Source organism: Chryseobacterium sp. c4a (assembly GCF_009900745.1).
Lineage (GTDB): Bacteria > Bacteroidota > Bacteroidia > Flavobacteriales > Weeksellaceae > Chryseobacterium.
The window spans coordinates 1-57,671 of sequence record NZ_WXVU01000006.1 but is presented as its reverse complement, the minus strand read 5'-3'; the positions used below and the strand labels follow the sequence as shown (position 1 = coordinate 57,671).

The window sequence follows — 57,671 nt, the reverse complement described above, 5'->3', positions numbered from 1 at the left end:
TAATTCATCAGGAGAAATGGAGCGGTTCAGAGTAACAGAAAATTCTAACTTTGACCCTGAGTTAGCTGTTAAGTATCCAGATATTAAATCATATATCGGTCAGGGACTGGAAGATCAATCTTCAACGGTATATTTTAGTATTTCTTCATTAGGTCTATCTTCTATGGAAATTTATGGGGATAAATCGGCCGTTTTTATTGAACCTTACACTAAAGACCTTTCCAAATATGCTGTTTATAAAAAATCAGATAAAAAAAGCGACCTGAATAATTTTGAATGCAAAGTTCTGGAATCTGCACAAAAAGGTACTTCTAACGTTATCACTACCAAAAATGCTAATGATGCCGTATTAAGAACATTCAGGTTGGCATTATCCTGCACAGGAGAATATGCACAATATTTCGGAGGTTCTAAAGCTGATGCATTAGCTGCAATGAATAATACCTTAACACGCGTTAATGGTATTTTTGAAAATGATTTTGCAGCAAGAATGGTTTTGATTCCCAATAATGATGCTATTATTTATACAGATCCCAACAACGATCCTTTTTCTCCGTCTATAAAAATGGGAAGATGGAATATGGAATTAATGAACACATTAAGCTCTACGATTGGAAATGCAAATTTTGATATCGGGCATTTATTTGGTGCTACAGGAGGAGGCGGTGATGCCGGATGTATTGGCTGTATATGCAGTGATGATATGTCTACATATGGTAATTTAGGACTTTCTCCTCGAAACTATAAAGGAAGCGGATATACAGCACCATCCAATGATATTCCATCTGGTGATACTTTTGATATTGATTTTGTAGCTCATGAAATGGGACATCAGTTTGGAGGAAACCATACATTCTCATATACCACACAGGATGGGTTACAGCCTGTAGAACCAGGTTCAGGATCTACTATCATGGGGTATGCCGGAATTACACCTTATGATGTGCAGAGGCATTCAGATCCGTTTTTTCATGCACGCACTATTGAACAGATTACAAATAATATTAAGTCTAAAACCTGTTCTGTAAATACCCCTACAGGAAACTCGATTCCTACAGCCAGTGCGGGAGGTAATTATACCATCCCTAAAAGTACTCCATTTGTACTGACAGGATCAGGAACAGATGCCGATGGAGATTCCCTGACGTATATTTGGGAACAAATAGATGACGGAACCTCTTCACAAACAGGGAGTAATTCTGCTGCTACACGTACAAAAACCGCTGGGCCAACCTTCAGATCATGGACACCTACAACCTCTCCAGTTAGATATTTCCCTAAAATGGCTACTATTCTAGCAGGAGCTACAGAAACGATGGGAACAGCAATTAATGTAGAAGCATTATCAACTGTTGAAAGAGATCTAAACTTCAGGTTTACCGTTAGAGATAATAGATTGGGAGGTGCAGGAAATAATTCTGCAGATGTAAAAATTTCAGTCAATGCTTTTGCTGGGCCTTTTATTGTTACTTCACAAAATAATGCGGTATCTTATGCGGGCGGAAGCTCACAAACAGTAACATGGAATGTAGCAGGAACAACTTCCAACAATATCAATGCTGCCAATGTAGATATTCTTTGGTCAACGGATAATGGAGAAACCTGGACTACTCTACTGGAAGGAACTCCTAACGATGGATCAGAAGCTGTGGTTATTCCTAATGTTGCCACTACTTCAGGAAGAATCATGGTTAAAGGAAGTAATCATATTTTCTTTGATGTGAATAATACCAATATATCGGTAACTGCTAACCAGTTATCTACAGCAGAGACCCAAATAGCAGGTTCAAAAGAAATTAAATTATTCCCTAACCCGGTAAAGGATATCTTAACACTTTCCAATACAAAATCAGAAAGGTATAAGATCTATGATATGTCCGGAAAACTAGTAATTGAAGGCAATCTCCAAAACGGAACAGTAAATGTAAACAATCTGATCAAAGGAAATTATGTGATTCAGATTGATAAATTTTCAAAAATGTTCATTAAGAAATAACCTATAAATAGCATTTCAAATATAATAAGCTACCTCATTTTTGAAGTAGCTTATTTTTATATAGAGGTAATAAGAACTATAATTTTGTGGCAATTAAAATCTCCATTTACTAACACTTTTAAGATTTAAATAAAAAATAGTAATAATCATTTATACTAAACAAAAACAACTATAAAACCATTAAAACCAAGATATAGTTACCATAATAAACCATATATGTTTAAAATATACTATAAATTCATTTTTTTAACTTAAATTTATCGTGCAATATCGGTACCGTTACCAGTTTGTATTTAAAGGAGGCTTTCAATAGCTTTTCTTGTGATGGATCATTTTATTCTTTTGATTCCTTTTTTCTCTACTTGAAAAGACGATTAAAATCAAATATTCTTTGATAAAGAAAACATATCTATACGATTGTAAAGGATACTCTATTCTATATAAGCATTGCTATTGGCCTGCACCCTGATAATACCTATTTAAGTTTACATAATTTAATTTTTTTATATGAAACATTTATTTAAGTACATCTTTTTCCTGGCCATTGCATCTTTTTCTATGGCCTGTAGCTCCGATGACAGAGAAGAAGAAATCATTATCCAGCCCAACCCAGTAAAAATCGTATTTTACAAGAGTGCTGATGATTTTGCTACCAGCTATGACCCTGACAATAAAGTAAGTCAGGCCATCAGAAATCAGGCATTTGATCTCTACAAGGTGGGAAAATGGAAAGAACTGGAAGCTCTTTTTCAGGCTAATAATCTGAATAGTGGCTGGCCGCCGGCAAACGGTGGATATAATATTGTAGATGATGTTGCAATACAAGCCGGACAAAAATACGACCGATACAGTGGTGCTGTTGGAGGGTATAATGGTACAGGAACACCAACGTTAGGAGGAAACTTTACCAGTCCGATTATCAATGGTTATGTGTATACTTTCACTGAAAGAGCTTTAAATCAGCCTGAGAACAAATACGACTTCTATTATGAGATTGATGTTCTTAATTCGCTTCCTTTCAAGTCTCAAACGGCAGATATTATTCCTTGGTTCGGCCAAACCGGAAACGGAAAGCAAGCTATGTGGAAAATTCCTATCGATATTAATACCGGTTTTCCAAAAACATGGAATAAATTAGCAGAAGAAGGATATATAAAAGTTACCATTAAGAAAAGTCCAAGCGGAAAATACAATAACCTTGTAGGAACCGTTATCCAATAATCAATTAAACTAAGATGTATTCAATATCAAAAAAGATAAGCATTGGTAGAAAAGCTTTACTTCAGAAAGACAGATTTATCAATGACGAAACACTTCCGCCTGCAACTGCAAGATTTACCTGCTGTGAATGCGGTCATGAAAATACAGTTCAAATATCCCCGTATCAGTCGGGATTTCCAATTCTTCAAATCTATAATGAAGACAAAGTACTATCAAGATTCGAGTTATTAAAGAATCAAATGATTAGTGAAACTTCGCAGAGAATGCAGCATTATGGAACCTTAACCGTAAATGATCTGCCTACTTTATACTTCGGAACAAACTGTACATCCTGTAATACGAAATATATTTGCATATTTAGCTATGGAGAAAAGCAGCCAAGCTTAGAAATATTGAATATTTCAGGAATCTGGGAATATCAGGAAGTCGAGTAATTGAAATTAAATACAATCAATAGATTTTAAACTAAAACCACAGCTTCAGAGTTGTGGTTTTTATATAAACACTTACAGGACTTGCTAATTTAGATTGTAAGCCTCAAATTTAGATTTTTAAAAAGTATTTTGTAAAAAATTGATCCCTGCTGTAGTTTTTAAAGCAGACAGTATCAACCAACCACAATTTAATGAAGGTTATTTTACATTCTACATTTCACCATTAGCAAATCGTTTTCTATCTTTGTGATAAATAAAAAATTTCATGGATAAAATTGATAGTTTGAACCAAGTAGCAGAATTCCATACTACTTTCAAAGCCCCTATTCTAGATACCCCACAAATCCCTTCTCCGGAAAGATGTAACCTTAGAGTAGAACTTCTACAGGAAGAACTTAATGAACTAAAGCAAGCTATTGCAGACAATAATATTGTGGAAATAGCAGATGCTCTTTGTGATTTACAATATGTTTTAAGTGGTGCAGTGCTGGAATTTGGTCTTGGCAACAAATTTGTAGAGCTATTCAACGAAGTTCAACGTTCCAATATGTCAAAAGCATGCGATAACGAAGAACAAGCTAACGAAACCGTTGAATTCTATAAAGAAAAGGACGTAGAATCTTTTTATGAGAAATCTGGTGAAAAGTTCAATGTTTACAGAAAAGCAGACCACAAAGTATTAAAAAACAAATATTATTCTCCTGCTGATCTGAAGTCAATTATTGAGAAATAAAATATGAAAAAATTTATTACAAATATTGTTGCCGCTTCAAGTTTATTTTTAGCTACTCAGCAGCTTAGTGCTCAAAAAGTAGTAGTTAACCGTGAAGTTACCACCGAAAAAGATGGTAAAATGCTTCTTGGTCATCAGCTAAAAGAGCAATTTTCAAAAGCACCTTATGCCGATTGGTATGTAAAGGAACATGATGAATATGCTCTGGATCAAAAAGCAATCAGTGAACTGAGAAAAGAAAGACTGGGTTCTTATGATATCATCGTTTTTATGGGAACTTGGTGTGAAGATAGCCACAGAGATTTTCCAAGATTGATGAAAATATTGGAAGAAGTAAGTTTTCCTGAAAGTAAACTGAGTATTATAGCTGTTAACCGCAAAAAAGAATCTCCTTCCGGAGATGAATCTCTTTACAACATCCAGAAAGTTCCTACTATCATCCTGAAAAGATACGGGAAAGAAGTAGGAAGAATCGTAGAAATGCCTACCAGTGGTTATATTGAAAGAGATTTAGCTGAAATTCTGAAAAAGAATGACTCATCTGTAATTAAAGAAATTTTTAAATAGATTTGAGAAATTATAAGACAATTTTATCGTTTGCAGCAGGTGCCGGCGTTATGGTACTTCTGTTTTTTGGACTTAAATCCTGTCTGAATCTTGGAAAAAAAACGGAAAAGTCAGATTATTATATTCTGACCAACCAGATCTCCAAAATGAATAAGATGGTGGTGATAGAACAGAACAGTTCTAGTATGCAGAAAACCAAAATGGGCTATGAGTTTATGGGTAAAGAAGTTTCAAGTAACAGTATAATTACCTTTACGAAAACCAATGCTCAGGTTTCTTACGACCTGAATAAAATGAAGATTGAAGTGGATTCCATCAATAAAAAACTGGTGATCACAGAGCTTCCCGATGCAGAGATAAAAATCATTCCTAGTGTTGAAATCCAATCGATGGATGATTCTTTTTTTAATAGAATTTCTGAGAAGGACATTAAAAATGTAACAGCAAAAGCTAAGGAAACAGCGGTTAAATCTATTAATCAGAACCAATTGAGATCTGAAGGACGTAAGCAATTAATGGAAAACCTTGATAATATTTTTGTTTTGGCAAAGGCTTTGAATTATACTATAGAAGATAAGACCGGAAAGATCGGTATTCTTGGACTCTAAAAATAATTCAGGCAATGGACTCAAAAGGAAATAATAAGAAAAAGGAATCTGCTAATGCAGCAGAAAACCAAAAGCAAAATCAGGATTTCCAGAATATTCCTGCTTCATCAAAAAAGGTTAATCCCCCTGATATTGATAAAGAAGACATTCAAAAAGCTTCCAAAAATAAATCAGGAAAAACGGATAATACAAAAGATTAAAATGAGTTATTAAACACTCATTACAATACTTCAGAAATAAAAAAACGAAAGGTTCGGTCTCTTTGAGACCGAACCTTTCTACTAACTATCTATCTAAGTGAACTATAATATACTTATACAATGGTAGATTTTCCAATTTTTACATTTTCAAAATTGTAATATGATTTTTCAGAATATCTAATATGATCTGCAATAAAGCTTCCTACTTCACTTGTAGAATAATACTGCTTGGTATTAAGATCTATTGTGACGTATTTGTTTTCAATAGCGTGTTCTACAGATTGTCTCAGTTTGTTGGCCGCAGGTTCCAATCCAAGATGATCCAACATCATGGCCACACTCAAAATAGAGGCTATAGGATTCGCGATTCCTTTTCCTTTTGCTTGCGGATATGAACCATGAATAGGCTCAAATAAAGCATTCTTCTCTCCTACTGACGCAGAAGGAAGCAACCCGATAGAACCTCCGATTACACTGGCTTCATCAGAAATAATATCTCCAAACATATTCTCTGTTAAAATTACATCAAACTGTTTTGGATTCAGGATCAACTGCATCGCAGCATTATCTACAAACATGTAATCAAGTTGTACATCCGGATATTCTAAAGCGATTTCCTGACAAATTTTTCGCCATAATCTGGAAGTATCCAGTACGTTGGCTTTGTCTATTAAGGTCAATTTTTTATTTCTTTTCTGAGCTTCCTGAAATGCCATGTGAGCAATAGGAAGAATATCTTCTCTGCTGTATTTGCAGATATCATAAGCATATTCGCCTTCCGGATCAGTAAATTTTTCACCAAAATAAATCCCACTTACCAATTCCCTGAAAATCTGAATATCAGCACCTTCTATGATTTCTCTTTTAAGTGGACTTTTTTCAATTAAGGAAGCATACGTTTTTAAAGGGCGGATATTGGCAAATAGTCCTAATTCTTTACGAAGTTTCAGCAAACCTTGTTCTGGTCTTACCTTAGCTTCAGGGTTATTATCAAATGCAGGATCCCCTATTGCGCCAAAAAGTACAGCATCTGATTCCCTACAAATTGTCAAAGTTTCTTCAGGCAGTGGATTTCCGGTTTTAAAAATAGCTTCAGCCCCGATTAATCCATAGTCAAAATGGAATTTGTACTGAAAAGCTTCCGCAATAACATCTAATATTTTGATGCTTTCACCAATAATTTCCGGGCCAATTCCATCTCCCGGAAGAACTGCGATTTTAAAATAATTGTTGCTCATTTTTTGTCTGTGTTTTTAGTTCAAATTCTGTGATCGCCTGTTTTTTGCTGATTAGAAAATCAATATCGTCATAGCCGTTCAAAAGGCATATTTTTTTATAAGAATCCAGTTCAAAGGTTTCAGTGGTATCTTTAAAACTGATGGATTGTAATTCAACATCAATGGCAATTTCATTGTTTGGATTTTCATTAATTCCTTCCAGAATCTCTTTTAAAAATTCTTCAGAAACTTTTACAGGAAGAAGACCATTATTTAGAGCATTTCCTTTAAAAATATCAGCAAAATAACTGGAAACAATTACTTTGAACCCATAATCTGTTAATGCCCAGGCAGCGTGCTCACGACTGCTACCACATCCAAAATTATTTCCTGCTACTAATATTTCACCCTCGAATTTAGGATTATTCAAAACAAAATCAGGATTAGGCTCATGGGTATGAATATTAAATCTCCAGTCTCTGAACAGATTTTCTCCAAATCCTTTTCGATCGATACTTTTTAAAAATCTTGCCGGAATAATCTGATCCGTATCTATATTTTCTGCCGGCAATGGAACTGCACGGGATTTTATAATAACTAATTTTTGCATGTGCTGTTTTAATTTAAACTTTCAAAAGCGGAAATTCTACCTTCTATGGCAGCCTTTGCTGCGGTAAGTGGGCTTGCCAGAATAGTTCTTGAGCCTTGCCCCTGTCTTCCCTCAAAATTCCTGTTTGAAGTGGAAACGCAATATTCTCCTTCCGGAATTTTATCATCATTCATAGCCAGACAAGCTGAACACCCGGGTTGACGAATCTGGAATCCTGCATCATTAAAGATCTTATCCAGTCCTTCTTCATAGATCTGCTTTACCACCTGCTGAGAGCCAGGAACAATCAATGCTTTTACCGCTTCAGATTTACTTTTTCCTTTAATATACTGAGCAGCAGAACGGAAATCTTCGATTCGGGCATTGGTACAGCTTCCTATAAATACATAATTGACTTTTATACTGGATGGTGTTTGTCCAGCTTCTAATCCCATATATTGTAAAGCTTTTGCTTCAGATTCATTTTGAGGTGCAGGAATGGTTTCATGAATAGAAATTCCCATACCCGGATTTGTTCCATAAGTAATCATGGGATAAATATCGGCTGCATCAAAGCTAAGCTCCTTATCAAAAACAGCCCCTTCATCCGTTTTAAGAGTATTCCAGTACGACAGTTTCGCCTCCCATTCTTCTCCTTTTGGAGTAAATTTTCTTCCTTTAACGTATTCAAAAGTGGTTTCATCTGGTGCAATCATTCCTCCTCTAGCCCCCATTTCAATACTCATATTGCAAACTGTCATTCTTCCTTCCATCGACATTTCCTCGAATACATTTCCAGCATATTCACAGAAATAACCTGTTCCGCCATCAGTTCCTATTTTTGAAATGATATAAAGAATAACATCTTTAGACTGAACATTTTCGTTAAGCTTACCATTAACGGTAATTCTCATCGATTTAGGTTTGTTAAGCAACAGACACTGACTTGCGAATACTTGAGCCACTTGGCTGGTTCCAATTCCAAAGGCAATGCTGCCAAATGCACCATGCGTTGAAGTATGACTGTCTCCACAAACAATACTCATTCCCGGCTGTGTTATTCCTAGTTCAGGAGCTATAATATGTACAATCCCCTGATACTGATGTCCTAATCCGAATAATTCAATATTATTTTTCTGACAGTTTTCCGTCAGCTGCTGAACCTGGTTTCTTGATAATTCATCACGAATAGGTTCTTCCTGATGAAGTGTCGGAACATTATGATCGGCCGTAGCTACAATCTGTTCCGGTCTGAATATTTCCAGATTTCTGGACTCAAGCTCTGCAAAAGCCTGAGGACTGGTTACTTCATGGATCAGGTGTTTATCAATATAGATAATCTGTGGCCCATCCGGAACGGAATCTACCACATGCGCATCCCAAACTTTATCAAAAAGTGTCTTTTTATCGTTGTTCATTTTTACTTTTATCTTGAATTAAATCAAACCTTATCCTATTTTTCTGCTGCATGTTTCCATGATCATAGCAAGATCTTCATTTCCTATCTCCTTCTTTAGATCTGCTATTTTTAAGAACTCCTGATATAGATAATCCAGTTCTTCTTTGGTAACATCATGTCCAATATGTTTGAAACGATAAGCCAATGCTGAGCGTCCGCTTCTTGCAGTAAGAATGATGGAAGATGCATTCACCCCAACTTCTGCCGGGTCAATGATCTCATACGTTTCTCTGTTTTTGATCACTCCATCCTGGTGAATTCCTGAGCTGTGTGCAAAAGCATTTGCTCCTACAATGGCTTTGTTAGGCTGTACAGACATTCCCATCAGATCAGAAACCATATTGCTCATTTCATTTAACATCCTGGAATTAACATCTGTATACAGATTCAAATGCTTGTGTTGTTTCAGAATCATTACGACTTCTTCCAAGGCTGTATTTCCCGCTCTTTCTCCTAATCCATTGATTGTACATTCAATTTGACGTGCCCCATTAATCGCTCCGGAAATAGAATTTGCCGTGGCTAAACCTAAATCATTGTGACAATGGCATGATAGAACTGCTTTTTCAATTCCCTTTACATTTTCTCTCAGATATTTGATTTTTTGCCCGTATTCTTCCGGCAAACAATATCCCGTAGTATCGGGAATATTCAGAACAGTAGCTCCTGCTTTAATGACCGCTTCACACACCTGAGCCAGATAAGCATTATCGGTTCTTCCGGCATCTTCTGCATAAAATTCTACATCCTCCACATAGCTTTTTGCATATCTCACAGCCTCTGCAGCACGTTCAATAATATTTTCTCTTGTTGAGTTAAACTTGTATTTGATATGAGAATCAGAAGTTCCGATCCCTGTATGTATTCTAGGTTTTTTCGCATATCTCAAAGCTTCGGCAGCCGTATCAATATCTTTTTTGTTGGCTCTGGTCAATCCGCAAACTTTTGCATTTCTTACGAGTTTTGAAATTTCAGCAACGGATTCAAAATCTCCCGGACTAGAAATCGGGAATCCTGCTTCAATGATATCAACTCCCAGTTCATCAAGCTTTTCAGCAATAATCAGTTTCTGTTTTGTATTCAATTTACATCCAGGAACCTGTTCTCCATCGCGCAACGTGGTATCAAAAATTTCAATTTTTTCAGAGTTCATAAATAAAAGTTTTTTACTTAATTTTGGCTCAAAACTACAGCTTGCTATATTTTTTCATTTTCATTTTTCCAGAAAATTACAATATTCAACTGTTGAAGAATTAAGTGTATATCATTGATATTTAATTATTTAAATTTTAAAAATTTACAATGGCAGAATTGCAGAAAGATTTCTTGTTCGTACTGGTAAAGTCATTGACCACTTCCGAAAAACGACAGTTTAAATTGTATGTTAACCGTCTCGGAATTAATGTAGATGCCAAATTTTTGCTTCTTTTTTCCGAAATGGATAAAATGAAGGAATATGATGAAAGCATCATTATTGAAAAAAAAATATCTACGAAGCAACAGCTTTCTAATCTTAAAGCCCACCTTTACAAACAAATTCTGGTGAGTCTTCGAATGAACCCAAGCCATCAGAACTACCGGATTCAACTTAGGGAACAATTGGATTTTGCAAATATTCTATATCAAAAAGGACTTTACAAACAAGCCCTGAAAATACTGGATAAAACCAAACAATCTGCACTGGAATTAGACGAAAAAAGTATTGCTTCCGAGGTAATAGATCTTGAAAAAGTAATTGAATCTCAATTCATTACAAGAAGTATTGAAGGCCGTGCTGAAGAACTTATCAGACAGTCCCAGGAATTAAGTAAACAAAACCGATATACCACAAAATTATCCAATCTTTCATTGAAATTATATAGTGAAATGCTTACTCATGGGTATGTAAAAAATGATGCAGACCGTGAAGAAGTTTTGGAGGTTTTCAATGCTCAGATTAAAAATATACGATTTGACAAACTGAATTTTACCGAAAAACTATGGTATTTTAAAGCCCATGTTTGGAAAAATCAGTTGTTACAGGATTATAAATATACGCTGAAATATGCTTATCAATGGGTAGACTTATTTCATAAAAATCCGGAAATGATTTTCAGTCATCCGGTTTGGTATATTAAAGGGAATACTTACCTCTTAAAGATCTTGTTTCTATACGGAAATATTGATATTCTGGAAGAAAATTTTGAGGAATTCAATAGTAGAGTTAATGCTGAGAACTTTGCTCAGAATGAGAATTTACAGTCTCTTATTTTCCTTACCCATTACAATACCTTGATGAATATTCATTTCGTAAAAGGGGAATTTTTCACAGGTACAAAGCTTATTCCGGAAATCGAATTAAAAATGGAAAAGCTTAGGGAAAGAATTGATGAACACCACTTTATGATCCTTTACCTTAAAATGGCGGCTATGTTTTTCGGAAGTAAAATGTATAAAAAGGCAATAGAATATTCTATGCGGGTTATCGAATCAAAGGGTAATGTGCAGGAGGATTTGTTATTCCATACAAGGATACTGATTTTAATGTCCAAATATGAATCCGGAAATGATGAAGACTATGATGAGTTCATTGCTTCTACGCTAAAATTCGCTAAAAAGATGAAAAAGCCTGAAGAATTTCACTTTGAAAGCATTCAGTTTTTTAAAAATGTAAATAATCAGTTGCCGGATCAGCGACAAAAAGCATTTGAAACGTTTGATAAAAAGCTTGAAGAGTTCTCTGAAAATGAATATTACAGAAGATCTTTATTTTATATAGACATTCATGGATGGATCCAATCTAAAGTTCAGAATGTGGATGTCATTGAGATTATCAAAAGAAAAGTGAGGTACAAAAGAAAAAGCTAGAATATACTACTCTTGCCAATTTCCTGTAAAATCTGTGACGTATATTTAAAATTTTGTAACAAAAAGCTATGTGCCCTTTAGTTTGTAAAAAGAAATTAAGTTTACAAATTAAAGGATACATAGAATGTTATACGGATTTAAAATTAAGAATAATCTATTGATAAATAGCCTCTATAAAGTTTAAGACGTTCTTATGGCTGATCTTTTCTACAAGTTCTGTAGAGAATCTTTTTTCAATTTCCTTATTGATAGCCGGATAAACTGATGCATTGGAATGCTCTTCAAAGAAAAACGGATGACGTGAGATGTCCGGATGATCTTTCCAGTAAAAATAATCGGCACCATAGGCAATGTTGTCTTCACCTCCCAGATCAAGCCCGTATTGAATATGTTCATAGAGCCTTTCAGGGTTTTCAAGATCTACATAATCCTTGATGAAGTTTAACCCAATAACACCTTTTCTGTTAATAACCTCTTTTGCTAATTCATCCGGAAGATTTCTTTTATTATTATAGATCGTTCTGTAATTGGAATGGCTTGCAAGGATAGGAATTGAATAATTCTTCTGATCAATATAATTGAAGATATCATACGCCAGCTGATCACTTGTGTGTGCCAGATCTATGGCAATTTTACGACCTGCAATATAATCAATCAATATTTTCCCGTCTTCTTTTAATCCTACCGTTGCATTATTTCCGCCTCCGAAACGGTTTTCTAAATGATGGGTAATTCCAATATAAAGTACTCTTTGTGTATTTTCGATAATAGTTTCCAACTTTTTAAATCCGGAGTCCAGCGATTCATTTTCATCACAGAAAGCAGATGCATTTTCAATGGAAGCAATAACTCCTACCCGATTTTCATTCTCAGGATTTTTATAATTGTTAGGGTCAAACAGGAAAAAGTTTTCGTTTTTAATTAGATTTGAAAATATTTTGCTTTGTTCTAAACCTTCTGTAGTACTGTTTGCTCCTGTTCCAGCATACATGGCCATCACCTGGAGTTTTACATTTCCTTCTTTTAAATAAGGTAAAGAACAACCTATTTCTTTATCATCAAGAGTTGAATTTGATCTTAATAAATAATATAATAGATCACAGTGTAGATCAATGTTTATTGTATTCATAGTAGAGGGCAATTTATAGCTTTTATTACTGGTTTTGAGCCAACATATTATTGATAGATTCAATATCTGTATTTTCAAAAACGTCTAACAATTGTGGAACAAAGTCACCGAAAGTTTTGTATTTTTTCCTGTTCGAATTATATTCTTTAATCTTTTCTTCCAGCTGCGGAAGGAAAATAAAGTTCTCCTTCAGGTGATAGGCTTCCAGTTTTTTTGCTCTTTCAAAATCTTTTTGAAGTTTTGCGGTCTGAATTTCCCCCAATCTCACCAGATGCTCAGCCACACAAGTCTGATAGTCACCATATCCTCCGGTTTTGATCATCGCTTCTTTTAATTTTGAGTTTTCAAACATATCTTTGAACTTTACAAGTACATCTTTATGCTTGTATACTTCCTTATTCACAAAAGAATGCCCAAATTCATGGACGCTTAGAAATCGAGCCTGAAATTGATTATCATAGCCAAATTCACCTTGTTTTTCAACTCTTACAAATGGACTTGCCACCTCATAAATGTTTTTTATTCCTGATTTTAAATCCACATCCGCTGCAATTCCTCTTCCTTCATTATTGTTAATGGGCCACATCATTATGGGAGAGATAAGGATCGTATATTGATTAAAATGTTCACCATAAAACTGTTCCATTGCATCAGTAAAACCAGCCGGAATTTGTTTGTTATACTCGTTTATTCCCCCTGTGTAAAAGTCTTTATTTTCCTTAAAAAACTGTTCAAGATTTTCCTGTTTGTAGAATTTTGCGAGTTCTGAAAGGTAATTTCTAATTAAATCGGTCGCTTCTTTGTTCTGTTCTTTGGTTAGGTTATTGTTGTGAAATTGATATTCATTGATCCAGCCAGTTGCCGGAAATTCTTTATGATACATCAGAGGTTTCATCAAAAAATCATTTCCTGAACCAAATTTTTCGATCAAAGCATCGTTTAATTTTGCTGTTAAAATAGCGATGTCAGAATTTTTCAAATGATTGTATTTAGCCAAAGCATTTTTTACAACAGGTTGATATACTGAACATTCTTTTATTTTATAAAGTTCAAAGTCTTTATTGGTTTTTCGGTGTTCTGCTGAAAGAATCTCCGCAAGAAAGTAGGTTTCTACATTTTTATTATAAGTTACTGAAAACTTAGAGGTCTTTTTCTGTGAAAAGGTGAATGTAGAAGCCAATGAAACAAAAACAACGAATATCTTTTTCATCTATAATATTAATTATCATTCTAAATATGTGCTAATATAGTATTTTATGTAAAAAATGCGTATTTTTGCATCTTAAAATTTTTTAGTAAACAATGATAAAAATTACACTTCCAGACAATAGTGTCAAAGAATTCGAGGGAGCAGTTACTCCCCTTGATGTGGCAAAATCTATAAGCGAGGGATTGGCTAGAAATACCATTTCCGCAATTGTTAATGACAAACAAGTAGAGACGACCACGCCTATAACCACGGATTCTACGGTACAACTTTTGACATGGAATGATGATCTTGGAAAGAAAGCTTTCTGGCATTCTTCTGCCCACCTTTTGGCGCAGGCTATCCTTGAATTTTATCCTAATGCTAAATTGACTATCGGGCCGGCTATTGAAAGCGGATTCTATTATGATGTAGACTTCGGTGATGAAAGCTTATCTGAAAAGGATTTTGAGAAGATTGAGAAGAAAATTCTTGAGAACGCTAAAAAAGGTTCTACTTTCTCTTTATATCCGGTTTCCAAAGAAGATGCCTTAAAAACATACGCAGACAATCCTTACAAAGTAGAATTGATCTCTAATCTTAATGATGGAGAAATCACTTTTGTAACTCATGATAACTTTACCGATTTATGTCGTGGAGGACATATTCCTAACACAGGAATTGTAAAAGCGGTTAAGATTTTAAATGCAGCAGGAGCTTACTGGAGAGGAAATGAAAAAAATCCTCAGTTGACAAGAGTATATGGTATTTCTTTCCCTAAACAGAAAGATCTTACTGAATATCTTGAAAGATTAGAAGAAGCTAAAAGAAGAGACCACAGAAAACTTGGTAAAGAACTTGGAATTTTTGCATTCTCTGAAAAAGTAGGAGCTGGTTTACCTTTATGGTTACCAAAAGGAACTGCTTTAAGAAGAAAATTGGAAAATTTCCTTTCTGATGCTCAGAAAAAAGGAGGTTATGAATTTGTAATGTCTCCACACATTGGAGCAAAAGAATTGTATGTAACTTCAGGACACTGGGATAAATATGGAGAAGACAGCTTCCAACCGATTAAAACTCCAAATGAAGGAGAAGAATTCTTATTGAAGCCAATGAACTGTCCGCACCACTGTGAAATTTACAAAACTTCACAATGGAGCTACAGAGATCTTCCAAAAAGATATGCGGAATTCGGTACGGTATACAGATATGAGCAAAGTGGAGAACTTCACGGATTAACAAGGGTTCGTGGATTTACTCAGGATGATGCTCACCTTTTCTGTACTCCGGATCAGCTTTCTGAAGAATTCGAAAAAGTAATTGACCTTACGCTTTATGTATTCAAATCTTTAGGGTTTGAAGATTTTGTAACTCAGGTATCATTAAGAGATCCTGAAAACAAGCAAAAGTATATTGGTTCTGATGAAAACTGGGAGAAAGCGGAAAGCGCGATCATCAATGCAGCTCAGAAGAAAGGCTTAAAAACAGTAGTAGAATATGGAGAAGCAGCATTCTACGGACCTAAGCTAGACTTCATGGTGAAAGATGCATTAGGAAGAAAATGGCAGCTTGGAACGATCCAGGTAGATTATAACTTACCGGAAAGATTTGATCTTCACTATATCGGAAATGATAATGAGAAACACAGACCGGTAATGATCCACAGAGCACCTTTCGGTTCAATGGAGCGTTTTATCGCGATCTTATTGGAGAATACTGCCGGAGATTTCCCATTATGGTTAAGCCCTGATCAGTTTATCATTCTTCCAATTAGTGAAAAGTATGTAGATTATGCAAAAAAAGTTTCACAATTTTTGGAAAATCACGATATTAGCGGTCAGATTGATGACAGAAACGAGAAAACGGGTAAAAAAATCCGTGATGCTGAATTAAAGAAGATTCCTTTCATGCTTGTAGTAGGAGAAAATGAAGAGAAAGAAGGGACTATTTCTGTAAGAAGACGTGGAGAAGGAGATCTTGGAGTCATGAATCTTGAAGATTTTGCAGCTTACTTCAAAAAAGAGGCAGCAGTTTAATAAAAAAAATTAAAGTATTGAGAGATTAATAAGTAAGCTCTCAATACTTTAACTCAATAAATAAGTAGTTAACCAATAAAATTATAATACAATAGCACAAAGATTTAACAACAGGGGCCCACAAAGACGTCCTGTACAGGAGGACTTACACTTGATCAACGATAAAATTCGTGTGAGAGAGCTTCGTTTGGTGGGCGATAACGTAGAGCCAGGAATTTATCCAATTGACAAAGCAAGACAAATTGCTGCGGAACAAGAATTGGATCTAGTAGTAATTTCTGACAAGGCAGAACCTTTCATTGCGAGAGTATTGGAATATAAAAAATTCTTATACGAGCAAAAGAAAAAGCAAAAGGAACTTAAAGCTAAGCAAGTAAAGGTGGTTGTAAAAGAGATCCGTTTCGGACCTCAGACAGATGATCATGATTACGAATTCAAGAAGAAGCATGCTGAGAAATTCCTTGAAGAAGGTTCTAAATTGAAGACCTACGTATTTTTTAAAGGACGTTCGATTATCTTTAAAGACCAGGGAGAAATCTTGCTTTTAAAACTAGCTCAGGAACTAGAGCATGTTGGTAAAGTAGATCAACTTCCTAAACTAGAAGGAAAGAGAATGATTATGATGATGAGTCCTAAAAAACCAGCAAAATAATAAAGTCATTATTTTACATATAAAAACCTCAAATTACTTTGAGGTTTTTTTTATAAAAATTTACATGGAAAAAAGTTTCTTACAAAAAGAAAGAGAGAATTCATGGAGTTTAAACCATGATTCCTCTCCCATAAGGTTTGTTAGTTTCTATCCTTCAAAATCACCACAATCATGTTCTTTAAAAAGCGGTAAGGCTTTTTTGGTGGTAAAATATTTGGACAATCTCTTATTAGTCAATTCAAGTTTTTGTCCTTCTACTACCAGCTCATAAATGGGTGCTTTATCGATCTGGGTTAAAATATATGTTCTCTCTGGTGTTTTCAAAATGATCTTGTTTCCTTCGCCGGAAAAGGAGAAGTCTTTAATTTCAAAAGTATCCTTTTCATCACACACATTGCTCCATTTGATTTTATCCTTTGTTACTGATAGACTTGCTAAATCACATGAATAACAGTTTCCGGAGAACTCTACACCATATTTATCATAGACGTTTGTGCTTTTTGTATCCAATACATCAATAGGAACCAGTGATGAAAGATCACTTGATAATTCTACTTTTGTAACCGCATTTTTTTCCGAAGTACGCTTAGAAACAGTATCTGCTTTTACAGCTATTGAATCTGCTTTGTTTACTTTTTTTTCTGTCCCAGGTGAACAGGAAGCTAGCATCATTAGGACAACTGAAAAGCTGGTTATTACGTTTTTCATCTACTCTCAATACTTAGTTTTATCTTTGGCAAAAATGTCGAAAATATAGCTTTTAAAACATCCCTGTTTTCAGCTATTTATTGGCCATATTCAGAGGTTTTGTTGGCTGCTGTTTTGAATACTGATACATTTGCCAAAAAAATATAGAATGAAAGTTTTAAATCAATTCTTTATATCATCTATGGTTGTATTTATAGGATGCAACCAGCAAAATAAAACAGCGGAAACCAATAAAGCAGGAACTGAAGTTAGACAAAAGATCATAACATTTGCTGATTTTAAAAAGATAAAAGGGGTCGATAATGTACAGGATGTCCCCTTTCAACTCTCTTCCAAACTAGATTCTGTTCAGTTTTTTGTAACACCAAATAAAGACGCTGCCCATCTTAAAATAGCTTACAATAAGCTTGATAATTATTATGGGTTTGAAGAGTTTGAGGACTTCTACTCTATTCATTATAGCATTAATAATAATATTTCAAACAGCATCGAGGCTTTTGTATTGAAATCAGAATTTAAGGCAGCATTTGACCTTACTTTACAGGGAGTGGATCTTTATCAGATCCGAAGCAGCACATTCAAAGGATCTTATGATTCGAAAAATAAGTCATTCAATAAATATGGGACTATAACAGAGGTTTCAGAACAGGAATTTACGGCAGCTTTTAAAAATAAAATTAATGAAGTTTTAGTAAAAAACCCTCAGATACAATTAAAAGGTGACAATTGGATACAAACCGAAAACTCAAAAGAAATCGTGATTGTACAACATGAAAATGTATCTACGGCAGATGGTACTTTATCCAATGAATATATTGGGCAGTCCCCTTACCTGCATCTGGAGGTTTTCAAAGAAAATTCAGTAGAGACTACAGATGTATACTACTCTTTTTATAATGTAAAGTCAACAGCAGATTTTGCTCTGTTTACAGGAGGATATCCACAGATTCTTCCCAATAAGAACTGGATCTCTTCCATCTCTTCAAATAGTGAGGTAGGAAGTAATTTTGAAATCAATAAATACATGAAGCAAAGCCTTCATCAGGAAACCCTTTTATATGTCAACTTTACTAATTTCAAAATTGCTGACGAAACAAAAGCTTTCTGGGTAAATAATGAAACCTTCTATGCCGAAGTGTACCCTGTAAACTCAGCTCCTACTCAAGGTAAAAAGCAAAAGACCGCTTTCATCAAAATTCAGTTAAAGGCTAATCTATTGTAAAGTTGGCTTTGAATAAAGGAAAAACCCCTGAAACCAGCCAGTGTTTATGCTGATAAAGTCTGATATCTTTGCATCAGTTATTTAAAGATATACCATGAGAAAAATAGGCTTAACATTTCTTTTTTGTTTACTAAGTTTTATGACTTTCGCACAAACATTAAAAGTAGTGGTTAAACAGGATGGAAAAGTAATTGAACCCGTAAATGATGTTTATGATCTTAAAAAATCACCTTTTGCGTTTGAGTTTTCAGCGAATAATCTTGAAGGTTTTTTAGTAGGAGCAACAACGAATAAAGATATCTATGCAGGGGCACTAGGAGTTTTTAATACTGAGGTTCCATGGTTTCAGAGTACAGGTATGGCTGAAGAAATGTATAATAAGGATAAAGAAATGTTTTTGATGGATTCTGCACCTTCCTATTGGTATTACACAGATGCTAAAGATCACAGATTCGATAAAAATCCTAAAGGGACTTTAAAACAATGGACAGCTACCCGTACGATTACAAGGTTTTATGATATCATGGTAGATCAGCCTATCAACTTAAAGGATCTTAACGACAGAGTTTATCTATTGATGTACCAGCCTGAATATAACGCTGAATATGATTTAATCGGAAAGAAAAGCCTGTTTCAGGCTACACTGAGATTTAAAGATTAATAATTGAACACCTAATTTTAAATCTATATAAAAAAGGTCTGCTTTAACGATGTAAGCAGACCTTTTTGCTGTATTATTATTTTGGGAAGGGTAATTATCCATCATGTTTGCAATATCATTCGCGAAATCTGTGGAAATTCGTTTACCTTAAATTATTCGATAATCAAGCCATATTCTATGGCCAGCTTAATCGCAGAACTAAGATTAGAGGTTTGAAATTTCTCAATCAGATTTTTTCTGTGGCTTTCTACAGTGTGAGGGCTGATAAAAAGCTTCTCTGCCATCTGATTGGTGGTAAGTCCTTTGGCTGCTTCAGCAAGAATTTCCTTTTCTCTTCGGGTTAATTTAGGAACCTGATTCAAACCATCAGCCGATTTTTTCTCCAAAACAGACTTAGTCTGTGAACATAAAAATTTGTTACCAGAATATACGGTATGAATACCTTCCAGGATTTCGGAAACTGAAGCGTTCTTTTGAATATACCCTAAAGCACCTTCTGCCAAAGTACTGTTTATGACAGGCAATTCATTGTGAACACTCAGCATAATAATCTGAAGGTTCTCATATTTTTTCTTTAAAGGCTTTATCAGTTCAATACTGTTGGTATCTGCTAAATTGATGTCTAATAACAAAATATCGACAGCCTGTTTTTTCAAACCTGCATTCATTTCTGCAGCGTTTTTGAAACAGTCTACAACATCTATATTATCGTTATTTCCTAAAATATTTTTCAACCCTTCCAATAGAAGTGGGTGATCATCTGTTATGGCTACTTTTATCATGTTTAATGAGTAGGAATTTGAAGTTCTATACTGGTTCCAATATTTAATTGTGAGGTGATATTCATCGTTCCTTTTAAAAATTGGACTCTTGATTCTATATTATGAAAACCTGCTGTTTTTCTAAAGTCTAAGCTGGCAATATCAAATCCTTTACCATCGTCTTCTACAGTAAGGTTCAATATATTTTCTTCCTCGCTGATCTGAATAATAATTTCAGAGGCTTTGGCATGTTTGATGGCATTATTTACCAATTCCTGAATGACTCTATAAATAAGCAACTGCTTTTCTTCTGATATGGAATTACTGTAATTGATAAATTCTGTATGGATATTTAATGCACTATTAGACATTCTGGAAGCAAACTCCTGAATAGCTGCTACCAAACCATATTTCATCAATAAATCGGGCATTAAATTATGGGCAACACGTCTTAATTCTTCTACAGCACCATCAATCTGATGGATTGATTTTGAAATTCCATCTTCTATATTTTCGGATTGATGAGGATCTAAAATAGACAATTGGAGCTTAGTTCCTGAAAGTAACCCTCCTAATCCATCATGAAGATCACGGGCTAAACGGCCACGCTCCTTTTCCTGGCCTTCAAGCAATGCCGTAAGTGTAGATATTTTGGAATTTTGTTTTTCTTTTTCCATGGCCAGAGCATGGAGTTCATCTCTCTGCTTAATCGACTTTAAACGTTGTTTATTCGCATACAGTAACAAGAAAATCAAAATAATAAATATGAAAATAAAGACAATATAATAGGTATTGATCTTTTCTTTGAAAGCCAACAGTTTTTTATAACTGTTGATATCGTTGTTTTTCTGTTGGGTTTCCAGTTTTGCCAGACGAAGCTGCTGCTCTTTTTTCTCAGATTCAAGCTCTGAAAATTTTAGTCTTTCCCGCTGATTTTCTTCCACCAGTTTTAAGTTGTTATACACCTGCTCACGTTGGGCACGAAGGATATTGATCAGCTTAATCTCCTGTGCTTTTTTATCACTTTCCAGCTGCAGCTTTATATATTTCTGTTCTTGTCTTTCTTTTTCAAACTGAGATTCTAATCTTTTGGTAATATCTAATTTTTCCTGGTCATAAACGCTTTTATATTTATCTACATAACTTTTATAATACGTTAATGCTTCTTTGTAATTTCCCTGCTCTTCACTTACTCTGGATAAAGATTCAAGGATAGAAAGTTCTATATTATGGTTTCTAACAGGACTTTTTCCAATTTCCATCGAGGCCTTCAGGAAATAAGACTTAGCGAGATCATAATTTTTATTCTGTATAGCAAGTTCAGCCAAAATTCCAAATGAAGATGCAATATGGATAGCATCACCCGTTTCCAGGCTCACCTTATTGGCTAATTGAGCATATTGCATAGCTTTATCAGGATTAAACTCAATGTACAAATTGGCTAGATTAATGGCTGCATAAGAAAGATTGCTCTTATTAAGCATAGCCCCCTTATGTTTATTAAAGGTGGTAATTGCCTGCACATAATATTGTTCTGCTTTATTTCTAAACTGGATATCAGATGGGCTTTGGACATATTTCTGTTCATACATATACCCCATTCTCATGTAGGCATCGAAGATCAGATTGGGATCATTTTGTTTGGATGCTAACAATAGAAACTGTTTGCTATATTTTTCTTCAAGCTGAAATTCGTTCAAGTCAGCATAAATTGCAGATAGTTCTTTAGCCGTATTTCCGTATCTTCCGTATAGTGTAGAAGTTGTAGGTGAGTTTTCATAATAGTTAATTGCCTTGAGATAAGCAACAACAGCATCGGTGATTTTATTATTACGGGTGAGAATCCAGCCTCTTGCATATTCCAGATAGCCTTTTGCTTCATTGCTATTTGTTTTTAAGCTATAAACCTTTCCCATTTCCAGACTTTTTGCGGATTCAATTTCTTTATTATCAAGTCTGTAGTTCATGGCCTGAACAGCATACAAAATAGTGGCATACTTTCCATCGGATTGCTTGGTGGCAATGGAAATATTATGGGCTAAAATCTGATAAGATTTCGGTTTAAAATTATGGAAGAATAAGGCAGTAGCATATTTGGGAGCCAGACTCAACTGCTCTGTAGTTTGGTTGGAAGCATTGTTATACTCCTTCTCTAATTTGCTTAAAATCTCTTGTGCCTGAACAAAAAACGGACAAATCAACACCGTCAATATAAATAACAACCTGTACCTCAAACCCTTCTCTTTATTAAGTTTTATTGTCGTAAAGAACGTAAATATAAGTAAAATACTTCTACTCCATTTTGAAACGATGCTGTTCAGTAAAAGAGTGCCGCTTCGAAAGATTTTTTTCATTTTTTAAACACCGCATCTTTACTAAAATTACTATTTTATCCTTGTCAAGGATATGTTATTTAACAGATTAAGTGTATTCTAAACAAATAACCGCTTTTTTAAGTTCTTTGTCATAAAATAAAAATACTTGATCTGCCGAATTTTGTTGAAAATCATAACCTTCCAAGCATGCAATATAATCCATCAGGGTTCCGTCAGTTTTAAAGGGTTTTTCAATGAGGTTTTCACCTCCGAAATTACATTCTTCTAAGGGGAGCGCATTGGTATTAAGTTCTTCAAAAATCCCGAAAATTTTATTTTGCAAACGTTCCTCAGCATATTCTGAATACCCATCTTTCTCCAAGTCTTCAACTGTAAGGTTCCGTAAACGCTCTAAGCGGCGAATGTCATAAACCTCTAAACCCGGCCGATTGAAATCTTTATCATAAAGCTTATGATGTTTTTGGTAATATTCTTTTTTCAATTGATACATTGCCTCATTCATATTGTATTCAATCTCTAAATCTGAATGCTTATTTCCATAATCTTCCGGAGAAATTTCGGTATGGGCAGAAAAATAATTCCAATCTGCATCAAATTTGTATTTACCATCAATCACATCAAAGCCAAACATATCTGCTTTGGTATATTTTGTATGATATTCCGGTTTATCTTCTCCAACGCAGCCATCATAAATTTCCTTTACAGAAACAATATGCAGCCATTGATCTTCTGATGGATTAATGATTTTTAAATTAATTGAACAAATCGGAAGAAAATATTTTTTATGATTCTCCATGTCATCATAAAACACCTCTTCATATTCCGGGAAAATTTTGATTAAATCTGTCATTTTATTTTCTTATAAGTTGTAACTGGCCTTCTTTTTTTACAAGATCGAAAGACATGGTTTTTGATGGTTTGAAAATCTTTGTGGGGGTATCACAGAACTCAGACTTCCTAATACTATCGACTTCCATTTGTATTCGGTTCTTTTCTATGAAATAATACCTCCCGTATACTCCTGTAAAACAATCGTTTCCACATTGCCAGGAATCATAACTATTAAAATGCTCTGCATCTGAAAAGTTTACCCCATGAAAATTGAAGATCAATGCAGTATCTCTTGGAGATAGCTCATACTTTTTCCCTCCATCCGGAGTGATAAGTCCGCCCTCATTTACAATCCATTCCGTATTTTTCAGATAATTTTGGAAGTTTGTTTTTTTCCGTGCAGATTCTTGGCAGCTGAATATCATAGTCAACACCGCAAACAGAAAAGGGAAAACAAAAATCTTTTTCATTGTCATCATTTTTCTAGTTACTTATTCAAGGTAATCGAATTTTGTATTTAATTTTTCAAAAGCAATTTCCTGATTAATAATATTTTCAAGTTCATCAAAAGTCAAAAGCCCTACAGCTTCAAATTCGCCACCATTAGGCGTTTTATAGGTGTTTTCAAAAATATCACGTGTATAAAGTTCTTCTAAAATCTCAATGTGTTTCTGGGTTAAGTATTTCCGATGTGTATTTAATTGGTTTTGCAGATGAATCTTGATTTCCTCTTCAGAATCCCCTTCAAACATAGAATATTCATCCATTTCTGTTAAAGATTCTAAAAGTTGTCTGAAGATAAAATCCTGAAGATTTTTAGCTAGAATTTCAGCATCTGAATCATGGCCAAAAAAAGTAATGGGAACTTCACCGTTGCTTTCCATATCCAATTGAAAAACATACAAGTCTCCTGCCCCATTTTTTGCAAAAGGAACCATCCGGTATTTAGGATTAATATCATATACTTCATGGTTAATAATCTCCCTGATTCCGTTCTGATAAACAATTGGATCCCAGATTTCAATATCGTTTCCAAATAAAAGCAAAGGTGGGTTTTCTTTTAAAGCAGGAAAAACACTAGTATACCAGCCATTTCCTTCTATCCCCCAATCGAGCATTTTATCAGCATACAACTCTTTGTAAAGTTCAGGATAGGTGAAATTATATTCTTTTTCTAAGTCTTGTAAAGTAGTCATAAGTATATTTTAAACAGTTTTTCTAAATATTTCGGGGATCTCCCAGGCTATTTTTTCCTTTTTGTAATCAACCTTTCTGTCGGTTTTAGGATTATAACTCAGTACTTCCGGATATTTGTTGTTTACAATATTATTGATAATTCCCTGTAGCATTGTGTTTGTATGGGTATACACCGAACATTCGGTATACAATCTCCAGAATACCAAGACTTCAATCCCCTTATCGCATAGACGGTGTAGTAAGATCTGTGCTGCATATTCCGGTTCTTCTATAAAATAAGCAATATTGAATAGTTCTATAGCAGATTCAGCCCCTCTGATATTCTTTTCCCATTCTCTGTCAAACCATAAGTCTACATCGTCTTCTTCGTAATAAATATATGTTTCTTCGCCGTTTGTTTTTTGAAAAATCCAATCCGGAATCATGAATTCACCTTCATACAGTAATGTTGGATCAAACTGAATATCTGTTTTTTGATAAAAGCCGTTGGAATAATTTTTCAGGAGTGTTTTTAACAGAGTAAACACTCCATTTTGGGATACATCTTTAAGCGTTTGACCTAATTTATATTGCTGAAAATCCTGTGGCTGAGCCATCCAGAATAGTTCTAAGGCAGTAGCTTCACTGCAAACAGGGCTTTCCGCAATCCATTGTAAAACGTTTGTACCATCATCCCAATTGTGATGAGTAGCCAGATAATGTAGTTCTTCCGGGGTTTTTAGTTCTTTAAACTTTGACTTGTTCATTTTCTGAAAGGTTTTCCGGGTTGTATTTTCAATCGGTAATGCTGATTTTTCAAAATCAAAATTCTTTTTTTCAGTCATTATGAGTTACCACTTCATCGCTTCCAAAATCATTTTCCATCCATCCATGAAATCCTATGCACATTCCATCACCATCAATGGTGTTTAGTTCTTCTATTATTTCATCTTCTTTATATAGGACAATATGAGATTCTAAGGCCAGACGATAGTTTTCATTTTCTAACGGATTAAAAATTCCATCCATTTGCATCATCATTCCATAAATCGTATTGTCGATGGTCTTTAAATGAGCTTCACGAAGGGTTTCATCTATTTCTGATGGTATTTTACCAATGGCATATTTTCGGATATTTTCGAAAACAATATATCCTGCTCCATGCTGCATCCACAGCTCACGATCACGTTCATCCGATGGCGGGTTTGCTAATTCTTTTTTCATACTATTAATGGATGGGTATGTTAAGTTAAGTTTAGTATTCTTCAATAAGAGCATTCCACTCTGTTAAAAGGTAATTCTCAAAATTGGGATACAGTGTTGAACTCCTGTTTTGTGAAAGCATCTCATAATTGTATATAATTCCACAGTGGGTATCTAAAACCAGAACATCAGAAGGGAAATTAGAATTGATAACCAAAAAATTATCGGGTAATTGAAATTCCTGACGAGCATAAGCCGTCGCACCATAAAGCGTGTACATATTGTCACTCAGAGGATCTGCCGGTAAAATTCCATTGGTGTGCAGTAGATCAGGAATTCCGCCACCACCAAATACAAGCAGGTAAGTTCTCAAAAAATCATCAAACTTCAGCTGTAAAGTATGCTCTACTTTGCTGATATTCTCTTCAGAATTAGAGCCGTAAAAAACAGGCTCCTCTTTTAGTATTTCTGCTTTTTTAATCAATTTTATAAATTCTTCAAGCATAACCTTTTTTAATTTTTGTTCTGTAGTCTTTATTCTGCCCAGATTAAATAACCCGTTTTTATCTTCAAAAATTTGTGATATTACTTTTTATATTTTTGCAAAGAAATTAAAGGTTTGTTGAGCAATAAGTTTGGGATTGGAGCCTAAATCATCATTAATTCTGTCTTCGTACAATTCAACTCTTATGATTTTAACATCATTTGGTATTTTGTAGGTTTCATCATTGGTATAATTATAGCCCTGGACATTAGCACTTTCTTTACCTGGGATCTTTTTGATCTCTACATAATATTTCAGTGTAATGATGTTCCCATTTTGCGTTCCTTTTTCAAAACGAATTTTTCTTACCTGATGAATGGTGTGGCCACCGGAACTGATATTTCCCTGTATACGAAATTGTAGAATTTCAGCATTTCTGGAAAGCATAAAGACCTTCGGATCAAAGCGCTCCATAACAGCCATACGTGTTGTATATGTATGAGTTTTTCCAGTTGTCGAAACTTCTTTTGTAACCCTTTTAGGTTCTGTATAAATAGCTGTAACTTTCAATTTCTGGGAACTGGTTTTACAGCTAATCAGCGCAAAAAGCGAAGTAAAAATCAAAAAATGTTTCACCCTCTTATTTTTAATACATCTTCGAAATAAAGATAATAAAAGGTTTCGGATACGGATATCCCTGATAACGGTGGTTTTTTATAGGATTTGAGGGATGAAAGAATTTGGATTTAGATTAACTTATCAGCATCATAGAGAAATAAAAAGCACCTAAACTCAGAGCAATCGTTCCTGAAACCAGAAACAAAAAAAAGTAATAGCGTGCATTTTTTTGCTTCTTTTGGATAGAATTAATAATAAAAACAAGGAGCATACAAAAAAATCCTGCTCCGAAAAAAATCATCAGAGCAGCTATCAATAAAGCTCTTTCTAAATGTAGATCCGCGGATGAAAGCATATTTTAAATATTTAATGTTGGGAGTTAGAATGGCAGGAAGCAGGATGTCTGAAGTTGGAAGTTATAGAAATCATAAAATAACGATTCATTTTTTTAAATAAATTATAGTGACTACAACAAACTAATCACACCTGAAAGTAACTTCCAGCTCCATTATATCAATCTTTATACTCTTTACCAGAATAAATGTCAATATAGTAATACACCATTTGTCCTGAAACAGATTTAACACTCACTAAACCATCTGAATTGATGGATTTATAGGCTTTTGATCCTATATTTTTCTTATTCTTATTGTCAAAAAGTATGTATAATCCATCCTGTTCTTTCTGAAGTGCGTAGATCTGCCTTTCTGTATCCAAAACGGAGATATCATAATAATCGGGTTTTATCTCCCAGTGTTTTTCACGACGATTCCACAAACCCATGGTTCTCTGTTGTTTTTCATCTTCAATTCGGATAAGATAGGAATCATTCATTCCTGTATAAAAATTAATCTTTCCAAATTTCCAGTTTTTGTTGATGAACTGATCTGGTAAAATCATTTTTCTATCCGGCCAGACTAAATTCCCGACCTGATCCAGAACATTAAAGTTGTATGTACCGATAGCATCTGTGACATTACCTTCTATATCCATATAAAGCCAATCGTATGCCCAGATATTCTCATCATAATTGAAGACTCCTAACAAAAAATAAGGTGAATTGGTAATAGAATACACTAAGGAAACTTTTTTAATGAAGTCAATCTGTGAAGGTGTTGCTTTTGTGATTCTCTTGGGAAATACCTTTTCATATTGTGGGAAAATATAAGCATCATTGGTTTTGCTATCTATTAAAATTTTAGGTACTTCCGGTGTATATCTTTCTTTATTAACGTCATTCAGTGTAATGGTTTCTTTTCCAAACTGAAGTGAAAGTGTTTCAGAGCCTTTTAATCCGCTGTGAACTGCTTTTTTCTGATTCAATTCATACATTGAAAATTCTGTATTTGAACCTTTGAGCCACCGTTTATTTTCTAACAGCTCTGCAATATTGTTTTCAATTTTATGTAAACGGTTCTTTTTGATTTCATAAAGTTTTTCGTTCCAAAATACATGGTTCTCGTCTACAGAAACAAAATTGAGATAATAATTATCCTCTAAGTACGGAATGTCTACAACAAGTAAGCTTTGTTGGCTCTCTATAATTCCTATTTCTATTTTATGGTAAGTCTGCTCTTTCTTTATATCGCCTCCTAAAATATTCCAATCCCATTTCCAGACCGGCATTTTCTTTTCGTATTCGATGTCTTTTTTATAAAATGTAAGTCCATTGACAACATTTAAACCGATTTGACTGGACGAAAAGCCCAAAACTATTTTTCCACTTTCATCTACTACTGCATACTGATCCTTGTCATTTTCAACAACAGCAAATCCTGTAGGAGTAAATACTGATGCACTTTGGAACTTTTGTTGGCTGATTGGTTTCAGACTTGTTTTATCAACATATACAAAATTATTCTGTTGGGTTAAAAACGGGACACTATTGATCATCTTTGTTTTTGAAAGGACTAGTGGTACATTATCTTTTTTTTCCTGTGTACAAGCTGTAACTGAAACCAACATGAAAAGGATATTGCATACTATTGTTTTCATATTCTAAAATATGTACCAATATTAAAGAGATACCAAAAACAACACAATCCCGATTATCAGCTATATTTTATACATCATAAAATGGATGTTACATTTTTACTTAAAAAACAAATCACCCTCTCTATATTACATTACCATTAATGATTCTTTTGATTTTTTTATATTCTAAACAATATATTATCTTAGATCAAGGTATTGGAAAAGTTTTCCATCTACATTTGTAAATGTTAAAACGAATCAAGCATTTTATTAATCATAAAAATAAGAACCTATGAGCACACTTACATTAAAAGACGGAACAGAAATCTATTACAAAGACTGGGGAAAAGGACAAACCATCTTCTTTCATCATGGATGGCCATTATCCAGTGATGATTGGGATGCGCAAATGTTTTTCTTCTTAGAACAAGGTTACAGAGTCATTGCTCATGACAGAAGAGGTCATGGAAGGTCTGAACAGACTCCTTACGGACATGATATGGATACCTACGCTTCTGATGTACTGGAAATTGTGGAAGCACTAGACTTGAAAGATGTCATTCATGTGGGACATTCTACAGGTGGTGGTGAAGTCATCCGATATGTTGCAAGACATGGAAACGGAAGAGTTGCTAAAGCCGTATTGATAAGTGCGGTAACTCCAATCATGGTTCAGAATGAGAATAATCCTAATGGAGTTCCAATTTCTGTTTTTGATGATATCCGAAACAATACGGCAAATCACAGGCAACAGTTTTTTATTGATATCACTTTTCCATTTTACGGGTATAATAGAGAAGGAGCAAAAGTATCCGAAGGGATTCAAAGAAACTGGTGGCGACAAGGGATGAATGGTTCCATCAAAGCTCACTACGACTGTGTAAAAGCTTTTTCCGAAACAGATTTCACTGAAGATCTTAAAAGTGTAGAGGTACCGGTTTTGGTGATGCATGGAGAGGATGATCAGATCGTACCTTTTGAAACGACAGGAAAAGTAGCGGCTACTCTACTTAAAAACGGGAAATTAATTTCTTATCCCGGTTTTCCTCATGGTATGCCTACCACAGAAGCTGAAACGATTAACAGGGATCTTTTGGAGTTCATTAAATCTTAAAAAATACACTTGTTAAACGGGTTAAAATTCATTAGTGTTATGAATATTAAAAATACTTTGAATATTGTTTATAATAATGAATTAAAATATTGCAATTTGACAGATATTTGTAATTAAATATATCAAAGTGAAAATCACATATCTATTTTATTTAATAATGATCATTATTTCATTTAATTCTTGTGGCAATAAGGATAACTATACGAGAATTGAAATTATGACTCCTTACAATAATCAAATTTTTAATGGAAATACTACTATTGAAATAAATGCGAAGATCTTTGATGATGGAGATTCTATCATGAATGAAGAACTGTTAGTTACCGAGGTCAATTCTAATAACGGTGTTCCTATTTTAGATTTTAAGGACAATAAATTTTGTTTCGATTATAGTCTGATCAAAAATTTTCCTGCAGAAGCAGGCAAAGAATACAAAATTGAAATTAAAGCAAAAGGAGGCCACGGCAATTGGACAAATAAAACAATTATGGTAAAGTGTAATTAAACACCCCATTTTTCACAAACTCAAAGCACCCTTTTAAGAAATAATAGCAAAAAAATCCCTCACCATCAATGAGGGATTTTGTATTTATAAAAAAGTCTATAGAATGAGCAGAACGAGAAGGAAATCTCTTTTTTTATCGAAAGAAATACATTGATATTACATTTACGTCTTACCATTCAACAACAAATCACAGATAGAAAAAGATTATATTAAGATGAATAGACGAATTTCTTTATTGACACATTCACAGCATTAATATAACAGACCTCTCTTTGAAACTTAAAAAATCCTTTCGTATATTACTTTTTTTTCGTAATTTTGCAAACTATTATTCCTAACGTCTTTAGGGGTAGCCAAAACAGATATTGATAACAAAAACAATAAAAAAGCAAAACAATGCCAAAATTAAAAACGAAATCAGGTGCTAAGAAACGTTTTGCTCTTACTGGAACAGGTAAGATCAAAAGAAAAAACGCTTACAAAAGCCACATCTTAACTAAGAAAGAAACTAAGCAGAAGAGAAATCTTACTAGCACTTCTTACGTAGCTAAAGTGGACGAGAAAAGCGTTCAACGTCAATTAGCAATTAAGTAGTTTTTATAAATCTATATTCGGTTTATAAGAATTCAAAAACAAATTCAAAATTTTAACCCTGAAACGGTGCAAATAAGAGTAACATCAGTTGCCGCCCTTTTCAAAAAAACAATTTAAATTATGCCAAGATCAGTAAATGCAGTAGCTTCAAGAGCTCGCAGAAAGAAAATTTTTAAGCAAGCTAAAGGTTTTTTCGGTAGAAGAAAGAACGTTTGGACTGTAGCTAAAAACGCGGTAGAAAAAGCAATGCAATATGCTTACCGTGGTAGAAAAGAGAAGAAAAGAAACTTCAGAGCACTTTGGATCACTCGTATCAACGCGGGAACTAGAGAGCACGGAATGTCTTACTCTCAATTTATGGGAGCTCTTAAAAAGAACAACATTGAGCTTAACAGAAAAGTTTTAGCAGATTTAGCAATGAATCACCCTGAAGCTTTCAAAGCTGTTGTAGATCAAGTAAAATAATGTAGAATACTATTTTTGTTATCAATATAGTCCTGGGCTTTGCCCAGGATTTTTTGTTTTATGTATATCTATAAACTGGGCAGAGTCTTTCCTTTTAAACACTCTTTTTGTAGTAAAAATCTAAATCAACTTCTTTTACATTACGGTCTATTAAACGATAAAGCTGTTTAAAGCAGCCTTATTATTTTTATTTTGGTCATCATACTATAAAAAGAAATCGCTTAGTATAAAAAATCAACAGATATCCAATAATAAATGATTTTAAAACTAATTTCAAGATAAACAATATAATAAGTTATTTTATTATTGAAAAATCAGTTAAATAGGAATTTATAACATCAATTATCAATATTAAATAGTGATTAATTCTTATATTAGCAATTGAAAAATAATTCAATTGGATACATGAAAAAGACCGCTGTTTTTTTATTTACCTCCCTAGCCCTTCAAAACATTGGAGCTCAAAGCCTTATCCCATCTTATAAAACCAGAGCAGATATGGTATCTCAGGCAAATATTACAAACAATCTTACCAGCCTTGAAAGCCTGGGCGTAAAAACAACAGGATCCGTTGCCAATACCAATACTTTTAACTGGCTGAAGAATAAGTATATTTCTTACGGATACACCGCAAATCAGATTGTGGAAGATCCATTCAGCTTTGGAAGTACAAATTCTAAAAATCTTGTTATTACTAAGACCGGAACTGTATATCCTGATAAGTATGTGATTATTTGTGGGCATTATGATACTATAATAGGGCCTGGAGTAAGCGATAATGGCAGTGGAACTTCTATTCTTTTAGAAGCGGCGAGAATATTAAAAGATGTTCCTACTGAATATTCTATCAAGTTTATCCATTTTTCCGGAGAAGAACAGGGACTATATGGAAGTTATCATTACGCAGACAATGTTGCTTATCAAGGAAATACACGTAAATTAGACATAAAGTTGGTTCTTAATATAGACCAGGTAGGTGGACAATTGGGAAATAATAACAATACTATTATATGTGAAAAAGATACTGGTGGACAATCTGGTAATAATGCAGCTTCAGCGGCTGTAACACAAGAATTGGCGGTATGTACCGGGCTTTATTCTCCACTTCAAACTTCAATTTCTAATGCTTATAGTTCAGATTATATGCCTTTTGAAGCTAAGGGGTATACAATTACCGGTTTCTATGAATATGTCAGAAGTGAGAATGAACACAGTTCAAATGACACCTTTGCTAATATAGACCCTGTATATGTCTTCAATGTAGGTAAAGCAGCTGTAGGTGCACTACAACATTTTGCTGTTGCTTCTACTACCAATAACATTTTAAAAACTAATGAAACGCCTATACAAAAGGGTGCAGATACTGTAAATATATATCCTAACCCAGTTAAAAATCAATTAACGGTTGATTTTCCTCAAAAAGACCAGTCTTTCAATATTGAGATTTCCGATATGACCGGGAATATACTATTACGTAGTGAAAACAAAAATAATATTGATACTACGACATTACACAACGGAGTTTATATGGTCACTGTAAAAACGACAAAGAATAATGCTATTACAAGGAAGATCATTATTGAGAAATAACCTGCTTGCATTCTTAGAACTGTATTAGCAAGCTTTATAATAATAACACGATGAAAAAAATTACTTCTTTTTTACTAACTGCTATAGTAACCCATTCTATAGGAGCCCAGAGTTTTATACAAAGTTATAAAAACAGAGCTGATGCCGTTTCTCAAACAGGTATTATTACCAACCTACAGGAATTTTCCAATTGGGGGATAAAGAAAACCGGCACACCGGCTAATGAGAATGCTCTCAATTGGATTAAAAATAAGTACCTCTCTTATGGATATACTGCAAACCAGATTACAGAAAATCCTTTTCCTTACGGTAATGCAACATCCAAAAATTTAATCATTACCAAAACAGGAACGGTTTATCCTAATAAATATGTCATTATCTGTGGGCATTATGACACGATTACGGGCCCGGGAGTAAACGATAATGGCAGTGGTACTTCCATCATTCTGGAAGCAGCTAGAATATTAAAAGATGTTCCTACAGAATACTCTATTAAGTTTATTCATTTCTCCGGAGAAGAACAAGGGCTGATAGGAAGTACTCATTATGTAAATAATGTTGTTTATCAAGGGAATAATCGTATTTTGGATATTAAACTTGTTTTTAATTTGGATCAGGTAGGTGGTGTAAATGGCAATAACAACACTATGGTCTACTGTGATGAAGATCAAGGTGGAGTTCAGAGTAATAACGCAGCTTCTGCAGCTGTTACTCAGGAATTGAGAAATTGTACAGCTTTATATTCTCCATTACAGACCGCTGTAGATCCTGCTGAAAACACAGACTATATTCCTTTTGAGCAAAAAGGTGAGGTCATTACCGGTTTTTTTGAAAGAATAAGAAGCAGCTATCCACATACTGCGAATGATACTTTTGCCAATACAGATCCTGTATATATTTATAATATTGGAAAGGCTACTGTAGGAGCTCTACAACATTTTGCCGTAGCTTCAGAAACTTTAGGAACCAACGAAACCTTTCCACAAAACACTTTAGAATCCATAAAAATATATCCAAATCCTGCCAAAAATTTAATTACCATTGATTTCCCTGATACTAAGGTAAAAAACTATAGTTTTGAAATCACAGATTTCCAGGGACACTCTTTATTGAAAGTGGCTAATGAAAGAAAAGTGAATATTTCAGAACTTGAAAATGGTGCTTATATCGGAATTTTAAAAACAGGAGATCAGACGGTAGCCAGAAAAGTTATTGTTGCTAAATAATTGTATCAACCAAGATAAATATACCATACACCCTTCTACATTATTTTAGAAGGGTTTTTCATTTCCAATATTTTTAGGATTTATGTGAATATCAGAACACTACTCTACTTTTTTACATTTTTAAGTTAAATATTTTATGGATACCATAAAATAATACACACTTTATTGTGATTTATTTACTACATTCGTTATACCAAATAAAAATAATTATATGAAAAAAATCACCACATTTTTATGTGCTTCATTCATCATTCAGAGTATGAGTGCTCAAACATTTATTCAGGCTTATAAGGACAGAGCAGACATGGTAACCCAGACTAACATTACAGCCAATCTTCAGGATTTCGGTAATCTGGGTGTAAAAAAAACAGGTTCTCAGGCTAATGTGAATACTTTAAACTGGATTAAGAATAAGTATCTTTCGTATGGGTATACGGCCAGCCAAATTGAAGAAAACCCTTTCTCTTTTGGCTCAACAAATTCTAAAAATCTTATCATTACCAAGACAGGAACATTGTACCCCAACAAATATGTTATTATCTGTGGACATTTTGATACGATAACCGGCCCAGGAGTAAATGATAATGGCAGTGGTACTTCCATCATTCTTGAAGCGGCCAGAATATTAAAAAATGTTCCAACGGAGTATTCTATTAAGTTTATCCACTTTTCCGGAGAAGAGCAAGGGTTGATAGGAAGTACTCATTATGTAAATAATGTGGTTTATCAGGGAGGTGTTCGCAAACTGGATATCAAATTGGTTTTTAACCTGGATCAGGTTGGTGGTGTAAAAGGAAATAACAATAATACGGTATATTGTGATGAGGATCAAGGTGGAATGGCCAGCAATAATGCAGCTTCTGCTGCTGTAACGCAACAGCTTAGAAATTGTACAGCCCTCTATTCTCCACTACAAACGGCCGTAGATCCTGCTGAATCTACAGACTATATCCCGTTTGAGCAAAAAGGAGAAGTCATCACAGGTTTCTTTGAAAGAATAAGAAGTAGCTATCCACACACCGCCAAGGATACTTTTGCCAATGTAGATCCGGTATATGTATACAATATAGGAAAGGCTACAGTAGGTGCTTTACAGCATTTTGCAAGTGCTTCCACTACGCTGACCGTGAATAAATCCTCTTCTTCCAACAGCCTGGAAAATGTGAAGCTCTACCCTAACCCAGCCAACAATATTTTAAATATTGAATTACCTGATAAAACGGTGAATTTCAGTTTTGAAATTACCAATATATCTGGAAGAACTTTATTGAAAACCAATAACGAAACCAAAATTAATGTTTCTGCATTGGAAAGAGGTGTGTATATAGGTGTTTTAAAAGTGGGTGATCAAACCCTTGTTAAAAATATTATGATTGAAAGGTAAACTTCTAATAAACAAAAAACAGAGTTTATAGCTCTGTTTTTTGTTTATATTTTAATTATTTTCCTTCTATTGCCAGAGTAATTATTTTTTGAATTTCAGAACTCACCTTTTCTATACACTCCTTCAATGAGATTCTGCTCCAGTTTGGGAAGTCCAAATAGTTGTGCAGGAATAGGTGAATTTATTCTAATATTGAAATTCAGAGCTTCATTAAATTTTCCTATTAATAAAGGTTTTAGATACGGAATACCAAATTGTTCAAAATAAGAGACTGCCGATTCCTAATCAAGGTAGTATTTTATAATCTTATCATTAACAATTCCAATGTCAAAAGTACAAAAATGAATATCTAAGGCATAATAAACCCCGGTCTGTATAGCTTGTAAATTTATTTATTTTCTAAGATAAAAAAAACCATTGCAGTCTAGATCAGCAATGGTTTCTTTGTTATTAAAAGCACGAGCATGGTGCTAGCCCTAATGGGGAACTATTTTTTATAACAATACTTTCTTATTGTTTTAGCAAAGTAATATTCCCTATAACTTAATGTTAATGTATCATTAATATCGTAGGCTCTATCAAAATGATTATTACCTTGAATCATGCCACTAACCGGAATTACCTCAAATGTGAATCTTTGCCCAGGTATAATTTTTTTACATTTCAAATTAAGGGTATTGAGTTTAGTAGATTCTATAATATCATTATCTTTTGTTAAAAAAATATAATTTCTACTATTCTCATAAATCTTTACTATTTCAACATTCATGGTTTCAGGATTCTGATCAATATCTAGCACTTTTTTAGAATTACAGTTTGATAGTAATAGTAAGGTTAATTGTATTTGGAATATTCTTTTCATTACTTTACTTTTTTAATCTTTTATCATTTGTCGGAATTCTAAAATGAATTAATTCTTTATATGATTTTGTACCTCTTGTTCCTTTAGGAGTATAAATTTCATAATTCCATTGTACACTCATACCTTGTGTTTGATCAACTATTCTAGGTTTAATTGTCATTTGATCCTGAGGCATTGCATCTTTAACAGTAGAACAACATGCTCTATATACTGGGCTTTGATTCTTTTGAGTATCTATTGAAATATCCATTTTATTGTTCAATGACTCTCTTGCTATTAGTGCATTTTCTGCAACTTCATGAGTCATACCAGTACCTTTTGGAGTACCGGTGAAGTTTTCTGCATTCCCAAGCACAACAGGATTAACATACTGCTTACTTACAACTTTTCCTGTGGCTTTATCATAGGTTGCACCTCCAAAAGATCCTCCAGGAATTATACCTCCATCAGGAGTAATGTTATTGTTTTCTGCATATATTTGAGAATCAACTTTATCATTCTTAATTCCGTCATATATTGCTTTATCTGTAGTTGATAAATTATTATAATCTGCATTATTCAGATCTTCTGTAGTTACATTTCCTGTTTCTTTATCAAACTGCATTGTTAGTTTACTATTCGCTTGTAATTGGTCGAAGCCTTGTTGTGCTAGTTTTCCTAAAATATGAATGTCTTTATTTTCCATTCCATCCGGATCAATAAACCTAATTGGATTATTGTAGGCATAATTATAAGGACTCCATCGTCTGGAAGTTTCCGCCAATGGATCCACCACTCCCCATCTTCCCAAATCCGGCATATACATCCTCGCGCCATAATCATACATACCAGTCTCCTGAAGCTCCTTCCCATTGTACTTATAATTTTTATAAGTACTCTGTCCAAAGAATGCATTTCCTGACTTCAAATGATTCATTCCAAAAGGGTAGTAATCATTGGCATCGGTGATTTCAAGAGTACCTGCGCTGTTTCTTCCAAAACTTATTCTCACGTTGCCAAGATGATCTTTGTATTGATAAATATACTGATCTTTTTTGTAATCATAATACCCTTCTGCTGTGGGGAAAAAAGATAAATCATTATCCTTTAACCTCATTACAATTCCACCTCCTCCAATGGGTGGATGAATACCCGGATCAATAGGTTGAACTGTATCATTAAGAGCATAAGCCTGTATTTCCATGGCTTTAGACATTTCCCGGCTTTTATACAATAACTCAGTCTCTCCGCCATTACCTCTGCTGATTGAAGTACTCAAATACTGGAAGCCATCCAAATAATCTGATATAGCATTCACGGTATAACAATCTATAATACCACATTCCATAGTGGAGTTTACTTTCTGAAGCTTTATACCATTGGCCCCATATAAATAAGTAAGACCCACTCCGGACTGGAGTATACTCATTTTATTGGGGAGATTGAGATGGTTGTAAGCAATGGAACTAATTCCTTTATCCTTCATATTTTCCATATTCCCATTCAGATCATAGGTAATGGTATTGCCCCCGCCTTCATACCCGGAGGGATTATTTCTTGTATCATGAACGTTGGTAAGTTTATTCCCGGAATAAGTATAGTTAAGTTCATCAATAACAGTGGCAGTATTATTATTTTCAACAATACTGGTTCTGTACATTTTCGAGATATTCCCATTCAGGTCATAGTCTATAGATTCCGTATTTTCCTTACTCCAGGCATTGGTAGGGTTCTGGTAATATCCGGCAGTCAATCTATTTAAACCATCATAGGCATAACCGTATCTTTTAGGGGTAGATAAGGGATTGGCTCCAAGAGATTCCACGGCTCTCCAATCTACTTCTGCAATATTTCCATTGTACCTGGCTTTCACATTCTTCCCTGAAAACTGTGTCGGATCCGGATTTGTAAGTCCTTCTACTTGATTGTATTTTATTTTATAGGAAAATAATTTCCCTCCAAGATCCGGAAGTGACATTTCATTTTGATTAATATCTGTCATCCAACCACGAATATTATAAGCATAATCAATACTTTGAAGGTTGTTTCCTACTTTTTTATTTGTCAGCTGGGAAAGTTCATTGTAGGTGTTTTCTGCCAACAAGACTTCCGGCTGATCATCTACTTTATGCCAGTGTTTGGCAAGCCTGTTGCCATTATCATATTCAAATCGTTCATTGATTGTAACCCCAACATCAGTTTGTCTTCTTAAATGCCTGGTTGTAACCTGGGTTGGAACTCCCGCAAAATCCAGCTTGGATTCTGTCTTTGTATATCCGCCCAAATGATTGATCGAATATGTTCCAATGGATCTTCCTTTGGTGTCGTAATAGGTGTAGTTCTTTGTCCAGCCGTCATTTTCGATATTCTTTACCAGACTCATCACAGGAAGCCCTTTGGTGCTTCTGCCTTCTGAAGATAATGTTTCTGTTAAAGTAGCCTCTCCCTGAATAGTTGATGGAAATGGAGGATTAAAATTATAGCTAGGATAAGTATCGTAATAATTAACACTTAAAATGGTTTCGGTATCTACCATGAAATAATTATTGACATAGTAAATTGTCATTCCATTTTTGGTAAATCCCTGGGCACTGCGGGGTTCTATGATCACTAAGTCTTTAATCAAATTCTGAAGAAAAGGTCTTTTTTCTGCAGTAGTGATAATTCCTGTATAAATCACTCTTCCCAAGACATCATACTTTGTCATCAACCACTTATTCTTAGGTGCCATTACGGCATCCTGTGTCAAAATCAGTCTGTCCGCTTTATCATACACCATAGATTCCCAGCCTTTACCGGGAAGTTTCTTTTCTGCCAAACGGTTTCTGCCATCATAGCGGTACTGATAACAGAGATCATTAAGTAATGATTCTGCTGTCCCCTTGTTGACTGCTTTGGGAGGAATGACAAAGGCTAACTGATCATATTCATTATACACATAATAAGTATCTGCATTTTCAGTAGAATTCACTTTTCTTACTAACAAGGTCTGCCCTCTTCCATTCTTAAATTCCACCGTTGGGTTTCCGTCTTCGTCTGTGACCGTATTTTTATATAATGTTCCGGGAGCATAGAAGGTAACAGCAGATAAACTTAACTCACTTTTGGTAGCTCCGTTCTCCCATATCGTCTTGGTGGTATATTGGTATACTTCATTAGCTACATTGGCTTCATAGCCAAATCCTACAGGTTTATTAGCCCAGTCGTTACCTGCCTGAACCTGTTGTAAGATTCTATCCAAGGGAGATTTTTCCAATACTTTCTCAGAATAGATCTTTTCGGATCCATAAGAGTTTGTAACACTAGATAACGGATCAGGAATGATTGCTCCATTCAGCGTTCCTGACTGAGGTATGGGTAAATAGTCTTTGACCTGTCTGCCAAACGGATCGTATTCAATAGGAATAACCACATCTTTTCCTTGGGGAGATGCTTTTACATTCACCACCTGCTTGGGTCTTCCCAGACCATCAAAATACTGAACAGTCTGAGCCTGTTTAGCAGCAGGATCACTCTGGGTTTTCTCTTCCAGATAGGTTCTGGTATAAACATAATTTTCATTCGTGGAGCCCGCTAAACCGCTAGGCAACTGAACCTGAGCTTTAATTACACCCATCAAAAGAAGGGTGCTTATGGGGATTATTATTTTTTTCATTGGTTTTAGTTTTTATAGTGGTAATTGAACTCCTTTAATAGATTTCCTGTTTGATTATCTTCTCTAATTTCCATTAGTCTGTTTGAGGAGTCATAAATATAGACTTCCCTAATCCCTGTGGGAGGAGTGACACTTCTTACTCCAACAAGTGGATCGTAGGTATAAGTGGTAATTTGGTAATTAGATAGGCTGTTTCTGAATGTCGTAAGAGCATTTAATAGGTCAATTTCATTACTGCCAGACATTGCATAACCATCCTCATCGGAGGCTGTTACAATGGCAGTGATTGAGGAGATTGGGATGTTTTCCAGTTTTGCATTCTCAATCTTAGCAATAGGCCTGGTATTCTTGTAGCCCCAAATAATCACTGTTGACATTCCATTGCTAGTGGTATATTGTTGCAGATTACCCTTGGAATCATATTTATCATACGTTATTTCTGTGGATGGAACCTGAGCTTGAATGTCATAGGAAATTACTGAAGTAGGAAATAGATTAGCAGGATCATCATATTTTGTTTCTATTCTTGAAAGCGTTTTATTATTTTTCTTAACTTCAGTTTCTAAAGGAATTCCTACCATATTGGCATTGAGCAACTTTTGATTTCCTTTTTCACTGGCATATTGGTAGCTAGTTTCCTGGCTTATACCATCTGAATAAGTAGTCTTCTCAAAGGTTATCTGGTGATGGTTCAAACTTTCATTGGCAGTGTCTATCGTAGTGATTTTTACTGGAAGTCCATTCTCGTATTCGGTCTTAATTTTTTGGTAATTTTTGGTCATTCCCCCATAAAAGAAAGCTGTTCTGTATAGATTAACATCAAGAAGCTCTGCTGGGGTTGGACTAGTTCCCTCCCAATATTTCCCAGGTTTATACATAGGAATACTTTTTACATCATGGGAAAGCAAATAATCCGCAGGTACTTGGGCAGGAGGAATGTCCACAGGAAAACCACTTTTAGGGGTATTGCTTAATAGAGTTCCATTTTGCATATAAAACCTATAAGGAAGAGGGGTTTCTGAAAAACTATAAAAGTTCTGCAATCTTTCTACTGGTTTTCCAGAAAAATCATAAGCAGTGATTTCCGTATTTAATCCTCTTGCCCAGCCCATATCATCAGGAATATGATAAGGATATCTATAATACTCTCCTCCGTCTAAGTAATTGGTATATTTATATTTCTTTGACCATAACACCGAATCATCAGCTGAAAGAAAGGATTCAGTTACCTGTGAATAACCTACCTGTCCTGCATTGTTAAAGCTTGACAAGGGCTGGATCCTATTTGAGATTTGTCCTATTACTACAGAGATACTTCCATATTTGGCCATAACAGATAAATAGTCGGGTATACCCAAAAGCTTACCTGAAGTTACTCCTCCTTCAAGATTATAGTTGAATTTTCTCTTAGTAATCTTTGTGTTATCATTGGTTTCGATTCTTAGAATCCTTCTTCCACCACCCACAAAATTGTTTGATGATGGAGCGGGATATATGTAAGGCATCAAGTGATTAGGAATCAACGAACTGTTATTTTCGTAGTAAAAACTTTCGGTTCCTCCTGTAGGGTAAGTTATTTTGGTTAGAATCCCTGCCTCAGCTGCCTCAGCATATACGTTTCTATCAGAAACATTATCGAATATATTCTTATAATTAGGCCTTCCATTATAATACCCCCAATAATCGACGGAGTTGGAATGACGATTGGGAAGCTTCCTAGGATTATATTCAAACTTATATGAACTAATTATGTCATTGTTGTATTGCTCAACCTCATTAATCTGATTCAAAAATAATCGATTATCCCCCTTGTTGTCAATAGTTAGTATAGTAGATTCAATATTGGTATGATCGAGATCTCCCTCCCGATAATTTTGCAAAAGTTCAATTTTTTTTATGTAAGGTTGTACCTGGTTTTCCGTTTTCTTAATTTTTTTCAATGTAAGGCTCTTTAAAGCATACCCTCCTTTTAAGTCCTGTCGCACTGTTGTATAGTACTCCAAATCTAATTGTCCGTCGGGAAAGTATATATTTTGAAGCCTTTGTTGCGTGGTTCTGTTGGTTCCCATGGAAATACGCATATTAAGAGGCTCATTAAGATTTTTTTTCAGATCAGTTTTGGAATAGGTATCAACAGTTTCTGGCTTATAGTTAAAGGCATAGCGATGTTTTAGTGTTTTGATCTCTTTTAAATGCCAAGCTGTTCTATAATTATCTTCATTTGCTGTTATCTCTCCGCTGCCCAATAACTTTGAGCTAGAAGAGTTGACAATATCATATGCGGGAGGATTTGAACGAGCTTCATCCTGTCCAAAGAAGTATTGATTCCCCAGTTCATCGGTAATTGTTATTCTATCGATTGCAAAATCGAAAGCATTGATATTAACATAGTCTATTTTGACCTGCCAATCTTCAAAACCTTGGACGACTGCTTTTTTGGTAACATTATCGATGATGAACTTCCCTGATTTTCCCAGAAAATTAATTATATATAAATCAGGATCTTCATCCAAAGGTTGACTTGAATCTGAATAAGTAGAACCAATGGTACGTTGAGCTTGACGCACACTGACATCAGTCTGAAAAGTAGCATTATAGTTATAGGTTAAATAACCCTGCTGATTTTCATCTGGGCGCTGTCTTACCTGACGGGTTATTAAGCCTCCTGCATTCAGGCTCCATCCAGCTCCCACAGCAGATGCTATTTCGCCAACTAAGATTCCTTTTGTATCATATTGTATGGATACATTAAGAGGGAAATCCCCTGAGTCAATGTTAAATAAAGGAATGTTTACATTCGCGGAGCCTCTGTAGTAGGAAATCGGACTCTCTACAAACTTTGCCAGAGAAGTGGCATTGGGAGACGGCGGTAGTACTTTTGGTGTATATTGAGACTGTACCATTATATTTAGAAATAAAATGGTACCTAAAGTTATAGTCTTTTTTTTCATCGTTTTTATTTTTTAATCAGCTTTGCATTTGCTGTTTTGTTATTATCCGTTTTTATCGTCACCAAATAAGCACCTTGCACCAAAGCCTGAGTATTCATCTTAGTCACTCTGTTCTTTGTTTTAAAATTCTGAAGCTGTCTTCCGCTCATATCATACAGCATAATATCAGCATCCTTGAAGTCAAAGCCGATTTCTACATACGCATAATCAGATACCGGATTTGGATAGATCTTAATGTCATATTTTTCAATCAGATCATTGACCTGCTTATCACCCAGCTTTACTATCTTCCAGTTTTCTTTGCCTAATTCCTTGGCGCTTGTTCCAGCTAAAACAATAGAGCCATCTCTGTTCAGTTTTAGATCCGAAAGTCTTTCTTCTTTTTGTCTGGACTCTCCACTCACATGTTTTCGCCATTGCTCGTTTCCATTTCCATCCAGGTAAAGCATCCAGAAGGTTTCGTCATTTTCTTGTATTCTTCCTTCTGCTTGGGTATAGCCGCCTAATAGAATTCCTTTTGAAGATTTGTCATCCGCTGAATGAATCACACTCATTCCCATCAGGATATCACGGTTTTTGAAGTTGTAGGATTTTTGCCACTGTTCATCTCCTCTTTCATTAAGAGCAATCAGCCATAGATCTGTTCCTTCTTCAATCCCTACGGTTTTGTTTCCTGATCTTTCGGAACGGGATTCACCACCGATGATGTAACCATTTGAAGTTAGAGCCAACGTTCTGATATGATCGTCTGCTTTACCACCATAGTTCTTTTCCCATTCTACTTTTCCGTTTTTATCGAGTTTAACAATCCAATAGTCGCCTTCACCGAAGTTTTCGCTTTGCTTCGAGGTTCGGGATACGAGGTTTGTGGTGCGAGGTTCGGGATTCGAGTTTTGAACGGCTGACCCGGAACCATTCTCAGATCCCGAAGCACGAACCTCGGAACTTCTTGAATAAATCCCCAGAAGAGCTCCGCCGTCTTTCGTCGGAATTATTTTTTCTATTTCGTCTAAGCCTTTTCCGCCTAATACAAGCTGGGAAAGTTCTTTTCCATCTTTGTCCAGCCTGATGATCCAGACATCTTTTGAACCATAGCCTTTGGAAGAGTTTTGGACGTTTCCGGCAACAAAAAAGCCTAAATCCGTGCTCTGAATTACTGCTTTGGCTTCTTCATCGGAAGCGCTTCCTAATGTTTTCTGCCAGATTTCATCACCAAATTCATTGATTCGGATCAGCCAGATATCTGAACCGCCTTTGGAATCATCCTTCTTATCCAATCCTTTGCCAGAATACGATGTTCCAGCTAGAAGAAACCCTCCATCCTGAGTGCTGACAGTGGCTGACAAGTAATCATGATTATTTCCTGAGAAATGTTTTTCCCAGGCTTCTTCTCCCTGTTGGTTTAATTTAACCAAATGGAAATCGTAACCATTGTTTTGCTTACTGCCTGAAGTTTGCTGTTTGTCGCTCTGAATAGAGCTTCCTGTAATAAGATACTGCTGATCGATTGTGGTAGTCACCTGACTTAAAAAATCCTGAGTTGAGGATTGAATATCTTTTTGCCAAAGGACATTCTGAGCAGACACACCCAGAGCCGTGCATAATGTCAATGCACCGAGATAAACCTTTTTCGTTTTCATGTTTATTTTGAGTTCAATGGTTAGTTTTCAAATCGTCACAAATTTAACTTTTTTTAATTCACAAAAACCACATCAAAGTGATTTTATTTAAAATATTTTCAAGAATAGAGGTATTTTATTACACCCTCACCTTTCCTTGATTCTACAAATCTACTACTATACTGTGTCAGAACCTGTCACATTTAATTTTCTCCATAAAAAAACCTTTGAAAAAATTTCAAAGGCTTATTGATTCCTACTTTGGAGAACTTTTTCTATGTCTTCCAGTGAAAATCCTTTTGCTTTTAATAAAATGAATAAATGATATAAGAGATCTGCCGCCTCATTTTTAAAGAGCAATTCATTATCATCTTTAGCTTCAATAACTAACTCTACTGCTTCCTCTCCTACTTTTTGAGCCATTTTATTCATTCCTCTCTGATAGAGTGAATAGGTATACGATCCATCAACTTCACCATCAATCCTTTGGGATATTGTCTCTTCCAGTTCATATAAAAATCCTTTTGTGTCCTTTTCACCAAAACAACTGAAACTTCCTGTATGACATACCACATTCGTAGGAACGGCTTTGATCAGAATCGTGTCCTGATCACAATCTATAGCTATACTTTTTACCTGTAAAAAATTACCGGATTCCTCTCCTTTTGTCCAAAGTCTTTTTTTGGAACGACTGAAGAATGTTACCACTTTTTCTTTTTTTGTTTTCTCAAAAGCTTCTTCATTCATATAGCCCAGCATTAAAACCTGTAAGGTTCGGTCATCCTGGATCACTACCGGAACAAGACCGTTATCTTTATTAAAATCAATATTCATCGTACTTCTATTTTTTGAATTTTCAATTGTTGTTTTAAATCTTGAATTCCTATTTCATTAAAATGGAATACACTGGCTGCCAACGCTCCTGTAGCCCTAGTTTCATTAAATACTTTAACAAAATCATTTACACTTCCCGCTCCTCCTGATGCGATAACTGGAATGGTAACTTGCTCTGAAACTTCTTTTGTAATGGTAAGATCAAAGCCATTTTTGGTTCCGTCACCATCCATAGAGGTCAATAGAATTTCACCTGCTCCCAACGCTTCAGCTCTCTTAGCCCAGACTATCGTATTCAATTCTGTGGCCTCTCTTCCGCCTTTGATGTGAACAAGATCTGTTTCCCCTACTTTTTTGGTATCAATGGCGACAACAACACATTGGCTTCCAAATTCATTCGCTAACTCAGAAATCAGCTTAGGATCTTTTACTGCTGAAGAATTGATGCTAATTTTATCTGCCCCCGCTTCCAAAAGCTTTCTTACATCTTCTACAGAGGCTATTCCACCTCCCACAGTAAATGGAATACTCAGTTCACTGGCTATATTTCGAACCAGCTCCACAAATGTTTTCCTGTTTTCGATAGTAGCTGTAATATCAAGAAAGACAAGCTCATCAGCTCCTTCTGCTTCATATTTCTTCGCTAATACCACCGGATCACCTGCATTTTTGAGATCCTCAAAATTGATTCCTTTCACTGTACTTCCATCTTTAATATCCAAACATGGAATAATTCTTTTTTTAAGCATTTTCAATAAAATTTTGAAGTTGTTGAAGACTTATTTTTCCTTCGTAAATAGCTTTTCCGATAATTGTTCCCGAACATCCTATGTCTTTCATTTTATAGACATCTTTAATCCCTGAAATACCACCGCTGGCTACCAATTGTAATGATGTTTTATATAAAATTTCAATATAAAGTTCTGTGGAAGGCCCTTCCAGCATTCCGTCCTTTGAAATATCCGTACATATAGTGGTTTGTGCCCCATTTTTCTGATAATCAAGAATAAAATCTATGATATCCAGATTGCTTTCTTCCTGCCAGCCGGAGGTTTTAATCTTTCTGTTTTCACAATCTGCTCCCAGAATAATTTTTTCAGCACCATATTCTTCAATAATTTTGATACAAAACTCAGGATCTTGTACTGCGATACTTCCTAATGTGATCTGCTTTGCACCACAGTTAAAAGCTGTTTCAATATCTGTTGAAGTTTTTAATCCTCCTCCAAAATCAATGTGTAATGAAGTGGATTTCGCAATATCTTCCAACACTTTCTGATTCACAATATGTTTAGATTTGGCCCCATCAAGATCCACCAAGTGAAGAAATTGAATTCCAAAGTCCTCAAATTCTCTGGCTACTTCTACAGGATCTTCATTGTATATTTTCTTGGTACTGTAGTCTCCTTTGGACAAACGTACACACTTTCCATCAATAATGTCAATGGCGGGAATAATTTTCATTACGACAAGTTTATAAAGTTACTAAGTATCTGATTTCCTACACTTCCTGATTTTTCCGGGTGAAACTGAACTGCATAAAAGTTATCTTTCTGCAGAGAAGCACTGAATGGGAGAATATAATCACAAACTGAAGTAGTGAATTCTGACAACTCACAATAATAGCTGTGAACAAAATACACATCATTTTCAGGTTCAATTCCTGAGAACAATAATGAATCCGACTTTGAAACAGAATTCCACCCCATCTGAGGTACCAGTTCCAGTGGAGGAAATCTTCTAACACGAATGTCGAAGATGCCCATTCCTTCTGTATTTCCTTCTTCGTTTTCCTTACACATCAACTGCATTCCCAGACAAATTCCCAAAACAGGTTGTTTTAATGTTGGAATAAGTTGATCTAATCCTTTTTCTTTTAATAATTTCATTGTTGATGAAGCTTCTCCTACCCCTGGAAAAATCACCTTATCTGCTTTCAGGATGAGTTCAGGGTCATCGGTGATGACTGAATCGATATTTAGCCTGTTTAAAGCGTTCTGTACGGAGCTTACATTGCCGCCGTTATATTTTATTATTGCAATCATAAAGTTTTTACTATTATTTATCTGCATTTACATTTTTTTAACCATTAAGACTGTTTAGGCGATTAAGAATATTAAGATTACATCTAAACAACTATTTTTCAGAAGCATTCGCATTCACCTTTGATAAAACTTAACGTGTATTAAAATCTTCAATTTGCTTAGTGCTTGCCTATAAACTTCCTTTGGTTGAAGGTAAATTATAGTTGCTGTCGGATTGATTCACTGCCATTTTCACCGCTTTAGCAAAAGCTTTGAAGATAGATTCAATTTTGTGGTGTTCATTCTCTCCTTCTGCTTTAATATTTAAATTCGTTTTTGAAGAATCAGTAAAAGATTTGAAGAAGTGGAAAAACATTTCTGTAGGCACATCTCCTATTTTTTCTCTTTTAAATTCGGCATCCCAGACCAACCATGGCCTTCCTCCAAAATCAATCGCAACCTGAGAAAGGCAATCATCCATTGGAAGTAGAAAACCATACCTTTCAATTCCTTTTTTCTTTCCTAATGCTTTTAAAATAGCTTCTCCCAATACAATTCCTGTATCTTCAACCGTGTGGTGTTCGTCAACCATCAGATCCCCATTAACTTTGATGGTAAGATCCATATTACCGTGTCTTGCAATCTGATCCAGCATGTGGTCAAAAAAGTGAAGGCCTGTAGAGATTTCCGACTTTCCTTTTCCATCGATATTAACTTCGATTTCTATTTCAGTTTCATTGGTTTTTCTGTACACTTTCGCTCTCCTTATTCCTGTCTTTAGAAACTGATAAATGTCGCTCCATTCTGTTGTATTAAGATCAGCCTCTTCATTAAAGCTTTGGTTTAGAAAAATAGATTTAGATCCCAAATTTTTAGCAAGTTGAACATCTGTACTTCGATCACCAATTACATAGGAATTTTCCAGATCATAATCACCATAAATATATTTTCCCAACATTCCTGTTCCTGGTTTTCGGGTAGGCAAATTTTCATGTTCAAAGCTTTTATCAATCAAAATATCACTGAAAATAATTCCTTCGTTTTCAAACGCCCGCATCATTTTTTCATGGGGCTTTGTAAAAGTATCCAAAGGAAAACTTTCTGTTCCTAAACCGTCCTGATTGGTCACCATCACCAACTCATAATCCAGTTCATTGACTATTTTTGAAAGGTTTTGGAAAACTCCCGGATAAAAATCCAGTTTTTCTAATGAATCTACTTGAAAATCAGTTGGAGGTTCAATAATCAACGTTCCATCTCTATCGATAAATAATACTTTTTTCATCTCTTTATAAGTTTTTTAAAAGATTAACCAGTTTTTCATTCTCCTGGCGGTTTCCTACATTGATTCTAATGCATCCGGGAATAGCCGGATCTCTTCTACTGGTTAAAATTTCCTGTTCCAGCATTTGGGTATATACTTTTTCTATATCTTTCATTTTAATCAAAAAGAAATTGGCATCTGTTGGAAACACTTTGGTAATACATTCTATTTCATTAAACTGATTCATAAGCCATTCACGTTCAGCCTTAATATTGCTAACATTCTCTTTCAATTTGCTTTCATCTTCAAGGGCGTTCAGGATCAACTCCTGACTTAATGCATTGACGTTATAAGGTGCTTTTACGGTATTGATCAGCTTAATAATTTCTTCGGAAGCATACGCTACACCTACTCTCGCTCCTGCAATTCCCCAAGCTTTTGAAAACGTCTGAAGAACAATAAGATTGGGATACTGAGCCAAAAGCTCCAAGCTCGATTTTTTCCCTGAAAACTCAATATAAGCTTCGTCCACCACCACAATTCCGTTAAAGTTCTGCAAATAGAATTCAATATCATCAATGCTGTTTCCTGTCGGGTTATTCGGAGAACATAGAAAGAAAACCTTAATGAATTCTTCTTTTGTTATGTTTAAAAAATCTTCTTTTACAATATCAAAATTTTCATCCAGATTCAATTGTAAAACCCTGTTTTCATTGATGGTAGCATAAAACCCATACATTGCGAAAGAAGGATTCATCATCAAAATAGAGTCTTTTTTAGGTTCACAGAAGATCTTAATGATTAAATCGATCAACTCATCACTTCCATTTCCAATGGCGATCTGCTCCGGAGAAAGATTTCTAAGGGCTGCTAAACTATTTTTAAGCTTTTTCTGAGTAGAATCCGGATAACGGTTCCATTCTCCAAAAGGAGATTCATTAGCATCTAAAAAGGTAGGTTCATTAAATTCATTATGATCTCTGAAACTTATGTAGGGTTTCAATTTTAAAATATTCTCTCTTACTAATGTATTGATACTGATTGTATTCATTGTATTATTTTAATCTTATTGATACTGCATTTTTGTGGGCAAAAAGTCCTTCTTCTTCTGCCATTATTTCTATTGTTTTCCCCAGATTCTGAAGTCCTTTCTTTGATAGATATTGAAATGTAATTTTCTTTACAAAGCTGTCCAGAGACACTCCGCTATAATTTTTTGCATAGGCGTTAGTTGGAAGTGTATGGTTTGTTCCACTGGCGTAATCTCCGGCACTTTCACAAGAATAATTTCCAAGAAATACTGAGCCTGCATTCTGAATCATTGGAATGTATTTTTCAAATTCTCCCATGGCCAGGATAAGGTGTTCCGGAGCATATAGATTACTAAACTCTATGGCTTCTTCAAGGCTGTTTAATACTATAAAGCTACTGTTCTCAAGCGCTTTCCCCGCCATTTCATTTCTTGGTAATTTCTTGATTTGCTGTTCAATAGCCAAGATTGTCTCATTAAAAACTTTAAGATCAGTTGTAAGAAAAATGACCTGACTATCACTACCGTGTTCTGCCTGAGAAAGCAGATCTGCAGCACAAAATTCAGGAACGGCTTGCTCATCTGCAATCACAAGAACTTCGCTTGGGCCCGCCGGCATATCAATGGCTACTCCATAATGTTGAGCATACTCTTTTGCAGCTACTACGAATTGATTTCCTGGGCCAAAAATTTTAGATACTTTCGGAATACTTTTCGTTCCCAAAGTCATTGCGGCAATGGCCTGAGCACCGCCAGTTTTAAAAACTTTTGTAACTCCACAAAGTTTCGCAGCATATAAAATAGCAGGATTCACATTCCCATTTTTGTCCGGTGGCGTACAAAGAACAATCTCTTTACATCCAGCGATATTAGCAGGTACTGCAAGCATCAGTACTGTTGAAAATAAAGGAGCTGTTCCTCCCGGAATATAAATCCCTACGTTTTCTATTGCTCTGTTTTCTCTCCAACAAGTCACTCCTTTCGTGGTTTCAATCTTTTGGATTTCTGTATTTTGTGAAACGTGAAATTTGAAGATGTTTTCTTTTGCCTTTTGAATTGCCACCTTTAAATCCTTAGTGATTTGATCCTCAGCAGCGTTAATTTCTGTTTCTGTAACAATAATCTCTTTAGTTTCTGCTTTATCAAATTTTTTATTGAATGCTATTAAAGCTTCATCTCCCTTATTGGCAACTTCAGTAAATATTTCGGCAATCAGTGTCGAAATTTCTTCTCGTTCAAAAACAGGTCGTTGTACGAGCTCTGTCCATGTATTTTTAGTTGGATATCGATATATTTTCATCTGTATTACTTTTTTTAGTATCAATTGGTTATTATCTTTTCAAACTATTAAGCTTTTATTTGATGTATTAAACTTAACTTATCTTAATTCTTCTTAACTATACTGTTCTTAACTGTTCTTTGTATCAGTTTCTAAATCACCATTTTATCAATAGGAATAATCAAAATATCCTGAGCTCCGTTTTCTTTCAGCTCATCAATAACTTCCCAGAATCTTTCTTGATCAATTACCGAATGAATACTGCTCCAGCCCTCTTCTGCCAAAGGAATTACAGTAGGACTTTTCAGTACAGGCAGTACATCCGATACTTTTTGAATCTTATTGTTAGGTACATTCATCAGAATGTATTTTGAATTTTTTGCTTTTAAAACAGCTTTGATTCTGAAAAGAAATTTATCGAGAATTACGGATTTATCGGATGATAATTGTGGAGTCTGAGCCAACACCGCTTCTGATTTTAAAAGGGTTACTGTTTCTCTTAATCCATTCTTGAATAAGGTGCTTCCGGAGCTTACAATATCACAGATTCCGTCAGCGAGCCCAATATTGGGTGCAATTTCTACGGAACCGGAAATAACGTGGATATCTGAAATGATTCCTTTGCTTTCTAGAAAGTTTTTAAGGGTGTTTGGGTAAGAAGTGGCAATTTTTCGGCCTTGGAAGTAGCTTAGATCATCGGTTTCAATTTCTTTCGGAACAGCGATGGATACACGGCATTTTGAAAAGCCTAGCTTCTCAACAATCTGAATCTTTTTTTGTTTTTCAATTAACAGATTTTCACCTACAATAGCTACATCCACCACTCCGTCTTCAAGGTATTGGGGAATGTCTGAATTCCGCAGATACATAATTTCCATCGGGAAGTTGTCTACGGAGACTTTAAGCTGGTCTTTTCCGTTGTTGACAAAGATTCCGCAGTCTTTGAGAAGCTGCAGGGATTCTTCGTATAAACGGCCACTTTTCTGAATCGCAATTTTTAATTTACTCATTTCGTCTTTTTTGAGTCCGAGTAAATAAAAACTGATCTATTGGAATTTCTGAGGAGAATTCAGGAAACAAAAAAACCGTCTATTTACTCAGACGGTTTTAATTATTTTTGATTTTAGCACAAACATATATCAATCAATTCCGCCTAACAGAGATGATGATAATAATGATGTAATGCTAAAAATATTGGTTTCATTGTATTGAATTATGATGCAAATGTAGGATTTATTTTTAAAATTCAAAGTTTTTTTAGATAATTTTTTGATAAAGATTCATCAGATTCTTTGCAATAGTTTCATCATTAAACTTCTGAACAAACTCGAAACCCTTTTCCTCACGGCGTTTTCTTTCGGATTCATTATCCCAGAGAAATTTTATTTTAGCTCTGATATCAAGCTCATTCTTGGGATCGATATATACGGAGTCTTCCCCTCCTGCCTCAGGCAGACAACTGGTATTGCTGGTTACTACAACTGTTTTAGAGAAAAGCGCTTCTATCACAGGGATTCCAAAGCCTTCAAAGAAACTTGGATATACAAAAATATCCGCTAATTTATAGATCATAGCCAGTTCATCCATAGAAACACCTTCCAGAAATTGTATCTGGTTTTCCATTTTGTTTTTCTTTAGGAAATGTTCTATTTTCTGATAATACTTGGTCTTTTTTCCTACTACTACCAAAGGAATTCCGGTATCTTTAATCGCTTTTACAACATTCAGAAGGTTCTTGCGATCTTCAATGGTTCCCACATTCAGAATGAATCTTTCAGGAAGCTTGAATTTATCTTTAGCAGCTTGAATTTGCTCCGAAGACTGTTGTTCTTTGAATGCTTTATGACAGCCTTGATAAATGACTTCAATTTTGCTTTCAGGAACTTTTAAGAACTCGACAATATCTCTTTTGGTCTGTTCTGAAATAGCAATAATTTTATCAGCCATATCAGCTGCTTTCTTAAACTTCCAAAAGTGTATTTTGCGATCAAAGAAAGAATAATACTGTGGATATCTTACAAAGATCAGATCATGGATTGTAACGATCTTTTTGATAGGTTTCTGATCCCACTTCAATGGTAATTCACCAGACAAACCATGGAAAATATCTGCTCCTTGCTTCTGAGCATCTTTTCCCATTTTAAGCTGGCGTGAAAAGTTTCCTTTTGAGGTTTCCACGAACTTAACATTGGAGCGGTCAAGAATATCCTTCCCGCGCTCAGATCTATTTTTATTGAGCAGAAGATATTCATTATCCGGCTCATATTGTGAAAGAATCCTTACGAGATCTCTTGAATAATTGCCTAATCCGGAAGTGTTATGGAAAAAACGTTTTGCGTCAAAAGCAATTTTCATGCGTGTATCTTTTTTTGAAATTCCTGAAAAGTACCAAATGTGTGACCTTTTTCTTTAAGCCATCCTACAAAGGTATCAAATCTTTCTACCATCTCTTTCCCTGAATTTTTCACAGTGAAACCAGGCAGCTTAAATGCTTCATCTTTAATCGCTGCAAACTCCCACGGATGGAAATAGATATTCAGATAATTATCTTTTTTCAACACATCAGCAGCTAGTTTTTTATAGATTGCTAAAGGGAAATTGTGAAAACTCAGCCAAAATAAAGGTACTCTGAAATTAGGCGATACAGAGGCTGGAACCTGCATTACATTCCCTTCTTTATAGTAAGTTCTTGATACTTTGAGGTTATTATACCTTCCCGGTAAAAACGTAGGATTAATGGAAGAATTGTATGAATACCCTGCTTTTTCTACCTCTTTTTCATCTACGGGCATCATTCTGGGCATTCTTAATCCGGTTACTTTTGTGGAGAATAATTCTTCCAGTCTTTCTCTGGATTCTTTCAGGTGTTTGTCTTCAAACTCTGAGTGAAACCAGGTGTGGGAAGCCAATTCATGCCCTTCATTAAGCAACCTTTCAATAAGATGTTTACTGTTTTCAGCAAAGACAACGGTAGAAAAAAAGGTAGCTTTTGCTCCGTGTTTTTTAAGAATATTTAAAATATTTTCAAGTCCGTGCTGAGATATAGAGATTTGTTTATCGAAAGAGATCTCACCTTTGTATTCTAAAGGCATATCGAACTCCTCAATATCAAAACTTAATAAAACCATTTAAAAATTTTTGTTTTTAATAATATAATTAGGTCTTTCTTTAACCTGTTTAAAGATCTTACCTAAATAAATGCCAATAATTCCGAGGATGATCAACTGAAGACCTCCAAAGAACACAATGGTCATAATTAACGATGCCCAACCTGAGATTTCGGTATGAACCACAAATGAATGAATAACATACGCAAGATATCCAATTACTGAAAGTACGGAGAATAAAAAGCCCAGATAAGCTGCTAAATAAAGCGGTTTCACACTAAAAGCAGTAATTCCTGTAAAAGCAAATTTGAGCATTTTTTTAAGATTATAACTACTCTCTCCTGCTACTCTTTCTCCTGCTGTAAAATCTATTCCGATTTGCTTGTAGCCCATCCAGCTGGTAAGCCCTCTTAAAAATAAGTCGTCTTCTTTGAAGGTTCTCATTGCTTCTACCGCATTGGCATCCATCAATCTAAAATCGGATCCGCCTCCTTTGGTAAGATTCACATCTGAAAGACTGGATAAAAGCTTATAGAACACATCCGAAGTCTTTCTTTTGAAATAGGAAATCTGTTTAGGATAAGTTCTTACCGTATATACGATATCATAGCCTTCTTCCCATTTCTTAATCATTTCAGGAATAAGCTCCGGTGGGTGCTGAAGATCACCATCCATTGAGATCACGGCATTTCCGTCTGCATAATCCATTCCCGCTTTTACAGCTGGCTGATGTCCAAAATTTCTGGAAAACTCAATGAATTTTACCTCTTCATATTTTTGAGACAATTCTTCAAGCTTTTGCTGTGTGCTATCTCTGCTTCCATCATTTACAAAAATGATTTCAAAATCATAGTTCTCCAGTCCTGAAAAAACTTCCTTTATTTTTTCATGAACTAAAGCAACATTACCTTCTTCGTTATGTGCAGGAATGACAATAGAAATTTTCTTCATACCTTAATTTAAAGTGTAGTCCTTTTCAAAATCTTTGGTCATCAGTTCATAAATAACTCTCAACCAAACAACGATACAAGGTACAGCTTTCAATGAATATTTAATGATATAATTTTGTTTGATAAATTTCGGAAATAAATCAGATGGTGAAAAACACGTCAAAATGATCACAAACACCAATAATCCAATAATGAAAGGTGTTTTTTCTTTCTGAAGCGTAAACCAGATCATTACTCCTGCTACAGCAATAATGTATGTTGGGGATTCTGAACCTGAACTAAACAATACCAAAAACAGCAATGTAGAAGCTAAAATCATCAATTGAAATGCATAGTTTTTATACTGCTTTATTCTGATATATGGCAACGCAAATAAAGGAACCCCGAAAGCTAAAAATGTAAGGTTTGAAATGGATGCATCACCCAAAATTCTTCTTACAAATCCCATCAGTGATATGTCCTGCATATTTCCTAATACCTGATTATCATTATTTTTTGAAATCAGAGAGGTTGCCCAGTCTGAATAACTCTGTATTACAAACTGCGGGCTGGAATAGATCATTGGAATGCATAAACATAATGCAGCAACGACAATTCCTGAAAGAATAAATTTGACCTTATTTTTGATAAAGAAAAACTGCGATAATCCTACAACTCCGTAAAGTTTCACAAAAATCCCTACAACAATGGCTGTAGCAGACTGTACTTCTTTTCTTTCATAAATAAATATTGCTGAAAGCATTAAAAGTCCTACTAGCGCTACATTGAACTGTAAGCTCACCGCAGCAGTAATATACTCTTGCAAACATAATAACGCAAAAAGAGCTTTTTTAGGATCCGAAAATGGCAATTTGTGAATAGCATACAGGAAAATGGCTGTGTTGGCAACATTCCAAAGAGCAATTCCCATCCAATCCGGCATTACTGCAAAAGGAGCGATCAATAAACTGAAAAAGATACCATAATGGTTCATATCAGAATATTGCTCAGGATATTGTAAATACAGATTCTTTTCATCAAGAGTATTGAAAAACACTCCTTTAAAAATCAAGTAATTATTAATCGCCTGATATCCTCTGGAAAATTTAGAAAGTGCTGTAGCTACGGCTACAATAAGATAAACCCCAAATATATATTTAGGGTTTAAAAGTATTTTAAGAAATTTTTCTTTCAAAATAGGTTGGTATTAGTTTAAAAACTTAATCTTAAACAGCTACATTATTTTCTCTCAATGCATCATTAAGAGAAGTCTTTTTATCTGTAGATTCTTTTCTCTGACCAATAATCAGCGCACATGGAACCTGATATTCTCCTGCAGGATATTGTTTTGTATAGCTTCCCGGAATGACTACAGAACGAGCAGGAACTCTTCCTTTAATTTCAATAGGCTCACTCCCTGTTACGTCAATAATTTTTGTAGAAGCTGTTAAAACAACATTAGCACCCAATACGGCTTCTCTTTCTACGTGAACTCCTTCTACAACGATACATCTTGAACCAATGAAACAGTCATCTTCAATGATTACCGGAGCTGCCTGTAATGGCTCTAATACCCCACCAATACCTACACCACCACTCAAGTGAACGTTTTTACCGATCTGTGCACAGCTTCCTACTGTTGCCCAAGTATCTACCATTGTTCCTGAGTCTACATAAGCACCGATGTTTACGTAAGAAGGCATCATAATTACTCCTGAAGCTACAAAAGAACCTTCTCTTGCAATAGCGTGAGGAACCACTCTTACTCCTTTTTCCGCATAATTTTTCTTTAAAGGAATCTTGTCATGGAATTCAAATGGGCCTACTTCAATAGTTTCCATCTTTTGGATCGGGAAATACATTACTACTGCTTTCTTCACCCATTCATTTACCTGCCATCCGTTTTCCGTAGGCTCAGCTACACGAAGTTCTCCGGAATCTAATAAAGAAATAACCTCTCTGATCGCTTTTTGGCTGTCTTCATTTTGTAATAAATCTCTATTATCCCAAATGTTTTCAATAGTTTGTTGTAACGACATGTTTCTTATTTAAATTAGTTTGAAAAATTATACCGGCCAAAGATACAAAAAAGTTCAGCAAAACGGTTTTTAAGTTGATGCTTTTAATAAAGGCGCAGCATACGCCCAACCTTCTTTTTATAAGCATGTCCCGTCCTGAAATAAGTTGACAACTAATCGACTTATTTATGAAACATCAAGGATTAACAAGAGAAAAGCGTACACAAAAGGACTATAGTATAGCCTTTAAATTAAGAATTGTTTCTCAAGTAGAAAACGGCGATTACACTTACAAGCAGGCTCAAAAAGAGTATGGTATTCAGGGAAAGAGTACCGTTTTGGTTTGGTTGCGAAGATATGGTAACTTAGAGTGGAGTAAACCCAAACTTCATAC

54 protein-coding genes (1 of these 54 running past the window's edge) are annotated in these 57,671 nt (G+C 34.9%); 20 read left to right on the top strand and 34 right to left on the bottom strand.

Translation table 11 applies throughout. From position 1 onward, the window contains the following. From GTR01_RS10140 to GTR01_RS10110, 7 genes are all read left to right on the top strand, one after another. Positions 1 to 1,996 carry the 3' portion of a reprolysin-like metallopeptidase gene (locus GTR01_RS10140; RefSeq protein WP_160137726.1) on the top strand. Its footprint begins 233 nt before the window's first position, so the window shows 1,996 of its 2,229 coding nt (coding positions 234–2,229); its start codon lies beyond the left edge, outside the window; its stop codon occupies positions 1,994 to 1,996. Between the two features lie 507 nt (positions 1,997 to 2,503). Next, positions 2,504 to 3,217, top strand: coding sequence for a glycohydrolase toxin TNT-related protein (locus GTR01_RS10135; protein ID WP_160137725.1), 714 nt, complete (start codon positions 2,504 to 2,506; stop codon positions 3,215 to 3,217). Positions 3,218 to 3,231: 14 nt separating this feature from the next. Continuing rightward, on the top strand, positions 3,232 to 3,651 hold the full coding sequence (locus GTR01_RS10130; RefSeq protein WP_160137724.1) for a hypothetical protein: 420 nt from the start codon (positions 3,232 to 3,234) through the stop codon (positions 3,649 to 3,651). 265 nt (positions 3,652 to 3,916) lie between these two features. After that, a complete protein-coding gene (locus GTR01_RS10125; protein WP_045496588.1) occupies positions 3,917 to 4,384 on the top strand; it encodes a nucleoside triphosphate pyrophosphohydrolase family protein in 468 nt (155 codons plus the stop codon). A gap of 3 nt (positions 4,385 to 4,387) precedes the next feature. Then, complete coding sequence (locus tag GTR01_RS10120) at positions 4,388 to 4,951, top strand: TlpA family protein disulfide reductase (protein WP_160137723.1); 564 nt, start codon at positions 4,388 to 4,390, stop codon at positions 4,949 to 4,951. 2 nt (positions 4,952 to 4,953) lie between these two features. Beyond that, on the top strand, positions 4,954 to 5,559 hold the full coding sequence (locus GTR01_RS10115) for a DUF4230 domain-containing protein (protein WP_160137722.1): 606 nt from the start codon (positions 4,954 to 4,956) through the stop codon (positions 5,557 to 5,559). 14 nt (positions 5,560 to 5,573) lie between these two features. Beyond that, positions 5,574 to 5,759 (top strand): hypothetical protein, encoded by a 186-nt coding sequence (locus GTR01_RS10110; protein ID WP_160137721.1) that lies wholly within the window; start codon positions 5,574 to 5,576, stop codon positions 5,757 to 5,759. A 113-nt stretch (positions 5,760 to 5,872) separates the two neighbouring features. Here the strand turns inward: GTR01_RS10110 and leuB are convergent, their stop codons facing one another. The 4 genes from leuB to GTR01_RS10090 are packed head-to-tail and all read right to left on the bottom strand — an operon-like array spanning position 5,873 to position 10,177. Next, positions 5,873 to 6,997 (bottom strand): 3-isopropylmalate dehydrogenase, encoded by a 1,125-nt coding sequence (leuB, locus tag GTR01_RS10105; RefSeq protein ID WP_160137720.1) that lies wholly within the window; start codon positions 6,995 to 6,997, stop codon positions 5,873 to 5,875. Beyond that, complete coding sequence (gene leuD / locus GTR01_RS10100) at positions 6,978 to 7,586, bottom strand: 3-isopropylmalate dehydratase small subunit (protein ID WP_160137719.1); 609 nt, start codon at positions 7,584 to 7,586, stop codon at positions 6,978 to 6,980. The genes leuB and leuD overlap by 20 nt, the downstream gene beginning before the upstream one ends. Before the next feature lie 8 nt (positions 7,587 to 7,594). Beyond that, positions 7,595 to 8,983: a 3-isopropylmalate dehydratase large subunit gene (gene leuC / locus GTR01_RS10095; protein ID WP_160137718.1), complete on the bottom strand. Its 1,389-nt coding sequence runs from the start codon at positions 8,981 to 8,983 to the stop codon at positions 7,595 to 7,597. Positions 8,984 to 9,013: 30 nt separating this feature from the next. Continuing rightward, a complete protein-coding gene (locus GTR01_RS10090) occupies positions 9,014 to 10,177 on the bottom strand; it encodes a 2-isopropylmalate synthase (RefSeq protein ID WP_160137717.1) in 1,164 nt (387 codons plus the stop codon). Between the two features lie 149 nt (positions 10,178 to 10,326). On the opposite strand from GTR01_RS10090, the gene GTR01_RS10085 reads away from it, so the two are divergent. Continuing rightward, positions 10,327 to 11,871: a hypothetical protein gene (locus GTR01_RS10085; RefSeq protein ID WP_160137716.1), complete on the top strand. Its 1,545-nt coding sequence runs from the start codon at positions 10,327 to 10,329 to the stop codon at positions 11,869 to 11,871. A gap of 154 nt (positions 11,872 to 12,025) precedes the next feature. On the opposite strand, the gene GTR01_RS10080 is transcribed toward GTR01_RS10085, so the two are convergent. Then, positions 12,026 to 13,000 (bottom strand): dipeptidase, encoded by a 975-nt coding sequence (locus GTR01_RS10080; RefSeq protein WP_160137715.1) that lies wholly within the window; start codon positions 12,998 to 13,000, stop codon positions 12,026 to 12,028. Between the two features lie 25 nt (positions 13,001 to 13,025). Continuing rightward, on the bottom strand, positions 13,026 to 14,210 hold the full coding sequence (locus tag GTR01_RS10075) for a DUF4932 domain-containing protein (RefSeq protein ID WP_160137714.1): 1,185 nt from the start codon (positions 14,208 to 14,210) through the stop codon (positions 13,026 to 13,028). Between the two features lie 92 nt (positions 14,211 to 14,302). On the opposite strand from GTR01_RS10075, the gene thrS reads away from it, so the two are divergent. Both thrS and infC read left to right on the top strand, forming a co-directional pair. After that, positions 14,303 to 16,222 (top strand): threonine--tRNA ligase, encoded by a 1,920-nt coding sequence (gene thrS / locus GTR01_RS10070; RefSeq protein ID WP_160137713.1) that lies wholly within the window; start codon positions 14,303 to 14,305, stop codon positions 16,220 to 16,222. A gap of 151 nt (positions 16,223 to 16,373) precedes the next feature. Continuing rightward, a complete protein-coding gene (gene infC, locus GTR01_RS10065) occupies positions 16,374 to 16,874 on the top strand; it encodes a translation initiation factor IF-3 (protein WP_027372223.1) in 501 nt (166 codons plus the stop codon). 147 nt (positions 16,875 to 17,021) lie between these two features. On the opposite strand, the gene GTR01_RS10060 is transcribed toward infC, so the two are convergent. Then, on the bottom strand, positions 17,022 to 17,582 hold the full coding sequence (locus GTR01_RS10060; RefSeq protein WP_160137712.1) for a hypothetical protein: 561 nt from the start codon (positions 17,580 to 17,582) through the stop codon (positions 17,022 to 17,024). Between the two features lie 148 nt (positions 17,583 to 17,730). Between GTR01_RS10060 and GTR01_RS10055 the strand changes: the two genes are divergently transcribed. Both GTR01_RS10055 and GTR01_RS10050 read left to right on the top strand, forming a co-directional pair. Beyond that, positions 17,731 to 18,804 carry a resolvase gene (locus GTR01_RS10055; protein WP_160137711.1) on the top strand — a complete coding sequence of 358 codons (1,074 nt, stop codon included), beginning with the start codon at positions 17,731 to 17,733 and terminating at the stop codon, positions 18,802 to 18,804. 94 nt (positions 18,805 to 18,898) lie between these two features. Next, complete coding sequence (locus GTR01_RS10050; protein ID WP_160137710.1) at positions 18,899 to 19,465, top strand: hypothetical protein; 567 nt, start codon at positions 18,899 to 18,901, stop codon at positions 19,463 to 19,465. Between the two features lie 152 nt (positions 19,466 to 19,617). Here the strand turns inward: GTR01_RS10050 and GTR01_RS10045 are convergent, their stop codons facing one another. The 10 genes from GTR01_RS10045 to GTR01_RS10000 all read right to left on the bottom strand — a co-directional run bounded on the left by GTR01_RS10045 (position 19,618) and on the right by GTR01_RS10000 (position 28,869). Next, positions 19,618 to 20,247: a response regulator transcription factor gene (locus GTR01_RS10045; protein ID WP_160137709.1), complete on the bottom strand. Its 630-nt coding sequence runs from the start codon at positions 20,245 to 20,247 to the stop codon at positions 19,618 to 19,620. A 2-nt stretch (positions 20,248 to 20,249) separates the two neighbouring features. Then, the gene (locus GTR01_RS10040; RefSeq protein ID WP_228452206.1) at positions 20,250 to 22,580 is read right to left on the bottom strand and encodes an ATP-binding protein; all 2,331 of its coding nucleotides are present in this window, start codon (positions 22,578 to 22,580) and stop codon (positions 20,250 to 20,252) included. Between the two features lie 67 nt (positions 22,581 to 22,647). After that, complete coding sequence (locus GTR01_RS10035) at positions 22,648 to 23,412, bottom strand: hypothetical protein (protein ID WP_160137708.1); 765 nt, start codon at positions 23,410 to 23,412, stop codon at positions 22,648 to 22,650. Position 23,413: 1 nt separating this feature from the next. Beyond that, positions 23,414 to 23,863 carry a hypothetical protein gene (locus GTR01_RS10030; protein ID WP_185155115.1) on the bottom strand — a complete coding sequence of 150 codons (450 nt, stop codon included), beginning with the start codon at positions 23,861 to 23,863 and terminating at the stop codon, positions 23,414 to 23,416. Positions 23,864 to 23,884: 21 nt separating this feature from the next. Continuing rightward, complete coding sequence (locus GTR01_RS10025; protein ID WP_160137706.1) at positions 23,885 to 24,589, bottom strand: SMI1/KNR4 family protein; 705 nt, start codon at positions 24,587 to 24,589, stop codon at positions 23,885 to 23,887. Between the two features lie 9 nt (positions 24,590 to 24,598). Next, a complete protein-coding gene (locus GTR01_RS10020) occupies positions 24,599 to 25,336 on the bottom strand; it encodes a DUF4274 domain-containing protein (protein ID WP_160137705.1) in 738 nt (245 codons plus the stop codon). A gap of 70 nt (positions 25,337 to 25,406) precedes the next feature. Beyond that, positions 25,407 to 25,793 (bottom strand): hypothetical protein, encoded by a 387-nt coding sequence (locus tag GTR01_RS10015; RefSeq protein WP_160137704.1) that lies wholly within the window; start codon positions 25,791 to 25,793, stop codon positions 25,407 to 25,409. A gap of 31 nt (positions 25,794 to 25,824) precedes the next feature. Continuing rightward, positions 25,825 to 26,277: an SMI1/KNR4 family protein gene (locus GTR01_RS10010; RefSeq protein ID WP_160137703.1), complete on the bottom strand. Its 453-nt coding sequence runs from the start codon at positions 26,275 to 26,277 to the stop codon at positions 25,825 to 25,827. A gap of 87 nt (positions 26,278 to 26,364) precedes the next feature. Beyond that, a complete protein-coding gene (locus tag GTR01_RS10005; RefSeq protein WP_185155114.1) occupies positions 26,365 to 26,892 on the bottom strand; it encodes a hypothetical protein in 528 nt (175 codons plus the stop codon). A 495-nt stretch (positions 26,893 to 27,387) separates the two neighbouring features. Next, a complete protein-coding gene (locus tag GTR01_RS10000; protein WP_160137702.1) occupies positions 27,388 to 28,869 on the bottom strand; it encodes a hypothetical protein in 1,482 nt (493 codons plus the stop codon). Between the two features lie 271 nt (positions 28,870 to 29,140). On the opposite strand from GTR01_RS10000, the gene GTR01_RS09995 reads away from it, so the two are divergent. The 7 genes from GTR01_RS09995 (at position 29,141) to GTR01_RS09965 (ending at position 35,726) form a co-directional block, all read left to right on the top strand. Further along, positions 29,141 to 29,962: an alpha/beta fold hydrolase gene (locus tag GTR01_RS09995; RefSeq protein ID WP_160137701.1), complete on the top strand. Its 822-nt coding sequence runs from the start codon at positions 29,141 to 29,143 to the stop codon at positions 29,960 to 29,962. Between the two features lie 157 nt (positions 29,963 to 30,119). Next, entirely contained in the window at positions 30,120 to 30,467 is a 348-nt protein-coding gene (locus GTR01_RS09990) for a hypothetical protein (protein ID WP_160137700.1), read from the top strand. A 396-nt stretch (positions 30,468 to 30,863) separates the two neighbouring features. Continuing rightward, the gene (rpmI, locus tag GTR01_RS09985; protein ID WP_034694453.1) at positions 30,864 to 31,061 is read left to right on the top strand and encodes a 50S ribosomal protein L35; all 198 of its coding nucleotides are present in this window, start codon (positions 30,864 to 30,866) and stop codon (positions 31,059 to 31,061) included. Positions 31,062 to 31,181: 120 nt separating this feature from the next. Continuing rightward, a complete protein-coding gene (gene rplT / locus GTR01_RS09980) occupies positions 31,182 to 31,526 on the top strand; it encodes a 50S ribosomal protein L20 (RefSeq protein WP_034694451.1) in 345 nt (114 codons plus the stop codon). 405 nt (positions 31,527 to 31,931) lie between these two features. Next, positions 31,932 to 33,116 (top strand): M28 family peptidase, encoded by a 1,185-nt coding sequence (locus tag GTR01_RS09975; RefSeq protein WP_160137699.1) that lies wholly within the window; start codon positions 31,932 to 31,934, stop codon positions 33,114 to 33,116. 50 nt (positions 33,117 to 33,166) lie between these two features. Then, positions 33,167 to 34,342, top strand: a complete 1,176-nt coding sequence (locus GTR01_RS09970; RefSeq protein ID WP_160137698.1) for a M28 family peptidase — start codon at positions 33,167 to 33,169, stop codon at positions 34,340 to 34,342. Between the two features lie 211 nt (positions 34,343 to 34,553). Then, a complete protein-coding gene (locus GTR01_RS09965) occupies positions 34,554 to 35,726 on the top strand; it encodes a M28 family peptidase (RefSeq protein ID WP_160137697.1) in 1,173 nt (390 codons plus the stop codon). Between the two features lie 487 nt (positions 35,727 to 36,213). Here GTR01_RS09965 and GTR01_RS09960 read toward each other — a convergent pair whose 3' ends face one another. The 17 genes from GTR01_RS09960 to GTR01_RS09880 all read right to left on the bottom strand — a co-directional run bounded on the left by GTR01_RS09960 (position 36,214) and on the right by GTR01_RS09880 (position 57,298). Beyond that, entirely contained in the window at positions 36,214 to 36,588 is a 375-nt protein-coding gene (locus GTR01_RS09960; RefSeq protein ID WP_160137696.1) for a hypothetical protein, read from the bottom strand. A 4-nt stretch (positions 36,589 to 36,592) separates the two neighbouring features. Beyond that, entirely contained in the window at positions 36,593 to 40,222 is a 3,630-nt protein-coding gene (locus GTR01_RS09955; protein ID WP_160137695.1) for a DUF6443 domain-containing protein, read from the bottom strand. Between the two features lie 5 nt (positions 40,223 to 40,227). Next, positions 40,228 to 43,173: a hypothetical protein gene (locus tag GTR01_RS09950; RefSeq protein WP_160137694.1), complete on the bottom strand. Its 2,946-nt coding sequence runs from the start codon at positions 43,171 to 43,173 to the stop codon at positions 40,228 to 40,230. 5 nt (positions 43,174 to 43,178) lie between these two features. Next, positions 43,179 to 44,813, bottom strand: a complete 1,635-nt coding sequence (locus GTR01_RS09945) for a T9SS type A sorting domain-containing protein (protein WP_160137693.1) — start codon at positions 44,811 to 44,813, stop codon at positions 43,179 to 43,181. A 225-nt stretch (positions 44,814 to 45,038) separates the two neighbouring features. Further along, a complete protein-coding gene (hisIE, locus tag GTR01_RS09940) occupies positions 45,039 to 45,626 on the bottom strand; it encodes a bifunctional phosphoribosyl-AMP cyclohydrolase/phosphoribosyl-ATP diphosphatase HisIE (protein WP_160137692.1) in 588 nt (195 codons plus the stop codon). Further along, on the bottom strand, positions 45,623 to 46,375 hold the full coding sequence (gene hisF, locus GTR01_RS09935) for an imidazole glycerol phosphate synthase subunit HisF (protein ID WP_160137691.1): 753 nt from the start codon (positions 46,373 to 46,375) through the stop codon (positions 45,623 to 45,625). The genes hisIE and hisF overlap by 4 nt, the downstream gene beginning before the upstream one ends. Continuing rightward, positions 46,368 to 47,090 carry a 1-(5-phosphoribosyl)-5-[(5-phosphoribosylamino)methylideneamino]imidazole-4-carboxamide isomerase gene (gene hisA, locus GTR01_RS09930; protein WP_160137690.1) on the bottom strand — a complete coding sequence of 241 codons (723 nt, stop codon included), beginning with the start codon at positions 47,088 to 47,090 and terminating at the stop codon, positions 46,368 to 46,370. Before hisA ends, hisF begins: the two co-directional genes overlap by 8 nt. After that, complete coding sequence (gene hisH / locus GTR01_RS09925; protein ID WP_160137689.1) at positions 47,090 to 47,671, bottom strand: imidazole glycerol phosphate synthase subunit HisH; 582 nt, start codon at positions 47,669 to 47,671, stop codon at positions 47,090 to 47,092. The genes hisA and hisH overlap by 1 nt, the downstream gene beginning before the upstream one ends. A 169-nt stretch (positions 47,672 to 47,840) precedes the next feature. Next, on the bottom strand, positions 47,841 to 48,935 hold the full coding sequence (gene hisB, locus GTR01_RS09920; RefSeq protein WP_160137688.1) for a bifunctional histidinol-phosphatase/imidazoleglycerol-phosphate dehydratase HisB: 1,095 nt from the start codon (positions 48,933 to 48,935) through the stop codon (positions 47,841 to 47,843). A gap of 4 nt (positions 48,936 to 48,939) precedes the next feature. Continuing rightward, entirely contained in the window at positions 48,940 to 49,965 is a 1,026-nt protein-coding gene (hisC, locus tag GTR01_RS09915; protein ID WP_160137687.1) for a histidinol-phosphate transaminase, read from the bottom strand. 4 nt (positions 49,966 to 49,969) lie between these two features. Next, a complete protein-coding gene (gene hisD / locus GTR01_RS09910; RefSeq protein WP_160137686.1) occupies positions 49,970 to 51,244 on the bottom strand; it encodes a histidinol dehydrogenase in 1,275 nt (424 codons plus the stop codon). 131 nt (positions 51,245 to 51,375) lie between these two features. Next, positions 51,376 to 52,233: an ATP phosphoribosyltransferase gene (gene hisG, locus GTR01_RS09905; RefSeq protein ID WP_160137685.1), complete on the bottom strand. Its 858-nt coding sequence runs from the start codon at positions 52,231 to 52,233 to the stop codon at positions 51,376 to 51,378. Positions 52,234 to 52,480: 247 nt separating this feature from the next. After that, positions 52,481 to 53,578, bottom strand: coding sequence for a glycosyltransferase family 4 protein (locus tag GTR01_RS09900; protein WP_160137684.1), 1,098 nt, complete (start codon positions 53,576 to 53,578; stop codon positions 52,481 to 52,483). Then, complete coding sequence (locus GTR01_RS09895) at positions 53,575 to 54,351, bottom strand: polysaccharide deacetylase family protein (protein ID WP_160137683.1); 777 nt, start codon at positions 54,349 to 54,351, stop codon at positions 53,575 to 53,577. Before GTR01_RS09895 ends, GTR01_RS09900 begins: the two co-directional genes overlap by 4 nt. Continuing rightward, entirely contained in the window at positions 54,352 to 55,281 is a 930-nt protein-coding gene (locus GTR01_RS09890) for a glycosyltransferase family 2 protein (protein WP_160137682.1), read from the bottom strand. Between the two features lie 3 nt (positions 55,282 to 55,284). Then, entirely contained in the window at positions 55,285 to 56,454 is a 1,170-nt protein-coding gene (locus tag GTR01_RS09885; RefSeq protein WP_160137681.1) for a glycosyltransferase family 87 protein, read from the bottom strand. 31 nt (positions 56,455 to 56,485) lie between these two features. Then, positions 56,486 to 57,298 (bottom strand): 2,3,4,5-tetrahydropyridine-2,6-dicarboxylate N-succinyltransferase, encoded by an 813-nt coding sequence (locus GTR01_RS09880; RefSeq protein WP_123911599.1) that lies wholly within the window; start codon positions 57,296 to 57,298, stop codon positions 56,486 to 56,488. Positions 57,299 to 57,465: 167 nt separating this feature from the next. Here GTR01_RS09880 and GTR01_RS09875 point away from each other — a divergent pair. Continuing rightward, positions 57,466 to 57,671 (top strand): helix-turn-helix domain-containing protein (locus GTR01_RS09875; RefSeq protein ID WP_160137680.1); only part of this gene is annotated, 206 nt, incomplete at its 3' end.

What these genes read in the sequence shown, in the direction of transcription:
- GTR01_RS10090 (WP_160137717.1), bottom strand. Translation starts at nt 10,177, where the DNA reads ATGAACTCTGAAAAAATTGAAATTTTTGATACCACGTTGCGCGATGGA.
- GTR01_RS09880 (WP_123911599.1), bottom strand. Translation starts at nt 57,298, where the DNA reads ATGTCGTTACAACAAACTATTGAAAACATTTGGGATAATAGAGATTTA.
- hisF (WP_160137691.1), bottom strand. Translation starts at nt 46,375, where the DNA reads ATGCTTAAAAAAAGAATTATTCCATGTTTGGATATTAAAGATGGAAGT.
- GTR01_RS10080 (WP_160137715.1), bottom strand. Translation starts at nt 13,000, where the DNA reads ATGAATACAATAAACATTGATCTACACTGTGATCTATTATATTATTTA.
- GTR01_RS10000 (WP_160137702.1), bottom strand. Translation starts at nt 28,869, where the DNA reads ATGAAAACAATAGTATGCAATATCCTTTTCATGTTGGTTTCAGTTACA.
- leuD (WP_160137719.1), bottom strand. Translation starts at nt 7,586, where the DNA reads ATGCAAAAATTAGTTATTATAAAATCCCGTGCAGTTCCATTGCCGGCA.
- GTR01_RS09975 (WP_160137699.1), top strand. Translation starts at nt 31,932, where the DNA reads ATGAAAAAGACCGCTGTTTTTTTATTTACCTCCCTAGCCCTTCAAAAC.
- GTR01_RS10060 (WP_160137712.1), bottom strand. Translation starts at nt 17,582, where the DNA reads ATGAAAAACGTAATAACCAGCTTTTCAGTTGTCCTAATGATGCTAGCT.
- GTR01_RS10035 (WP_160137708.1), bottom strand. Translation starts at nt 23,412, where the DNA reads ATGACAGATTTAATCAAAATTTTCCCGGAATATGAAGAGGTGTTTTAT.
- GTR01_RS09890 (WP_160137682.1), bottom strand. Translation starts at nt 55,281, where the DNA reads ATGAAGAAAATTTCTATTGTCATTCCTGCACATAACGAAGAAGGTAAT.
- GTR01_RS10040 (WP_228452206.1), bottom strand. Translation starts at nt 22,580, where the DNA reads ATGAAAAAAATCTTTCGAAGCGGCACTCTTTTACTGAACAGCATCGTT.
- GTR01_RS09900 (WP_160137684.1), bottom strand. Translation starts at nt 53,578, where the DNA reads ATGAAAATTGCTTTTGACGCAAAACGTTTTTTCCATAACACTTCCGGA.
- GTR01_RS10135 (WP_160137725.1), top strand. Translation starts at nt 2,504, where the DNA reads ATGAAACATTTATTTAAGTACATCTTTTTCCTGGCCATTGCATCTTTT.
- GTR01_RS10130 (WP_160137724.1), top strand. Translation starts at nt 3,232, where the DNA reads ATGTATTCAATATCAAAAAAGATAAGCATTGGTAGAAAAGCTTTACTT.
- GTR01_RS09955 (WP_160137695.1), bottom strand. Translation starts at nt 40,222, where the DNA reads ATGAAAAAAATAATAATCCCCATAAGCACCCTTCTTTTGATGGGTGTA.
- rpmI (WP_034694453.1), top strand. Translation starts at nt 30,864, where the DNA reads ATGCCAAAATTAAAAACGAAATCAGGTGCTAAGAAACGTTTTGCTCTT.
- GTR01_RS09990 (WP_160137700.1), top strand. Translation starts at nt 30,120, where the DNA reads ATGATCATTATTTCATTTAATTCTTGTGGCAATAAGGATAACTATACG.
- hisC (WP_160137687.1), bottom strand. Translation starts at nt 49,965, where the DNA reads ATGAATACAATCAGTATCAATACATTAGTAAGAGAGAATATTTTAAAA.
- GTR01_RS10015 (WP_160137704.1), bottom strand. Translation starts at nt 25,793, where the DNA reads ATGAAAAAAGAATTAGCAAACCCGCCATCGGATGAACGTGATCGTGAG.
- GTR01_RS10020 (WP_160137705.1), bottom strand. Translation starts at nt 25,336, where the DNA reads ATGAACAAGTCAAAGTTTAAAGAACTAAAAACCCCGGAAGAACTACAT.
- GTR01_RS09945 (WP_160137693.1), bottom strand. Translation starts at nt 44,813, where the DNA reads ATGAAAACGAAAAAGGTTTATCTCGGTGCATTGACATTATGCACGGCT.
- GTR01_RS10055 (WP_160137711.1), top strand. Translation starts at nt 17,731, where the DNA reads ATGAAAGTTTTAAATCAATTCTTTATATCATCTATGGTTGTATTTATA.
- GTR01_RS10085 (WP_160137716.1), top strand. Translation starts at nt 10,327, where the DNA reads ATGGCAGAATTGCAGAAAGATTTCTTGTTCGTACTGGTAAAGTCATTG.
- GTR01_RS09895 (WP_160137683.1), bottom strand. Translation starts at nt 54,351, where the DNA reads ATGGTTTTATTAAGTTTTGATATTGAGGAGTTCGATATGCCTTTAGAA.
- GTR01_RS09950 (WP_160137694.1), bottom strand. Translation starts at nt 43,173, where the DNA reads ATGAAAAAAAAGACTATAACTTTAGGTACCATTTTATTTCTAAATATA.
- leuB (WP_160137720.1), bottom strand. Translation starts at nt 6,997, where the DNA reads ATGAGCAACAATTATTTTAAAATCGCAGTTCTTCCGGGAGATGGAATT.
- hisH (WP_160137689.1), bottom strand. Translation starts at nt 47,671, where the DNA reads ATGATTGCAATAATAAAATATAACGGCGGCAATGTAAGCTCCGTACAG.
- GTR01_RS10030 (WP_185155115.1), bottom strand. Translation starts at nt 23,863, where the DNA reads ATGAAAAAGATTTTTGTTTTCCCTTTTCTGTTTGCGGTGTTGACTATG.
- GTR01_RS10010 (WP_160137703.1), bottom strand. Translation starts at nt 26,277, where the DNA reads ATGCTTGAAGAATTTATAAAATTGATTAAAAAAGCAGAAATACTAAAA.
- GTR01_RS10120 (WP_160137723.1), top strand. Translation starts at nt 4,388, where the DNA reads ATGAAAAAATTTATTACAAATATTGTTGCCGCTTCAAGTTTATTTTTA.
- GTR01_RS09970 (WP_160137698.1), top strand. Translation starts at nt 33,167, where the DNA reads ATGAAAAAAATTACTTCTTTTTTACTAACTGCTATAGTAACCCATTCT.
- GTR01_RS09960 (WP_160137696.1), bottom strand. Translation starts at nt 36,588, where the DNA reads ATGAAAAGAATATTCCAAATACAATTAACCTTACTATTACTATCAAAC.
- rplT (WP_034694451.1), top strand. Translation starts at nt 31,182, where the DNA reads ATGCCAAGATCAGTAAATGCAGTAGCTTCAAGAGCTCGCAGAAAGAAA.
- GTR01_RS09995 (WP_160137701.1), top strand. Translation starts at nt 29,141, where the DNA reads ATGAGCACACTTACATTAAAAGACGGAACAGAAATCTATTACAAAGAC.
- GTR01_RS10075 (WP_160137714.1), bottom strand. Translation starts at nt 14,210, where the DNA reads ATGAAAAAGATATTCGTTGTTTTTGTTTCATTGGCTTCTACATTCACC.
- leuC (WP_160137718.1), bottom strand. Translation starts at nt 8,983, where the DNA reads ATGAACAACGATAAAAAGACACTTTTTGATAAAGTTTGGGATGCGCAT.
- GTR01_RS10125 (WP_045496588.1), top strand. Translation starts at nt 3,917, where the DNA reads ATGGATAAAATTGATAGTTTGAACCAAGTAGCAGAATTCCATACTACT.
- hisD (WP_160137686.1), bottom strand. Translation starts at nt 51,244, where the DNA reads ATGAAAATATATCGATATCCAACTAAAAATACATGGACAGAGCTCGTA.
- hisG (WP_160137685.1), bottom strand. Translation starts at nt 52,233, where the DNA reads ATGAGTAAATTAAAAATTGCGATTCAGAAAAGTGGCCGTTTATACGAA.
- thrS (WP_160137713.1), top strand. Translation starts at nt 14,303, where the DNA reads ATGATAAAAATTACACTTCCAGACAATAGTGTCAAAGAATTCGAGGGA.
- GTR01_RS10045 (WP_160137709.1), bottom strand. Translation starts at nt 20,247, where the DNA reads ATGATAAAAGTAGCCATAACAGATGATCACCCACTTCTATTGGAAGGG.
- GTR01_RS09965 (WP_160137697.1), top strand. Translation starts at nt 34,554, where the DNA reads ATGAAAAAAATCACCACATTTTTATGTGCTTCATTCATCATTCAGAGT.
- hisA (WP_160137690.1), bottom strand. Translation starts at nt 47,090, where the DNA reads ATGAAAATTATTCCCGCCATTGACATTATTGATGGAAAGTGTGTACGT.
- GTR01_RS10025 (WP_160137706.1), bottom strand. Translation starts at nt 24,589, where the DNA reads ATGACTACTTTACAAGACTTAGAAAAAGAATATAATTTCACCTATCCT.
- GTR01_RS10110 (WP_160137721.1), top strand. Translation starts at nt 5,574, where the DNA reads ATGGACTCAAAAGGAAATAATAAGAAAAAGGAATCTGCTAATGCAGCA.
- hisB (WP_160137688.1), bottom strand. Translation starts at nt 48,935, where the DNA reads ATGAAAAAAGTATTATTTATCGATAGAGATGGAACGTTGATTATTGAA.
- hisIE (WP_160137692.1), bottom strand. Translation starts at nt 45,626, where the DNA reads ATGAATATTGATTTTAATAAAGATAACGGTCTTGTTCCGGTAGTGATC.
- GTR01_RS10050 (WP_160137710.1), top strand. Translation starts at nt 18,899, where the DNA reads ATGAGAAAAATAGGCTTAACATTTCTTTTTTGTTTACTAAGTTTTATG.